This is a genomic window from Arthrobacter sp. AOP36-A1-22 (assembly GCF_052377615.1).
Classification (GTDB): domain Bacteria; phylum Actinomycetota; class Actinomycetes; order Actinomycetales; family Micrococcaceae; genus Arthrobacter_H.
In genome coordinates this window covers 1-55299 of record NZ_JBQSWX010000012.1, presented here as the reverse complement: position 1 = coordinate 55299, position 55299 = coordinate 1, and the positions used below count along the sequence as shown (strand labels likewise).

Annotated in this window: 57 protein-coding genes and 1 pseudogene (1 of these 58 only partly in view); 34 read left to right on the top strand and 24 right to left on the bottom strand. The window is 66.5% G+C overall.

Going from position 1 to position 55299, the window contains the following annotated elements; translation table 11 throughout:
• The 3 genes in view from atpD to ACT3S2_RS09070 are tightly spaced (at most 7 nt apart) and all read left to right on the top strand, a layout consistent with a single transcriptional unit that may run on beyond the window.
• A protein-coding gene (atpD, locus tag ACT3S2_RS09080; RefSeq protein ID WP_444553568.1) for a F0F1 ATP synthase subunit beta crosses the window boundary here: on the top strand, positions 1–315 show its 3' portion. 1146 nt of this gene lie to the left of the window's left edge; only the last 315 of its 1461 coding nucleotides appear in the window; the start codon falls outside the window, past its left edge; its stop codon occupies positions 313–315.
• A gap of 2 nt (positions 316–317) precedes the next feature.
• On the top strand, positions 318–602 hold the full coding sequence (locus tag ACT3S2_RS09075) for a F0F1 ATP synthase subunit epsilon (RefSeq protein ID WP_444553567.1): 285 nt from the start codon (positions 318–320) through the stop codon (positions 600–602).
• A gap of 7 nt (positions 603–609) precedes the next feature.
• Positions 610–1041, top strand: coding sequence for a DUF2550 domain-containing protein (locus ACT3S2_RS09070; RefSeq protein ID WP_444553566.1), 432 nt, complete (start codon positions 610–612; stop codon positions 1039–1041).
• Positions 1042–1143: 102 nt separating this feature from the next.
• Here the strand turns inward: ACT3S2_RS09070 and ACT3S2_RS09065 are convergent, their stop codons facing one another.
• The 3 genes from ACT3S2_RS09065 to nucS all read right to left on the bottom strand — a co-directional run bounded on the left by ACT3S2_RS09065 (position 1144) and on the right by nucS (position 3563).
• Entirely contained in the window at positions 1144–1347 is a 204-nt protein-coding gene (locus ACT3S2_RS09065; protein ID WP_086998333.1) for a cold-shock protein, read from the bottom strand.
• Positions 1348–1554: 207 nt separating this feature from the next.
• Positions 1555–2790 (bottom strand): N-acetylglucosamine-6-phosphate deacetylase, encoded by a 1236-nt coding sequence (locus ACT3S2_RS09060; protein ID WP_444553565.1) that lies wholly within the window; start codon positions 2788–2790, stop codon positions 1555–1557.
• 77 nt (positions 2791–2867) lie between these two features.
• Positions 2868–3563 (bottom strand): endonuclease NucS, encoded by a 696-nt coding sequence (nucS, locus tag ACT3S2_RS09055; protein ID WP_444553564.1) that lies wholly within the window; start codon positions 3561–3563, stop codon positions 2868–2870.
• Positions 3564–3637: 74 nt separating this feature from the next.
• Here nucS and ACT3S2_RS09050 point away from each other — a divergent pair, with 74 nt between their 5' ends.
• Positions 3638–3982 carry a hypothetical protein gene (locus ACT3S2_RS09050; protein ID WP_444553563.1) on the top strand — a complete coding sequence of 115 codons (345 nt, stop codon included), beginning with the start codon at positions 3638–3640 and terminating at the stop codon, positions 3980–3982.
• 36 nt (positions 3983–4018) lie between these two features.
• Here ACT3S2_RS09050 and ACT3S2_RS09045 read toward each other — a convergent pair whose 3' ends face one another.
• Positions 4019–5296 carry an AI-2E family transporter gene (locus ACT3S2_RS09045; protein ID WP_444553612.1) on the bottom strand — a complete coding sequence of 426 codons (1278 nt, stop codon included), beginning with the start codon at positions 5294–5296 and terminating at the stop codon, positions 4019–4021.
• Positions 5297–5493: 197 nt separating this feature from the next.
• On the opposite strand from ACT3S2_RS09045, the gene ACT3S2_RS09040 reads away from it, so the two are divergent.
• From ACT3S2_RS09040 to ACT3S2_RS09010, 7 genes are all read left to right on the top strand, one after another.
• Positions 5494–7185 (top strand): hypothetical protein, encoded by a 1692-nt coding sequence (locus ACT3S2_RS09040; RefSeq protein ID WP_444553562.1) that lies wholly within the window; start codon positions 5494–5496, stop codon positions 7183–7185.
• Positions 7186–7245: 60 nt separating this feature from the next.
• Positions 7246–8202, top strand: a complete 957-nt coding sequence (locus tag ACT3S2_RS09035; RefSeq protein ID WP_444553561.1) for a co-chaperone YbbN — start codon at positions 7246–7248, stop codon at positions 8200–8202.
• A gap of 113 nt (positions 8203–8315) precedes the next feature.
• Entirely contained in the window at positions 8316–9095 is a 780-nt protein-coding gene (locus ACT3S2_RS09030; RefSeq protein WP_444553560.1) for an ABC transporter ATP-binding protein, read from the top strand.
• The gene (locus ACT3S2_RS09025) at positions 9077–10651 is read left to right on the top strand and encodes a transporter (RefSeq protein WP_444561565.1); all 1575 of its coding nucleotides are present in this window, start codon (positions 9077–9079) and stop codon (positions 10649–10651) included. The genes ACT3S2_RS09030 and ACT3S2_RS09025 overlap by 19 nt, the downstream gene beginning before the upstream one ends.
• A gap of 28 nt (positions 10652–10679) precedes the next feature.
• The gene (locus ACT3S2_RS09020) at positions 10680–10991 is read left to right on the top strand and encodes a DUF3039 domain-containing protein (RefSeq protein WP_444553558.1); all 312 of its coding nucleotides are present in this window, start codon (positions 10680–10682) and stop codon (positions 10989–10991) included.
• A gap of 216 nt (positions 10992–11207) precedes the next feature.
• Positions 11208–12959, top strand: coding sequence for a DEAD/DEAH box helicase (locus ACT3S2_RS09015; RefSeq protein ID WP_444553611.1), 1752 nt, complete (start codon positions 11208–11210; stop codon positions 12957–12959).
• Between the two features lie 47 nt (positions 12960–13006).
• The gene (locus ACT3S2_RS09010) at positions 13007–13468 is read left to right on the top strand and encodes an NUDIX hydrolase (RefSeq protein ID WP_444553557.1); all 462 of its coding nucleotides are present in this window, start codon (positions 13007–13009) and stop codon (positions 13466–13468) included.
• A 96-nt stretch (positions 13469–13564) separates the two neighbouring features.
• On the opposite strand, the pseudogene ACT3S2_RS09005 reads toward ACT3S2_RS09010, so the two are convergent.
• Positions 13565–13960 (bottom strand): annotated as a pseudogene (locus ACT3S2_RS09005) (mycothiol transferase); the annotation flags it as partial.
• Between the two features lie 256 nt (positions 13961–14216).
• Here ACT3S2_RS09005 and ACT3S2_RS09000 point away from each other — a divergent pair.
• Both ACT3S2_RS09000 and ACT3S2_RS08995 read left to right on the top strand, forming a co-directional pair.
• A complete protein-coding gene (locus ACT3S2_RS09000; protein ID WP_444553556.1) occupies positions 14217–15887 on the top strand; it encodes an APC family permease in 1671 nt (556 codons plus the stop codon).
• A gap of 301 nt (positions 15888–16188) precedes the next feature.
• Positions 16189–17319 (top strand): FAD-dependent monooxygenase, encoded by a 1131-nt coding sequence (locus ACT3S2_RS08995; RefSeq protein ID WP_444553555.1) that lies wholly within the window; start codon positions 16189–16191, stop codon positions 17317–17319.
• Positions 17320–17352: 33 nt separating this feature from the next.
• Here the strand turns inward: ACT3S2_RS08995 and ACT3S2_RS08990 are convergent, their stop codons facing one another.
• The 3 genes from ACT3S2_RS08990 to ACT3S2_RS08980 form a co-directional block, all read right to left on the bottom strand.
• A complete protein-coding gene (locus ACT3S2_RS08990) occupies positions 17353–17526 on the bottom strand; it encodes a hypothetical protein (RefSeq protein WP_444553554.1) in 174 nt (57 codons plus the stop codon).
• 102 nt (positions 17527–17628) lie between these two features.
• Positions 17629–17820 carry a hypothetical protein gene (locus ACT3S2_RS08985; RefSeq protein WP_444553553.1) on the bottom strand — a complete coding sequence of 64 codons (192 nt, stop codon included), beginning with the start codon at positions 17818–17820 and terminating at the stop codon, positions 17629–17631.
• A gap of 169 nt (positions 17821–17989) precedes the next feature.
• Positions 17990–18598 carry a TetR/AcrR family transcriptional regulator gene (locus ACT3S2_RS08980; protein ID WP_444553552.1) on the bottom strand — a complete coding sequence of 203 codons (609 nt, stop codon included), beginning with the start codon at positions 18596–18598 and terminating at the stop codon, positions 17990–17992.
• A gap of 64 nt (positions 18599–18662) precedes the next feature.
• Here ACT3S2_RS08980 and ACT3S2_RS08975 point away from each other — a divergent pair, with 64 nt between their 5' ends.
• From ACT3S2_RS08975 to ACT3S2_RS08955, 5 genes are all read left to right on the top strand, one after another.
• Positions 18663–19583, top strand: a complete 921-nt coding sequence (locus ACT3S2_RS08975; protein WP_444553551.1) for a serine hydrolase domain-containing protein — start codon at positions 18663–18665, stop codon at positions 19581–19583.
• Positions 19584–19775: 192 nt separating this feature from the next.
• A complete protein-coding gene (locus ACT3S2_RS08970) occupies positions 19776–21503 on the top strand; it encodes a carbon starvation CstA family protein (RefSeq protein ID WP_444553550.1) in 1728 nt (575 codons plus the stop codon).
• 4 nt (positions 21504–21507) lie between these two features.
• The gene (locus ACT3S2_RS08965) at positions 21508–21801 is read left to right on the top strand and encodes a cory-CC-star protein (RefSeq protein WP_444553549.1); all 294 of its coding nucleotides are present in this window, start codon (positions 21508–21510) and stop codon (positions 21799–21801) included.
• A complete protein-coding gene (locus ACT3S2_RS08960) occupies positions 21792–22775 on the top strand; it encodes an ArsA family ATPase (RefSeq protein ID WP_444553548.1) in 984 nt (327 codons plus the stop codon). Before ACT3S2_RS08965 ends, ACT3S2_RS08960 begins: the two co-directional genes overlap by 10 nt.
• 33 nt (positions 22776–22808) lie before the next feature.
• On the top strand, positions 22809–23216 hold the full coding sequence (locus ACT3S2_RS08955) for an ASCH domain-containing protein (RefSeq protein ID WP_444553547.1): 408 nt from the start codon (positions 22809–22811) through the stop codon (positions 23214–23216).
• 37 nt (positions 23217–23253) lie between these two features.
• Here the strand turns inward: ACT3S2_RS08955 and ACT3S2_RS08950 are convergent, their stop codons facing one another.
• Together ACT3S2_RS08950 and ACT3S2_RS08945 are read right to left on the bottom strand one after the other, a co-directional pair.
• Positions 23254–23778: a GNAT family N-acetyltransferase gene (locus ACT3S2_RS08950; protein ID WP_444553546.1), complete on the bottom strand. Its 525-nt coding sequence runs from the start codon at positions 23776–23778 to the stop codon at positions 23254–23256.
• Entirely contained in the window at positions 23775–24752 is a 978-nt protein-coding gene (locus ACT3S2_RS08945) for a hypothetical protein (protein WP_444553545.1), read from the bottom strand. Before ACT3S2_RS08945 ends, ACT3S2_RS08950 begins: the two co-directional genes overlap by 4 nt.
• Before the next feature lie 132 nt (positions 24753–24884).
• Here ACT3S2_RS08945 and ACT3S2_RS08940 point away from each other — a divergent pair, with 132 nt between their 5' ends.
• Together ACT3S2_RS08940 and ACT3S2_RS08935 are read left to right on the top strand one after the other, a co-directional pair.
• Positions 24885–25616: an alpha/beta fold hydrolase gene (locus ACT3S2_RS08940; RefSeq protein WP_444553544.1), complete on the top strand. Its 732-nt coding sequence runs from the start codon at positions 24885–24887 to the stop codon at positions 25614–25616.
• 55 nt (positions 25617–25671) lie between these two features.
• Positions 25672–26166 carry a GNAT family N-acetyltransferase gene (locus tag ACT3S2_RS08935; protein WP_444553543.1) on the top strand — a complete coding sequence of 165 codons (495 nt, stop codon included), beginning with the start codon at positions 25672–25674 and terminating at the stop codon, positions 26164–26166.
• A 27-nt stretch (positions 26167–26193) separates the two neighbouring features.
• On the opposite strand, the gene ACT3S2_RS08930 is transcribed toward ACT3S2_RS08935, so the two are convergent.
• Together ACT3S2_RS08930 and ACT3S2_RS08925 are read right to left on the bottom strand one after the other, a co-directional pair.
• Complete coding sequence (locus tag ACT3S2_RS08930) at positions 26194–26832, bottom strand: isochorismatase family protein (protein WP_444553542.1); 639 nt, start codon at positions 26830–26832, stop codon at positions 26194–26196.
• A gap of 38 nt (positions 26833–26870) precedes the next feature.
• Positions 26871–28184, bottom strand: a complete 1314-nt coding sequence (locus ACT3S2_RS08925) for a nicotinate phosphoribosyltransferase (RefSeq protein ID WP_444553541.1) — start codon at positions 28182–28184, stop codon at positions 26871–26873.
• A gap of 102 nt (positions 28185–28286) precedes the next feature.
• Between ACT3S2_RS08925 and clpS the strand changes: the two genes are divergently transcribed.
• The 6 genes from clpS to rdgB all read left to right on the top strand — a co-directional run bounded on the left by clpS (position 28287) and on the right by rdgB (position 32487).
• Positions 28287–28592, top strand: coding sequence for an ATP-dependent Clp protease adapter ClpS (gene clpS, locus ACT3S2_RS08920; RefSeq protein WP_444553540.1), 306 nt, complete (start codon positions 28287–28289; stop codon positions 28590–28592).
• A gap of 4 nt (positions 28593–28596) precedes the next feature.
• Positions 28597–29181, top strand: coding sequence for a DUF2017 family protein (locus ACT3S2_RS08915; protein WP_444553539.1), 585 nt, complete (start codon positions 28597–28599; stop codon positions 29179–29181).
• A 64-nt stretch (positions 29182–29245) separates the two neighbouring features.
• Positions 29246–30208 carry a glutamate racemase gene (murI, locus tag ACT3S2_RS08910; RefSeq protein WP_444553538.1) on the top strand — a complete coding sequence of 321 codons (963 nt, stop codon included), beginning with the start codon at positions 29246–29248 and terminating at the stop codon, positions 30206–30208.
• Positions 30205–31065: an MBL fold metallo-hydrolase gene (locus tag ACT3S2_RS08905; protein ID WP_444553537.1), complete on the top strand. Its 861-nt coding sequence runs from the start codon at positions 30205–30207 to the stop codon at positions 31063–31065. The genes murI and ACT3S2_RS08905 overlap by 4 nt, the downstream gene beginning before the upstream one ends.
• Before the next feature lie 43 nt (positions 31066–31108).
• Positions 31109–31861 carry a ribonuclease PH gene (rph, locus tag ACT3S2_RS08900; protein WP_444553536.1) on the top strand — a complete coding sequence of 251 codons (753 nt, stop codon included), beginning with the start codon at positions 31109–31111 and terminating at the stop codon, positions 31859–31861.
• Positions 31861–32487, top strand: coding sequence for an RdgB/HAM1 family non-canonical purine NTP pyrophosphatase (gene rdgB, locus ACT3S2_RS08895; protein ID WP_444553535.1), 627 nt, complete (start codon positions 31861–31863; stop codon positions 32485–32487). Before rph ends, rdgB begins: the two co-directional genes overlap by 1 nt.
• 89 nt (positions 32488–32576) lie before the next feature.
• On the opposite strand, the gene ACT3S2_RS08890 is transcribed toward rdgB, so the two are convergent.
• On the bottom strand, positions 32577–33266 hold the full coding sequence (locus ACT3S2_RS08890) for a VTT domain-containing protein (RefSeq protein WP_444553610.1): 690 nt from the start codon (positions 33264–33266) through the stop codon (positions 32577–32579).
• Positions 33267–33370: 104 nt separating this feature from the next.
• Here ACT3S2_RS08890 and ACT3S2_RS08885 point away from each other — a divergent pair, with 104 nt between their 5' ends.
• Positions 33371–34372 carry an exonuclease domain-containing protein gene (locus ACT3S2_RS08885; protein WP_444553534.1) on the top strand — a complete coding sequence of 334 codons (1002 nt, stop codon included), beginning with the start codon at positions 33371–33373 and terminating at the stop codon, positions 34370–34372.
• On the opposite strand, the gene ACT3S2_RS08880 is transcribed toward ACT3S2_RS08885, so the two are convergent.
• From ACT3S2_RS08880 to ACT3S2_RS08870, 3 genes are all read right to left on the bottom strand, one after another.
• Positions 34373–35299 (bottom strand): ADP-ribosylglycohydrolase family protein, encoded by a 927-nt coding sequence (locus ACT3S2_RS08880; RefSeq protein WP_444553533.1) that lies wholly within the window; start codon positions 35297–35299, stop codon positions 34373–34375.
• A gap of 30 nt (positions 35300–35329) precedes the next feature.
• Positions 35330–37132, bottom strand: coding sequence for an AMP-dependent synthetase/ligase (locus tag ACT3S2_RS08875; protein ID WP_444561564.1), 1803 nt, complete (start codon positions 37130–37132; stop codon positions 35330–35332).
• Between the two features lie 62 nt (positions 37133–37194).
• Entirely contained in the window at positions 37195–37650 is a 456-nt protein-coding gene (locus tag ACT3S2_RS08870; protein WP_444561563.1) for a MarR family transcriptional regulator, read from the bottom strand.
• Positions 37651–37779: 129 nt separating this feature from the next.
• Here ACT3S2_RS08870 and ACT3S2_RS08865 point away from each other — a divergent pair, with 129 nt between their 5' ends.
• Positions 37780–38649 (top strand): DUF1295 domain-containing protein, encoded by an 870-nt coding sequence (locus ACT3S2_RS08865; protein ID WP_444561562.1) that lies wholly within the window; start codon positions 37780–37782, stop codon positions 38647–38649.
• Positions 38650–38784: 135 nt separating this feature from the next.
• On the opposite strand, the gene ACT3S2_RS08860 is transcribed toward ACT3S2_RS08865, so the two are convergent.
• The 5 genes from ACT3S2_RS08860 to ACT3S2_RS08840 all read right to left on the bottom strand — a co-directional run bounded on the left by ACT3S2_RS08860 (position 38785) and on the right by ACT3S2_RS08840 (position 43129).
• Complete coding sequence (locus ACT3S2_RS08860; protein ID WP_444553530.1) at positions 38785–38982, bottom strand: DUF4177 domain-containing protein; 198 nt, start codon at positions 38980–38982, stop codon at positions 38785–38787.
• A gap of 190 nt (positions 38983–39172) precedes the next feature.
• Positions 39173–40459, bottom strand: coding sequence for a pyruvate dehydrogenase complex dihydrolipoamide acetyltransferase (locus tag ACT3S2_RS08855; RefSeq protein ID WP_444561561.1), 1287 nt, complete (start codon positions 40457–40459; stop codon positions 39173–39175).
• Positions 40460–40468: 9 nt separating this feature from the next.
• Positions 40469–41461, bottom strand: a complete 993-nt coding sequence (locus ACT3S2_RS08850; RefSeq protein WP_444553528.1) for an alpha-ketoacid dehydrogenase subunit beta — start codon at positions 41459–41461, stop codon at positions 40469–40471.
• A 20-nt stretch (positions 41462–41481) separates the two neighbouring features.
• Positions 41482–42543 (bottom strand): pyruvate dehydrogenase (acetyl-transferring) E1 component subunit alpha, encoded by a 1062-nt coding sequence (pdhA, locus tag ACT3S2_RS08845; protein ID WP_444553527.1) that lies wholly within the window; start codon positions 42541–42543, stop codon positions 41482–41484.
• A 46-nt stretch (positions 42544–42589) separates the two neighbouring features.
• The gene (locus ACT3S2_RS08840; RefSeq protein WP_444553526.1) at positions 42590–43129 is read right to left on the bottom strand and encodes a CBS domain-containing protein; all 540 of its coding nucleotides are present in this window, start codon (positions 43127–43129) and stop codon (positions 42590–42592) included.
• A gap of 162 nt (positions 43130–43291) precedes the next feature.
• Here ACT3S2_RS08840 and ACT3S2_RS08835 point away from each other — a divergent pair, with 162 nt between their 5' ends.
• The 3 genes from ACT3S2_RS08835 (at position 43292) to ACT3S2_RS08825 (ending at position 48954) form a co-directional block, all read left to right on the top strand.
• Positions 43292–44458 (top strand): exonuclease SbcCD subunit D, encoded by a 1167-nt coding sequence (locus ACT3S2_RS08835; protein ID WP_444553525.1) that lies wholly within the window; start codon positions 43292–43294, stop codon positions 44456–44458.
• On the top strand, positions 44455–47598 hold the full coding sequence (locus ACT3S2_RS08830) for an AAA family ATPase (RefSeq protein WP_444553524.1): 3144 nt from the start codon (positions 44455–44457) through the stop codon (positions 47596–47598). Before ACT3S2_RS08835 ends, ACT3S2_RS08830 begins: the two co-directional genes overlap by 4 nt.
• Positions 47599–47664: 66 nt before the next feature.
• Entirely contained in the window at positions 47665–48954 is a 1290-nt protein-coding gene (locus ACT3S2_RS08825; RefSeq protein ID WP_444553523.1) for an MFS transporter, read from the top strand.
• A 20-nt stretch (positions 48955–48974) separates the two neighbouring features.
• On the opposite strand, the gene ACT3S2_RS08820 is transcribed toward ACT3S2_RS08825, so the two are convergent.
• A complete protein-coding gene (locus tag ACT3S2_RS08820) occupies positions 48975–49694 on the bottom strand; it encodes an IclR family transcriptional regulator (RefSeq protein ID WP_444553522.1) in 720 nt (239 codons plus the stop codon).
• Between the two features lie 160 nt (positions 49695–49854).
• On the opposite strand from ACT3S2_RS08820, the gene ACT3S2_RS08815 reads away from it, so the two are divergent.
• Together ACT3S2_RS08815 and ACT3S2_RS08810 are read left to right on the top strand one after the other, a co-directional pair.
• Positions 49855–50394 (top strand): flavin reductase family protein, encoded by a 540-nt coding sequence (locus ACT3S2_RS08815; RefSeq protein WP_444553521.1) that lies wholly within the window; start codon positions 49855–49857, stop codon positions 50392–50394.
• Between the two features lie 249 nt (positions 50395–50643).
• Positions 50644–51975, top strand: a complete 1332-nt coding sequence (locus ACT3S2_RS08810; RefSeq protein ID WP_444553520.1) for an MFS transporter — start codon at positions 50644–50646, stop codon at positions 51973–51975.
• 85 nt (positions 51976–52060) lie between these two features.
• Here ACT3S2_RS08810 and ACT3S2_RS08805 read toward each other — a convergent pair whose 3' ends face one another.
• Positions 52061–52732, bottom strand: a complete 672-nt coding sequence (locus ACT3S2_RS08805) for a phosphoribosyltransferase (RefSeq protein ID WP_444553519.1) — start codon at positions 52730–52732, stop codon at positions 52061–52063.
• A 77-nt stretch (positions 52733–52809) separates the two neighbouring features.
• Positions 52810–53568, bottom strand: a complete 759-nt coding sequence (locus ACT3S2_RS08800; RefSeq protein WP_444553518.1) for a hypothetical protein — start codon at positions 53566–53568, stop codon at positions 52810–52812.
• 339 nt (positions 53569–53907) lie between these two features.
• Between ACT3S2_RS08800 and ACT3S2_RS08795 the strand changes: the two genes are divergently transcribed.
• On the top strand, positions 53908–55299 hold a 1392-nt coding region (locus ACT3S2_RS08795), incomplete at its 3' end, for an MFS transporter (protein WP_444561571.1).

The window sequence follows — 55299 nt, the reverse complement described above, 5'->3', positions numbered from 1 at the left end:
AAGTCGATCCTGCAGAAGAACAAGGAACTCCAGGACATCATCGCGATCCTGGGTGTCGACGAGCTCTCCGAGGAAGACAAGATCGTCGTCTCCCGGGCCCGTCGCATCCAGCAGTTCCTGTCGCAGAACACCTACACCGCCAAGCAGTTCACCGGTGTCGACGGCTCGACCGTGTCCATCAAGGACACCATCGAGGGCTTCAAGGCCATCTGCGACGGCGACCTGGACCACATTGCCGAACAGGCGTTCTTCAACATCGGCGGTCTGGACGACGTCGAGCGCCAGTGGGCCGAGATCCAGGGCAAGAGCAAGTAGCCATGGCCGAACTCGAAGTCGAAATCGTTGCCGCGGACCACTTCGTGTGGTCCGGGGCAGCGGAACTGGTCAAGGCCCGCACCAGCGATGGCGAGATCGGCGTCATGCCCGGGCACAGCCCGGTCCTGGCGGTTCTCGCAGCCGGTGAGTTGGCCATCGTGCCCTCCAATGGCGAGCGGTTCACGGTCCAGGCCGACGGCGGTTTCTTCTCGGTCGACCATGACCGGGTTGTCATCGTGGCTGACAATGCGCAGCTCGACGATGCCGTCGCGGTAGGAAACCGATAGTCCGCCCTTGAACGACATCGGCATTCCCGTCATCATCCTGGCTGCGGCCCTGCTCCTGCTGTTGATGATGTTGGGTGCCATGGGGGTGCGTCGCCATCAGTTGCGGCGCGCCCTGGGGACTTTCGACGCCTCCATCTCCACGACCTCCGGGAAGTGGATGATGGGGGTTTGTCGTTATACGGGGACCGACCTGGAATTCCTCCGGTTGTTCTCGGTGACCCCGGTGCCCCTGCACCGCTACGCCAGGACGTCGCTGGAACTGATCGGGTGGCGGGAGTCCGAAGGTGAGGAACGCATCAGGGTCCAGCCCGGCGCCGTCGTCGTGGATCTGGTTGCCGGGGGGATCCCGATCCTGTTGGCGATGGATTACGGCTCCTATACGGGCCTGCGCAGTTGGATCGAAGCCGGCCCGGTGGCCGGGGTCGGGACGTGGCGCTGAAGCGACCACCCCTGGACATGGCCATGGCGCGCACCCCCTGGATGAGGGGATGCGCGCCATGGCTTTTTTCGTGGACTCCCGGCGGTGCGGCCGGAGGGCCCTCTAGATTCCGGTGACTCCCGTGGCCTGGGGGCCCTTGGCTCCCTGACCGATCTCGAACTCGACCCGCTGGTTTTCCTCCAGCGTGCGGAAGCCGTTGCTCTGGATTTCCGAGTAGTGGACGAACACATCGCCGTCAGCCTCGTCCGGCGTGATGAAGCCGAAGCCCTTTTCAGCGTTGAACCACTTCACGGTGCCCTGCGCCATGTATATCTCCTCATTGATGTGAAACTAACCGCACACGGCGTCTTGCCGCGTCCGGACGGTACCGAAGTGGGAAGATGCCGACGTGGCCGGCGGTACTTCACACCCGCAACCTGCTTTGCGGGCATGTACATGACCAACACAAAGACTGAGTTGATCATCACACATCAATGTGGCGTATTCAACGGCAAAAGCCCATGTGGCGGGTGATTACCCGTGATGGGGCGCCAGCTCGACCCCGTCGCGGTAGACGCGGAGGAGCCTGAAGTGCCGGTCGACGATGACGGCGTCGGCGCTGAAACCGATGCCCAGGGCACCGACCTCGTCGGTCAGGCCCACCAGTTCGGCGGGGACCGAGGAGGCCGAAAGCACTGCCTGCTCCAACGGAACCCCCGCCTCGACGGTGCTGCGGACCACGTCCAACATGGTGGCGGTGCCTCCGGCCAGCGAGTTGCCCTCGGCCAGCCGGGCCGCCCCATCGGCGACCACCACGTCCTGCGGGCCCAGGGTGTACTGCCCGTCGGGCAGACCAGTGGCGGCCATGGAGTCGGTGACCAGCACGATGGATTCGGCGCCGAGCAGGACGAACATCGCCCGGACGATCGCCGGATCCAGATGCACTCCGTCGGCGATCAGCTCCACCACGACCTTGCCGGCCGCGGCGGCCTCGAGGCAGGCGGCCACCGGACCGGGGGAGCGGTGGTGCATCGGGGGCATGCCGTTGAACAGGTGCGTCACGGTGGCGCGTTCGGTATAGCCGTCGAAGCCTGCCGAGGAGAGTTCCTCCACGGCCACATCGAGCGAGGCGGTGACGGTGGGCGCATCGGCGTTGGTGTGTCCCAGCGAGGGCAGGACCCCGTGGGAGACCAGTTGCTCCACCAGGGCATCGGAACCGGCCAGCTCGGGGGCGTAGGTCATGGTGCGCAGCTGGCCGCGGGCCGCGGCGACCAGTTCGTCCACGAAGGCCGGGTCGGGGGCCGAGAGCAGGGACGGGTCCTGGGCGCCGCAGCGCACCGTGGAGAGGAACGGGCCCTCGGAATGGATGCCGGCGATGAGCTCACGTTCGGCGAAATCGGCCAGCACGGAGGCGGCGGAGAGCAGATCGGCGCGGGTGGCGGTGACCAGCGAGGCGAGCAGCGTCGTCGTCCCGGCGGCATGGAGGAACTCGATGGAACGGGCCGCGGCCTCGGCGTCCCCGCTGGGGAAGTCCCCTCCGGCGGCTCCATGGCAGTGCACATCGACCAATCCGGGCATGATGGTCGCCCCCGCAGGCAGCTGCACGTCGGGATGGGAGGCGGACTGCGGCCACCGGGAGAATTCCTCGGGGGTGCCGACGAAGACGATGCGATCGGCTTCGAAGGCGATCACGGCGTCATCGAGGATGGCGCCTCCGGTGACGGCACGGCCGCGCAGGGACAGCCGGGTGGGTTCTTCGGTGGATGTCATGACCCCAGCATAGTTTCTGCCCGGCGGGCGACCTAGAAGAGTTTCCCGGGTGAAGCGGCGGGCCGGGGACCGGCGGGTCAGAACAGGCGGGAGGCGCTGTCGTCGACCCCGCGCATGGCGTCGTAATCCAGGGTCAGGCATTCGATGCCGCGATCGGTGGCCAGGGTGCGTGCCTGGGGTTTGATCTGCTGGGCAGCGAAGACCCCCCGGACCGGGGCCAGCAGCGGATCGCGGTTCATCAGCTCCAGATAGCGGGTGAGCTGCTCGACGCCATCGATATCGCCGCGACGTTTGAGCTCGATCGCCACGGTGGAACCCTCGGCGTCCCGGGCCAGGATGTCCACCGGCCCGATCGCCGTCATGTATTCGCGGCGCACGAGCTTGAAGCCCTCGCCCAGGGTATGGATCTGCTCGGCCAGCAGGCGCTGCAGATCTGCTTCGACCCCGTCCTTGATCAGCCCGGGATCGGTCCCGAGCTCATGGCTGGAATCGTGCAGGACCTCATGGATCCTGATGACCAGGTGGTCATCGACCTTGGAGTGCTGGACGCGCCAAGTCTCCACGACGCCCTCGGCTGCGGCATCCTCATCGGCCGGGGCGATGTGCATGGTCGCCGGCGGGCTCATCCAGTTCAGCGGCTTATAGGAACCGCCGTCCGAATGGATGAGGACGGAGCCGTCGGCCTTGACCATGAGCAGGCGGGTCGCCAACGGCAGATGGGCACGCAGACGGCCCAGGTAATCGACTGAGCAACGAGCTATCACTAAACGCACATCCAGCACTCTACCGTCCGTTCCCCCCGGTGGGCATTCCCGCTGCGCCGATGGAAAGCGATACGATCGCGAACATGCCCCGCTCCAACCGTCCGCGTCGCCCGCAGCGCCAGGCCCGCCCCAATAAGTGGGCGCAGGCCGAGCGACGCCGCAGCGAGGACGACGACGGGTTCAGGGGCCCGGGGCTGTCGATCCCCTCGGTGCAGAGCGCACCGGACGGCCAATGGCATGTCCGGCGGATCTCTGCGGCCCGGGCCGGGAAGAACTACACCTGCCCGGGATGCCATCGCACGATCGATCCGGGCGTCGAGCATATCGTCGCGTGGCGGGCGGACCATTGGAGCGGCGAGGAGGCCTCCGCCGCCTCCCGGCGGCACTGGCATCTCAAATGCTGGAACGGCCGCAGCTTCCGCTACTGATCCGGCCCGGGAACCGGACCGCCCCGGGACGGGGTCCTAGCGCCGTTCCTGCCGGGCCATGAATACCTCGCGGATCAGCAGCATCGTGGAGGCCGCCAGCGGGATGGCCATCAGGGCACCGACGATGCCCATGAGCGTCCCGCCGGCGATCACGGCGATCACGGCCACGGCCCCGGGAACCGCAACGGTGCGTTGCATCACCCGCGGCGAGATGAAATAGGCCTCGAACTGCAGGTAGCCGAAGTAGAAGATCGCATAGACCACCGCGGTCTCCCAGCCGACCGTCAGGGCGATCAGCGAGACCAGGATCCCGGCGATGACCGCCCCGACCAGCGGGATGAATGCCAGGACGACGACGACCAGGGCCAGCAGCAGGGAATAGGGGACCCCGACGATCGTCATGATGATGAAGGCATACAGGGCGTTGAGCAGGGCGACGATGGCCTGGCCCATCACGTAGTTGCCCACGCTGTTGGAGATCTGCTCGGACAGCGTCTCCACGCGCTGGCGCTTGGACCGCGGGACCAAGCGGTAGGCCCAGGATTTCAACCCGGGCAACGCCGCCAGGATGTAGATGGCCAGCACCAGGACGATGAGTGTGCCGAACAGACCCTGGGCCACGACCCCGCCGACCCCGATCACCCCGCCGAAGACCCCACCGAGGGCGTCGGTGTTCTGGAAGAACTTATCGACTTCCTGAGTGATGCGTTCGCGGACCTGGAACTGCTCGTCGATGGTGGTGAAGAAATCCGAGTTCAGGAAGCTGTCGACGATGTCCGGGGCCTTCTCCACGAAGGCGGTGGTCTGCTTGACGATGGTCGGGATGAGGATGCCCACCGCACCGCCGAAGATGACGGCCAACAACAGCATCGCCGCCAGCACGCCCACCGGGCGGGGGACCCGGTGGCGTTCCAGATACCTGACGATCGGATCCAGCCCCAGGGCGATGAACAAGGCAATGGCGATCCAGACCAGCAGGGAGCCGACATTGGTCAGGATGAAATACAGTAGCAGCGCCAGCCCGACGCCGACGCTGAACATGAACCCGGTGAAGACCGGATGGTGTCCGCCCGGGACGTTGAGGAGCGGTTCGGCCTCGGGGTCGGCGGCGGGGCGCGCGGCCGGCGGGCGGGTGATTCCGGTGGCGTGCAGGAACCGGCCCAACAACGTCGGCTTCCCCGCCGGCGGGGCCCCGGTTGCCGGCTCCGCCGGGCGCGGGGAAGCCGGGACGTCGGCACTCGCGGCTTCGAAGGCACCGCGGTCGGTGCCGGGGAGTTGTTCGCCGTCGTCCGGGGTGGCATTGCTCTCTTTCATCACGAGCCCGAGCCTACCTTTCCGGCGTCATGCGGCGGGTGTTCGGCCGTCCGGATCCACCACATCACGTGCTCCGCGACACAGCCGGGAACCGCCGGGGTAACCGATTCGTTATCATTGCAGTGTGGCCGGTCTGCAACTGTGCCCGACCACGACCGAGGCCGATCATCGACCCCCATTTTGTTAGGTGTAATTACGTGCGAATCTTCATTGCTGCGATCTCCATTTTGCTGGGCGCCCTGGCCCTGGTGGTGGGGATCGGGCAGCGGACCTTCTGGGCGCCGCCCGAGACCGTGACGGCGACCGTGCAGACCGAGCTGAAGGACGCCCCGCTGACCGTGGTCGAGCCCGGCGTCGCGGAGATCGAGGACCGGCCCGTCGATGTCACCGTCGAAGCCGATGGCGAATTCACCGCCGCTCTCGGACGCAGTTCCGACGTCGACGCCTGGGTCGGCAAGGCCGCCCACAACACGATTTCGGGGATCGATGACGAAGCAATGACGCTGACGGCCGAGCACTCGAAGGGCGAGGCCAAGGTCCCGAACCCCAAGAACTCCGATCTCTGGGTTGCCTCCGAATCAGCCGATTCACATATGGTCCACCGCTGGACCGCACCCGACGAGGGCGACTGGTCGCTGCTGCTGGCCACCGATGGGACGAAGGCCGCACCCACCGACATCACCGTTTCCTGGGAGAACGACGCCACCGCACCGTTCTCCATCCCGCTGATCATCGTGGGATCACTGCTGATCCTCTTCGGTCTGGCCTCCGTCCTGGTTGGACGCGGCGGACGAGGCAAGGGCCCGGAGGCCTCGGCACCGACCGGTGGCGGGTCAACGACCCCGGCCGCCGGCTCCGGAAGCGGCGCCTCGACGCTCCAGCGCACCGCGACGGTCGTCGCCGCGGCCGCCCTGGTCCTGGTGCCGGCCCTGCCCGCCTCCGCTGCCACCGGATCCGCCACCGCATCCCCTTCGGCATCCAGCACGGAGCAGGACCAGGACGGCGATGATGTCCATGCCGTGCTGCAGGAGGACCAGTTGGACCGGATCCTGGAATCCGTGGCGGATACCGTCTCCAGCGGCGACAAGGCCCAGGATGCCAAGAAGCTCAAGTCCCGGGTCGGTGGGGACGCCCTGTCCCTGCGCAAGACAAATTATTCGCAGCGCAACGACGGATTGAAGATCCCCGCCCCCGGGACCGTGGCTGCCGCGCCGGTCCGTTCGGCAGCAGTGACCACCACCACGAAATGGCCGCGGACCTCGATGATCGTCACGCAGGCCAAGGACGCGAAGATCCCCCGGGTGCTGGTGCTCAAGCAGGAGGACCCCCGCGCGAACTACAAACTCATCAACGAGGTCTCCATGCTCCCCGGATCGGAGTTCCCCGGGCTGGCCGTGGGGGACACCTCGGTGCGGACCCTGGATAACAAGGACGATTCGGTGAAGACCGCTCCGGCCACGGCCGCCAAGGACCTGGCGGCCTACCTCAGCGATTCCAAGTCCAAGAAGAAGGGGCAGTTCGCCGAAAGCGCCTTCATCTCGGCCACCCATGAGGGACAGGCCAAGGAGATCAAGGACAATAAGAACGCCAAGATCAAGTATGAGCACAAGGTCGATCAGAAATCCCTCGAAGTGCTCTCCACCCCCAATGGCGGGGCCCTGGTCAGCGGGCTGTTGAACAGCACCATGACGGCCACCCCGAAGGAAGAGGGCGGCACGGTGAAGCTCGATGACGCCAGCGCCAAGCTCGCCGACGCCAAGAGCACCAAGAAGGGTGTGGTCACCAAATCGGCCGAACCCGTCGTCTTTTACATCCCCGGCGCCGACAGCAAGGACAAGATCCGCCTGATTGCGGGGGAGATCGTCCTGCAGTCCGCCAAAGTGAAGTAGTCCTCGGGGACCACGCCCATCCATTGGGCACCCACCCGAGGCAGACCATAAGGTAGGGGCATGAGCAATACCGAACCAGCAGCAGCTTCCAGCCGTGGCGCCGTCGATCTGTCAGGACTCGGCGCCCAGGACCCGCAGGCCGCGTCCGCCCCGGGGCCGGCCCAGATGCCGGCCCCGCCGGCCGGGCCATCACCGGCGGCCACCGAGGGGGCGACGTGGACCGCGGCGGTGAACCAGCAGGAGTTCACCCAGCTGGTCCAGGTCTCCAACACGGCACCGGTCGTGGTCTCGTTGGGCACCGGGTCCTCCGCGGCCTCGGTGCAGTTGGATGAAAAACTCCGCAGGATCATCGACGGCCATGCCGGACGCCTCGTCCTGGCGTTGGTCGATACCGACCGCGAACCGGCGATCGCCCAGGCCTTCAGGGTCCAGCAGGTCCCCTCCGTGGTGGCCCTGCTCAATGGACAGCCCGTCCCCATGTTCCAAGGCGATGCGGCCCCCGAGCAGATCGCGTCGCTGCTGGAGGAGCTCCTCCAGCTCGGGGTCCAGCACGGGGTGACCGGGACCGTGCCGCCTTTCGGGGCCCCGGAGGCCGAGCAGCCGGTCCCGCCGCTGCACCAGGAGGCGATGGACGCCATCGACGCCGGCGATTATGCCGGGGCCGTGACCGCCTACCGCAAGGCCCTGGCCGAGAAACCCAACGACGACGAGGCCCAGACCGGGCTACAGCATGTAGAGCTGCTCCAGCGCACGGCGTTCTCCGACCTGGATTCGGCCCGCAAGGCGGCCGCCGATCATCCCGACGGCATCGACGAACAGCTCGCCGTGGCCGACCTGGATGTCCTCGGCGGCCATGTCGAGGATGCCTTCGCCCGGCTCGTATCGCTGGTGGGGCGCACTGCCGCGGAAGACCGCGAACGCGTCAGGGCCCGGCTGGTCTCGCTCTATGCCGTCGTCGGGGCCCAGGACGAACGCGTCGTGAAGTCACGGCAGAAACTGGCGCGCGTCCTGTTCTAACCGGCTTGGTCCGCCCCCGGGCCGGGGCAAGCGTGCCTCCCCCTGAAGGCTGAGAAGCGGATTCAGCCATGAGGATGATGCCTTTGGCCCGGGCCCACTGTTAGGTTCGGAGCATGAACACCGAACTCCATCAGTCGACGGCCCCTGCCATCAGCTTGCGTGGCCTGGGCAAGCGCTATGGCCAGAAGATCGCCGTGAACGGGATCAGCCTCGACGTGCCCTCCGGCTCCTTCTACGGACTCGTCGGGCCTAACGGCGCCGGGAAGACGACCGCGCTCTCCATGGCCACCGGCATGCTGCGCCCCGATGCAGGACAAGCATGGGTCCACGGGGTGGACGTCTGGAAAGATACGCGCCGCGCCAAATCACTGCTCGGTGTTCTGGCGGACGGGGTGCGGCTCTTTGACCGGCTCAGCGGGCGCCAGCTGGTGACCTATGCCGGTCTGCTCCGCGGTATGGATGCTGCCACGGTGGACGAACGAACCGATGACTTATTGCGGGTCTTGGACCTGTCCGACGCCGGCGGAAAACTTGTGGTGGACTACTCGGCGGGCATGACCAAAAAGATTGCCCTTGCCACCGCGCTGATTCATTCACCGCGAGTGCTGGTCCTTGACGAACCCTTTGAAGCCGTCGACCCGGTATCGGCGGCAAATATTCGGGACATCCTCGCCGACTATGTCGGGCACGGAGGGACCGTCGTGGTCTCCAGCCATGTGATGGACCTGGTCCAGCGCATGTGCTCCCATGTCGCGATCATCTCCGATGGCAACTTGCTCGCCGCAGGAACCGTGGACGAGGTCCGCGGCGAGGGAAGCCTCGAGGACACTTTCGTGAACATGGTCGGTGGCCGGGCCGAAGGAGGTGGGCTCTCGTGGTTGCACACCTCCTGAAACTGAAGTTGGCGCTGCTGCGCAACGGTTTCAAACGCAGCCCGTGGCAACTCGTGGGCGTCATCATCGGGGGGATCTACGGCCTCGGGCTGGCGGTGCTGCTCTTCGTGGGGATGTTCGCCCTGGGCGACCAGCCCGCCGAACTGATCACCACCGTCGTGGTGCTGGCCGTCTCGTTGATCACCCTGGGGTGGGCGGTCATCCCGGTACTGCTCTCGGGAGTCGACCTGACGCTTGATCCCTCACGGTTCTCGGTCTACCCCATCCCGCCGCGGCAACTGGTGATCGGCCTGCTGCTGAGCGGTTTCATCGGGGTCCCCGGCCTGGTGATGCTGCTGCTCTTCGCCGGTCAGGGGCTGGCCTGGCGGGCCAATGCAGGACTGGCCCTGGTCGGCATCCTCTGCGGCGTCCTGGCGGCGCTGAATGCGCTGGCCCTCTCCCGGCTGGCCGTCACCGCCGCCACGGCGCTGACGTCCAACCGGCGATTCCGCGAGCTGGGAATGATCCTGCTGTTCGTGCCGCTGATCATGCTCGGGCCCATCCTCCAGACGGCGACCGAGGGGCTCGAGGCGGGACTGGGCTGGCTGCCCGACATCTCAGCGGTGCTGGCCTGGACGCCGTTGGGTTCCTTCGCCGCCGTCCCGGGGGACGTGGCCGTTGGGGCCTGGGGGCTGGCGGCCGCCAGGCTGGTGCTCTCGCTGGTCTATCTGGTGGTGATCATCCTGGCCTGGAAATCAGTACTCTTCCGGGCCCTGGAAACCCCGCCGCAACAATCGGGCGGGAGCCGCGCCGTCTCCGGGCTCGGTGTCGCCTTCCGGCTGTTCCCGGCCACCCCGTGGGGTGCCGTGGCCTCACGGTGCCTGACCTACTGGATGAAGGACCCCCGCTATGCGATGAGCATCATCTTCGTTCCGCTGGTCCCGTTGCTGATCTGGTTCTGGTCCTCCCAGGGCGGCGACTACACCGCCATGCTTTATCTGGCACCGATCATCGCCGTGCTGTTGGCCTTCAGCATTTCGGCGGATATCTCCTATGACAACACCGCGTTCTCACTGCATGTGCTCACCGGACTGCGCGGATTCGACGATCGGCTGGGACGGGTGGCCGCCTCGGCGGTCTTCGCCGTGCCGACCGTGCTGCTCGCGGCGATCCTGCCGGCGGCGCTGCTGGGGGAAACGGAACTGCTGCCCGCCATCCTCGGGCTCTCGCTCGGGGCCCTGGGAACCGGCTGGGCGGTCTCGAGCATCGCCTCCGCCCGCTACACCTATGCGGTCCCGCTGCCCGGGGACAACCCGATGAAGACGCCCCCGGGCACCGGGGCCCGCATGGCCGTCACCCAGCTGGCGACGTTCGGGTCCACGATCGTGCTGATGCTGCCCGAAATCATTCTGCATATCGTCTTCCTGGTCACCGGGCAGGAGCTCTACGCCTGGCTCGTGCTGGTCACCGGCGTCGTTTTCGGGGCCCTGATGCTGATGGGGGGACTACGGATCGGTGGACGCTGGTTCGATTCCAGGACCCCGGAACTGATGCAGGCGACCGTACTGAACCGTTAGGCCCGCAAGGAGTTGGTAGACTGGGGGCATGACGATGCCTGCAGACCCGTTTGAAAACGACCCCAACGACCCGGGCCAGGGCGGCGGCACCGCGACCATCGAGCGCGAAGAGCTGCGTGAGCACCTCGAGCCCGGTGACAGCGAGCGTTTCGCGCACTATGTGCGGAAGGAAAAGATCATGGAGTCGGCGCTGACCGGCGAACCGGTGATCGCCCTGTGTGGCAAGGTCTGGGTCCCGGGACGGGACCCGAATAAGTTTCCGGTCTGCCCGGAGTGCAAGGAAGTCTACGAAGGCATCCGTGCCCCGAAGGACGGCGGCGGCAAGGACGACAAGAAGTAGTCCTTCGCCGCGTGAAGCCCGCGCCTGCCCTCGGCAGGTGACGGCAAGGCATGGTGACGCACCGATCAGGTGGGCTCCCGTGTCGGTGGGACGGCCCGGGAGCCGCCCGCCATAAGATGGTTTTTTCTTTTCGGCCGATCGCGGCCGATTTCACCTGCCACCGAGCACTTGAGGAGGTTGGCCGTGGGCGATGCCCTGTTCAGTCTGGGCGAGTCCATGCCACCGGCGTATCCGGAGCGGGCGGCATGGGGAACGGCCACGAAGCTGCGCCAATGGCAGGCCGAAGCGCTGGAGAAGTACTTCGCCACCACGAGCAAGGACTTCCTCGCCGTCGCCACCCCCGGGGCCGGCAAGACGACCTTCGCCCTGCGTGTGGCGGCGATGCTGGTCGAAGCCGGAACGATCAACCGGATCACGGTCGTCGCCCCGACCGAGCACCTCAAGAGCCAGTGGGCCGATGCCGCCGCCCGGATCGGGCTGGCCCTGGACCCGAACTTCAAGAATGCCGACGGCCGGCATGGCGCCGACTTCATCGGGGTGGTCGTCACCTACGCCCAGGTGGCCAGCAAGCCGCTGCTGCATAGGGCCAAGACCGAGGCGGCCCGCACCCTGGTGATCCTCGACGAAATCCACCACGGCGGCGACGCCCTGAGCTGGGGCGACGGCATCCGTGAGGCCTTTGAACCGGCGGCCCGCCGGCTGGCGTTGACCGGAACCCCCTTCCGCTCCGATACGGCGGCCATCCCCTTCGTCGAGTACATCGAGGACGCCGAGGGCATCCGCCGCTCCAAGGCCGACTACACCTACGGGTACGGCGACGCGCTGAAGGACCACGTGGTTCGACCGGTCATCTTCATGGCCTATTCCGGCCAGATGCGTTGGCGCACCTCGGCGGGGGAGGAAATGGAGGCCCAGCTGGGGGAGGGGTTCACCAAGGACGTCACCGCGCACGCCTGGCGGACGGCACTGAACCCCGAAGGCGAATGGATCCCCTCGGTCCTCGCCGCAGCCGACCGCCGGCTGACCGAAGTACGCCATACCGTCCCCGACGCCGGCGGACTGGTCATCGCCACCGACCACGCCGATGCCAAGGCCTATGCCGCGCAGCTGAAGAAGATCACCGGGGAAAAGGTCACCACGATCCTCTCCGATGACGCGAAGGCCTCCGCCAAGATCGAGGACTTCACCGAAAGCAACGACCGGTGGATGGTCGCGGTGCGCATGGTCTCCGAGGGCGTCGACGTCCCGCGGCTGGCCGTGGGGGTCTACGCCACCTCCACCTCGACCCCGCTGTTCTTCGCCCAGGCGGTGGGACGTTATGTCCGTTCGCGCAAGCGCGGGGAAGTGGCCTCGATGTTCCTGCCGTCCGTTCCGATCCTGATGGCGCTGGCCAACCAGATGGAGCTCGAACGGGACCACGCCCTGGACCGACCCGAAAAGCATGTGGATGACCCGGACTTCATTCCCGAGGACGACCTCATGGACGAGGCCAACCGCGAGGAAAAAGCCTCCGATGAACTGAATAAACAGAAGTTCGAGGCACTGGACTCCCATGCCTCCTTCGATCGTGTCCTCTACGACGGAGGCGAATTCGGGACCGGGGCCATGCTCGGCTCCGAGGACGAACAGGACTTCCTGGGGATCCCCGGGCTGCTGGACGCCGAACAGGTCGGGGCGCTGTTGCGCCAACGCCAGCAGGAACAAGTGACCCGGCGCGGTCGCAAACAAGGGGCGCCCGCCGCCCCGGTCGAGGATCCCTCGGTCACCGACCACCGTCGACTGACCGAACTGCGCAGCCAGCTCTCCAAGAACGTCTCCGCGTGGGCGGCCCGCACCGGAACACCCCACGGGGTGGTCCACAACAAGCTGCGGGAAGTGTGTGGCGGGCCGGCAGTGGCCCAAGCCAACGCGGACCAGCTCAACCGTCGGCTGGATAAGTTGCAGGGCTGGTTCGTCGGCAAACGCTGAGAGACACGCAAGGTTCCACGGGCGCTTTGGTCAGGAGAAAAACTTCGATGTCTGAAGGTCCTCGTCTGGTCCCTGCCAGCTACGTTGTTTTTCGTCGTGCCGATCAGGTCTTGCTGCAGTTGCGGCAAGGTACCGGATACATGGACGGATGCTGGGCCGCCGCTGCTGCCGGTCATGTCGAAGCGGGGGAATCCGCCGTCCAGGCGGCAGTGCGCGAAGCCCGCGAGGAACTGGGGGTCTCCCTCGACTCCGGGCAACTGGTTCCGCTGACCACGATGCACCGCGGGCCTGGACCCGGGGTGGCGGAGGAACCACGGGTGGATTTCTTCTTCGGTTGCGAGCAATGGCAGGGAAGACCCCGGCTGATGGAGCCGGACAAGGCCGCCGATCTGTGCTGGTTCTCTCTCGACGACCTTCCACATCCAGTCGTTCCCCATGAACGGTACGTCTTTGAACGCCTGGCGGCGGGTCTGCCGGCCCTGACGACGTTCGGCTTCGATACGCCCTGAGAGACGTACCGAGGATGCGCTCCATTCCCCGGTGGCCCCATCCAGGCACTCACGGAGCAGGTCGGCGTGTCCGTTATGTCGGGCGTATTCCTCGATGAGATGCAGGAAGATCCAGCGCAGTGTCACGGGCTGGCCATCCCGGCGACGAACCGAGACCTCATCCAGGGATTCGTGGGCCCGCGCGATCTCACGGCTGGTCGTGATGGCGTCGTCCAGGTGGGAGACTTCGCGGCGGACTTCCTCGTCCGCGTTCTCCGCCAGCGGATCGAAGCCGTGGTGGTCCCCGTCGGGGTCGTCCCCGGTGCAGTGGAGATCCGCGGATTCGTGGCCGGAGAAGACCTCGGCGAACCAATACCGCTCGACCTCCGTGAGATGGCGCAGCAGACCACGCAGGCTCAAGGGCGAGGGCGCAACGGCTTGCCGTCCCAGCTGCTTCGCGCTGAGCCCGGCGCATTCGGTCTTCGAGGTCGCTCGATGGAAATCCAGCCACACTTCCACGGCACTTCGCTCGGTGTCAGCGAAGGGCGGATCGGTGCGTTCGGGAACGTCGAGAGGGGGAACCTGGTCCGTGCCTCGACGTTACACTCACCGCCGGAAACACGCGGACCGTGTCATCACAAGAAAAGCGAACGTTCCCCACGGTTGTTGTTGACACCCGAAATCAGTAGGCAGATACTACGAAAGTGACCCGCCTCACCGAGCCATTTGACCGCATGATGTAGATCGTGCTCGACAGAAGAAGCCGAAGATGTCTTCACCAACGTCACCTCCCACCAAGGTCAAGGTCGAACTGGACCGGGGCCTGAAACCAGATATCGGCAAGATCGGTCTGCTCTTCACCGGGGTTGGTTCCATCATCGGTTCCGGATGGTTGTTCGGTGCCTTCGAGGCGGCATCTTTGGTCGGCCCGGCGGCGATCATCTCGTGGATCCTCGGGGCCATCATGATCATCATCGTCGCCCTGAACTATGCAGAGCTCGGCGTCATGTTCCCGGTCGCCGGCGGTGTCATCCGATTCCCGCATTACTCCTTCGGTTCCTTCGCCAGCTACACCAGCGGGTGGATCACCTGGCTGGCGGTTGCGGCCACGGTTCCGATCGAGGTCCTGGCGGCGGTTCAATACGCCTCCAGCTATCTGCCATGGCTCATGCACGATGTGGAGGGGACCCTCGTGCTCACCGGCGGCGGCATCGCTGTCAGCGTCGTATTGGTGGCCTTGTTCTGTGTCATCAACATGTTCGGCGTCAAACTCTTCGCCCGGTTCAACAACATCCTCGTCTGGTGGAAGCTCGCCGTGATCCTGCTGGTCATTGTCGTGCTCGGCATCCTGGCCTTCCACCCGGGACATTTCCACGAAGCCCGGTTCGGTGGCTTCATGCCCGAAGGGGTGGGGCCGATCTTCGCGGCACTTCCTGCCGCCGGCATCGTGTTTTCCTACCTGGGATTCCGGCAAGGGGTCGAATTCGCCGGCGAAACGACGAATCCGCAAAAGAACGTCCCCTTTGCACTGATCGGTTCGATCGTGATCACCGGCATCATCTACGTGCTGCTGCAGATCGCCTTCATCGGGGCCGTGCCGGACAGCCTGCTCGACAACGGCTGGTCGGGCCTGTCATTCACCAACGACGCGGGCCCCTGGGCGCAAATCGCAATCGTCCTGGGAGCGATGTGGCTCGGCGTCATCCTCTACGTCGATGCGGTGGTCTCTCCTGCCGACACGGGCCTGATCTACACGGCACTGTCGCCGCGTCTTTCCTACTCCCAGGCCCGGGCAGGCAATGCCCCGTCGGGCTTGCAAAAGCTCAATAAGCGGGGGGTTCCCTGGGTCGGGCTCATCGTGATGTTCGTCGTCGCTTGCTTCATGTTCCTCCCGTTCCCTTCCTGGGCGAAGCTGGTCGGTTTCATCACGACCGGAACGGTGCTGTCCTTCGGCAGCGGTCCGGTCACCGTGGCGGCCCTGCCCCGTCAACTCCCTGACCAGGAGCGTCCCTACCGCCTTCCAGGAGGGGACGTGCTCCCGTTCCTCGGATTCCTCTGCGCGAACCTGATCGTGTACTGGACGGGCTGGGATACGAACTGGAAGCTCTTCGTGGCGGTGCTGATCGGCTACATCGTCCTGGTCCTGCACTACGTATTCAGCGATCGCAGCAAGATCCCGCCACTGCAGATGAAATCCGGAGGGTGGATGCTGTTGTGGATGGCCGGACTGGCGTTGCTGAGCTGGATCGGGCACTACGGGGACGGTTCGCTGGATCTGCTGACCTTCGGGTGGGGGGAACTCGGAGCCCTGGTGCTGACGGCGATCGTGTTCTGGGTAGCCGTGACGCGGCGCTTGTCACCCCAGGAAGTCGTGGACAACGTCTACCGCACGCACCTCGAGGACCCCGAGGACGGCAACGAAAAGACGACGAGCGGCTGAATCCCGCGCTATGCCTCGCACACGAGTAGATCTGCGCGGACCTGCTTGACAGTCCACCCGGGCGGGGTTGCCGCATTCGACCGCCTTGGCCTCCGGAGTAGGCCAAACAGCGGGTTCCGTCCAGCCGGTAGTGGCGGGATGCGCCCGTTGCGAACCCCCTCGATGGCGATGGTAGGGCGGCATAGACTAGTCGAATCCAAGGTGTTGTGCCCATCACCGGCCCCCGATGTGGAAGGGACCTTCCGGACGTCACGGCGGTGTTGAGGGCCCAGTGACATTCCTGGGGAAGGGAGGAGGGACCGTGAGTCAAGCACAGACCATTCCCGGACCGATCCCTGCACGTGGGACGGCCCTGGTCGTGGGGGCCTCATTGGCCGGATTGGCGCTGGCCATCTCACTGGCCCGATCGGGGCTGGCGGTGGACGTCCTCGAACGGGCCGAAGAGGAACGTCAGGGTGGCACCGGGCTCCGTCTCTGGGGCGGGATGGGGGAAACCAGCCGGCGGCGCGACGGATCGGGGACAGCGATGCCCTCCATTGCCTCGATCGCCTCGGCAGGTGCCCCTGGACCCGAGGGCTGGGCGACCGTCCGGCGCAGGTTGGCAGATGCTGCTGCCTTGGAACCGGGGGTATCAATCCACTATGAGAGCGAAGTCGTCGATATCGGCCAAGACGCCGAAACCGCGTGGGCTTCGGATGCCAACGGCAAGGTCCATGTGGCGGATATTCTCCTGGGGGCTGACGGGCACCGCAGCCTGGTACGCCGCAGCGTCGACCCGGCACACCCCGATGCCAGCTATGCCGGCTACATGATCTGGACCGGAAAGGCCCCCTACGACGCGGCTCCCGGGTGGGCCGAAGGCCGCAACCACATGGACATGATTACCCTGCCCCACGGGGACGGGGTCATGATCGTCGGGGAGACGAAGACCAACGGCGAACCCCGGAGATATTTCTGGCAGTGGTACGACCCCACCAGCAACGACTACTTGCGTGAGACCGGAGCCCTGGTGGACGACGTCTCCCAGTACTCACTGGTCAATGAGCGGATCGCGGCCTCGAAGTACCAGGACATCCACGAGCGGTCCGCGCATTGGCCGGAGCCATGGGGCCGGATCGTTCGCCATAGCGTGAAGCAACGCAGGATCATCGCCACACCGATCGCCGAATATGTTCCCCGACGACTGATGCATGGACGGATCGCGATCATCGGGGACGCGGCGCATGTGCCTTCACCCATGACCGGGGCAGGCTTCGATACCGGGTTGGCGGATGCCGAGACCCTGGGCGCACTCACCCAACGCGGTGTGGTGGGTCCACGGGGCAGGAAGGTCCTGAACGCCTATGAAAAACAGCGACTCGGGACCGCCCAACGGATGGTCAGGTCCGGCCAGGGATTTGGCCGGAGTCTGCTGGAACGGACGACCGGCTGACCCGGACCAAGCCTTCGAATGGATCCCAGGAATTCAGTCGGAAGTGAACCACCCCTTGACCCTGCGGTAGAAACGCTGCCGCTGCCGCTTCCTGCGGCGCTGGGTCGATGCGTGGTCGGGATCCTGGTCCCGCAGGTACTTCAGGAACATACGAGCGGTCTGATCGTTCTTCGCCCCGGAAACCGGCTGGCCGATTGATCCGAACATTGCGACTCACCTCCAGACGGCACGAGGAGCTCGGGTGCCGTTAACCCGAGAGTACACGCCCCGAATCGTCCCGGCCACGGTGGCATGCGGGGCTGGGACCGGTTAGTTCCAGTAGGAGACCAGGAGGACCGACGCGGAGAGAACCAACATACCCAGACAGTTGAGCCAGAACTCATGCCTCAGGAAGCGAGCGCGAAGGTGTGCGATGGCGGCCGCCAGGAAGTAGGCGATGACCGCCAGATTGGCAGCCCAGGCAATACCCGGGACGGTGATCCCCACCAGCAGGCCGGCCACGGCGAGGAACTTGATGAGAATCAGCGCCCACCACCAGTTCTAGGGAAAGCCCACCCCATCCAGGCAGTCCCGAATGAACTTCGGTGGGTGGATGGAAAGGACGGCATCTGCGAGCAGTATCAGCGCGAGCAAGAAGGTGGGCCACCAGGGGTCAGGAAGCAGGATCACGTCAACGGTCCTCGGGATCCAGCAGGGAAGCCACCACGGAGGTGAGCTCCTCACGGACCGTGTGCTGATCCAGGGCGCCACCGGCCCAGGAGAGGAGTACCCCCAGATAGGCGAAGTAGATGGCCGTCGCCGTCTGGGTCGCGGTGCCCGGGGGCATGCCATGTCCTTCCAGGACATGGGAGAACTCCGTTTTGAGGGTGGCCGCCAGGGCTTGGAAGATCCCGGAACCGGGGCCCCCGCGGAGCAGGACCGCCCCGTAGTCCCGAGCCAGCGGCATGTTGGCGGCAAAGAGGTCGATGAAGGGCCCGACCAGGGTGGTGATGGCATCCGCCGTCCGGGCACCGGATTCCCCCGAGCCCGGAGGTTCCGGGGGCAGGGGGCGGTGGTCGTGGACACCGGAGATCCACTCCTCGAAGACGGAGACGAGCAGTGCCTCCTTGCCGCCCTCGGCCATCACGGTGCCGATGCTCACCCCGGCCTGCGTGGCCACCTGGCGCACGGTGGTTGCCTTGAAGCCGTGTTTGAGAAAGAGGGCTTCCGCCGCGGTCATGACCTTCCGCCGGGTTGCCCGACGTTGGGTCTCACGTGATTGAACGTGTTCACTGAACATGTTCAACAACGTATCAGAAACCCGGGGTGACGGCGTCCCACGGCGGAACTGCAAGACTGGGCCGATGACCCCCGCTTCAGTTGTCCTGGATCGTTTCGTCTCCTCCGTCGAGGAGGAACGACTCGGCGCCTACGGGGTGCACGTCCTCATGGGGGAGGACGAAGCGCAGCATCGATGGCGAAGCGATGACCGGGAAAACATCTATTCGGTCTCCAAGGGGGTGTGTGCCCTCGCCATCGGCATGGCCGTCGACGAAGGACTGCTGAGCCCGGCCACGACGGTTCCGGGGCTGTTTCCGGAAATCGAGCTCGGGCCCGGGGTCGACCAGGTATCGGTGGGGCACTTGCTGGCCATGACCAGCGGAATCGACTTCCAGTGTTTCGGGATCGTGGAGGTGCCCGGGCCCGATCCGGTGCAGGAGATGCTGGCCAGCCCCAGTAGCGGGCCGGGGACCGTGTTCCAGTATTCCAATGCCAGTACCTATGTGGCGATGCGCATGCTCGGCAGCATCGTTGGTGATGTGCGCGACTGGCTGATCCCGCGGCTCTTCGAACCCCTGGGGATTCACAATCCGCAATGGCAGCGGTGTCCACGAGGGTGGATCAGCGGCGGCAGCGGCTTGGAGTTGCGGACCGAGGAGTTGGCGCGCATCGGGCGCGTGCTGCGCGATAGGGGCCAATGGGGCGGAGAGCGGTTGGTGGATGCGGCGTGGATCGACAGGATGCACGCCAACTGGTTCCCGACCGGAGCCGAGGCCCCTTTCGACGGTTATGGACTGGCGGCCTGGCGGGGACCGGGTCATGCGTGGCGCTTGGATGGAAAGTACGGGCAGTACATCCTGGTCGATGACATCAGCGACGCCGTGGTGACGATCACCGCCCATGAGGAATCGCGTGACCACCGTTTGATGGAACTCGCCCACGAGGCCATCACGGGCCGGTCGCATGGGCTCGTGGGCAAAGGGGTGGAAGGCTCCGCTGACTAGAGGCGTTCATTACGTGATCGACCCCGAAACATGAAGACCCGTTCGGGGGCCCCTGATATTGTCGACAAGTATATGACCGACATCACTTCGGCCGCCGTCGCAAACCTGCCTCGGTTCACTCGCACTATCGGACACCGCAGGGCTGTTCAGCACTAGCCGGCCGCGATAGCTCACCAAGGAGGGGAGAACTTCATGGGTTCCCTGATACTCATGATCATTGGTTTGGCCGTCATGGCGGCCGGCTATCTGGTCTATTCCAAGTTCCTCGCGCAGAGGGTCTATAAACTCGACAGCAGCTTCGTGACCCCGGCCCATGAACTCAAGGACGGCGTGGACTACATGCCCACGAATAAGTTCATCCTGTGGGGCCACCACTTCACGTCGGTCGCCGGGGCCGCGCCCATCGTCGGGCCCGCGATCGCGGTGATCTGGGGCTGGCTTCCGGCCTTGCTCTGGGTCACCCTCGGCACCGTCTTCTTCGCCGGGATGCACGACCTCGGTACGCTGTGGGCCTCGACGCGCAATAAGGGACGCTCCATCGGAGCGCTCTCGGCCCGCTACATCGGCAAACGCGGGGCCAACCTCTTCCTCGTTGTCATCTTCCTGGTCCTGCTCATGGTGATCGCGGCCTTCGCCGTCGTCATCAAGAACCTGCTGATCAGCACGCCGGGAGCCGTCATCCCCGTCTGGGGCGCCATCGTCGTGGCCCTCCTGGTGGGCGTGGCCGTCTACCGGCTGCGCTGGTCGCTGCTGCCCGTGACCGTGGTCGGCGTCGTCGTCCTGTACGCACTGATCGTGGTGGGCGACAAGATGCCAGTGGTGCTGCCCGAGTCGACGCTGGGCATGTCCCCGGCCACCTTCTGGATCCTGGCCCTCTTCATCTACGGGGCGGTTGCTTCACTGCTGCCGGTATGGGTCCTGCTGCAGCCGCGTGACTACATCAACGGCGTCCAGCTCTTCGTCGGTTTGATCCTGCTGTTCGGCTCGGTCCTGCTGGCCACGTTGTTCTCCGCCTCACCCCCGGATGTCGTCGCCCCGGCCATCAACATGAACGTTCCCGACGGAACACCGAGCATGATTCCGCTGCTGTTCGTGACCATCGCCTGTGGCGCCATCTCGGGCTTCCACGGCATGGTCGCCTCCGGTACGACCTCGAAGCAGCTCGACAAGGAGACGGACGCCCGGTTCGTGGGGTACTTCGGTGCCGTCGGCGAAGGCCTGCTCTCCCTGGGGACGATCCTCGCGGTCATCGGCGGCTTCAAGTCCGTGGCCGAATGGAATGAGATCTACAGCGAGTTCGGTTCCGCCGGGGTCAACGCCTTCGTCGAAGGCGGCGCGAACCTGATGCAGAACGGCATCGGCCTTCCGGCGTCGCTCAGTGCCACGGTGCTGGCGACCATGGCGGTGCTGTTCGCGGCCACCACCATGGATACCGGGATGCGGCTGCTGCGCTTCGTGGTCCAGGAAGCCGGAGAGGCGTTCAAGGTCAAGATCGGCAAGATCCCCGCGACCCTGATCGTCGTGGTCCTCGGACTGGGACTGACGTTCTCCCAGGGCCTGGGCGGCGAAGGCGGTCTGCGCATCTGGCCGCTGTTCGGCACCACGAACCAGCTGATGGCCTCACTGAGCCTGTCCATCATCGCGGTCATCCTGATCCGCAAGGGACGCAACCCCATCACGGCGCTGATTCCGCTGGTGATCATCTTCGTCATGGCCTTCTGGGCCGCGATCGAACAACTGGGCAGCTTCACCGACCCCGCCAACCCCGATTGGATGCTCTTCGCCCTGGACGTCATCATCATCGTGGCCAGTGTCTGGGTCGCCGTCGAAGCGATCCTTGCCATGCGCAACGCCACGAAGATGGTTCCCGAGCACGAGGGGGCCGATGCCGAACTGACGGCGACCAGGGAAGACCTCTAGCCCGATGGAACCAGCATCGACCGACCGGCGCCGGGACAAGTTCTCCCGGCGCTGGTCCGCTTTCCGGGAGGGACTGTACGAGTTCTATGTGGGACCGTACCGCCAGATGTTCAAACGGGAACAACAGGAAGAAGACGATCTGTTCATGATCGCCGTCCTGGGTGAAGCCCTGGGGGTCCCCGACCCCGCCGCCTACTACACCGCCGAACTGATGCCGGCCGTCTGGGAGGACTTCCATGCCTGGCATCGTCGCGTCGGCATTCCCCGATCGCCATTGGACCATATTGGATGTTGCTGAAACTCGCTAGCGAACGCAAAGTACTCTTCGTCGGAGGCAAGGGAGGCGTCGGCAAGACCTCCGTGTCATCGGCCTTGGCGCTGGCCCGGGCCCGCAGCGGCGGGCGGGTCCTGCTCGTCTCCACCGATCCTGCGCATAACCTCGGTCATATCTGGGACCTGAAGCTCTCGGATACCGCGACCCGGGTGTGTACCGCTGCCACGGGGTATGTCGATGCCGTGGAAATCGACCCGCAGGCCACCATCGAGCGCCACTTCAAGTCGGTGGGCGCCACGATGATGAAGCTCCTTCCCGAGCAACTGCACCGCTCCGCGCAGCAGCATCTCGACCTGGCGAAGACCGCGCCGGGCAGCCACGAATCAGCAGTCCTGGAACGGATCGCCGAGCTCATCGATCTGGGAGCCGCCGACTATGACCTGGTCCTGTTCGACACGGCTCCCTCGGGGCATACCCTGCACTTGCTGACCCTGCCGGAAAAGCTGACGGGATGGACGGAATCCTTGCTCGCCAGTCGGTCCAGATCCGAGCGGTTCGCCGCCGCCGCCCGCGGGCTCGTCGGCGGTGAAGACCCCCAGGCGGCAACGGATTCGGAGCTGCGCCGGACCTTGATCGCCCGCCGCGACCGGTTCTCCCGCATGCGGGAAGCGATCACCGACGAGACCGCCACCGGTTTCGTGATCGTGAGTCTGGCCGAGAAGATGCCCGTGGCCGAGTCCCTGGACATCGTGCGGCAATTGCGCGATTTGGGGATCGACGTCGCCTCCCTGGTGGTCAACCGCAGATCACCCGCGGATGCGGGGTCGTTCCTGGCCGAACGCAGAGAACTCGAAGACGCTTCACTGCAGGTGCTCCGCCGGAACCTCCCCGCGGTACCGATGACCGAACTGCCGTTGCTGGCCCGGGACCTGACGGGGGAGGAGGCCCTGGAGGAACTCGCGGCGCTGCTGGCGGGTGCCGGAGGGGCCGTCGACTAGTGGGGAACCGTGAGGTTCTGGTTAGCTGTGCCAATGAACGACGACCTTCCGAGCATTGAATTTGCCTTCCCGGGGCCGCTACGCGACAGCTTGATTGCTGCCATCGAATCCGGCGCCAAAACCTCGACCAGCTCATTGATGCGCGAATACGAGGTCGGTGATGGGACGCTGCCGGTTGTCGGCGACGCGGGCTGCGTCGTCGGCTCCGACGGCGAAAGGCTCTTCGCCGTGGAGACCACCGGCGTCGACTTCGTGCGGCTGGCAGATGTGCCCCTCGACCATGCCTTGGCCGAAGGTGAAGGCCATACCTCGGTGGCCGAATGGCGGGCCGACCACCTGGAGTTCTGGACGTCCGCCGAGATCCGGGCCGAACTCGGAGCGGACTTCGAACCCGATGACGACACCATGGTCGTCCTGGAACGGTTCGCCGTCGTTCGCTGACCGCCTCGGGATGACCCGTTCGGGTGGACGATCCCGTTCAGTCGCGGTGGAGGGATAAACGCAAGGTGGGTTGCTCCCGGCGCACCCACCCCAGGGATTCATAGAGGGCCAGACCGTCCTCGCTGGCCGCCAGATCCACCCTGGCCGCCGAGGTTTCATGGCGGAACCACTCCAGGAGCGCCTGGACGCAGGCACGGGCATGTCCACGGCGGCGATGGCCCTCGAGGGTGACGACATTGGAGAGGTGCCCGGTCACCGTTGCGCAGCTTGCCGGCGACGGTGGTGTGGTGTGGACATAGCCAAGCGCCGCCGCCACTGCTGTCCCGAAGGAATAGACGATGTACGCACAGGCATCGACACCCAAGTGGTCGGTGAACCATTGCGACGCCTCGGCCAGCCAGGGAGCTTCCGGAGAGGACGCTTGGCCCATGGTCTCGAACATGACGGCCCGGAGCCTGACGAGCGCGCCGATATCCTCGGTGGTGACCCGCCGAATCACCGGCTCCACCGGAGCGGACGCCGGGGCAGCGCAAAGGGAGCCAGCTCTCGGTTCGCCGATCATGCCGGCATCCCCTCGTAGCCGGCGGGGCTCAGCCACAGATGCCCTCCGACGACCTCACGGCCAATGGAGAGCGAATTGTCCAGGGAAGGCTTGTTGTCGGGGTGGATGTGACCCCAGAGCACGTCGCCGACCGAGGCGATCGGCAACCGGCCGCAGAGCTGGAGCAGTACGGCCCGGCCCAACCGGCGTCCACGGTGCTCCGCGTTGAGGCACAGCTCCTGGACGCTGTATCCCGACATGCCGTAAGCGTTCTCGCGGGCAGCGGCAACGACACCGATCGGCTCAGAATCCGAACACACCTCGAACAGCAGATTTTCTGTGGCTGCGCTGGACAGAAGATCGACGTCGGCCGGGGACGCCCAGGACTTGATGCCGGGGCGCGAATGTTCCAGCTCGTCGTATATCGCGGCCACACGGTCTGCCGCTGCTTGAGGATCGACGGCTCGAAGCTCGACGCTCTCCGTGCTGCTCGGCATGGCGCGCCATTTAAGGGTTTCCAACAGTCCGGCGACAATGAGCAAGTCAGTGGCCGCGTGCCCGGCATAGGTACCGCACCGTGCCAGCTCGGAGAGGGTCTGTTCCGGATCGGGGCAGTGGATGCGAAGGCAGAGGGGTGAGAAGGCGGTGAAATGCGGCAGGACGTCGGCCAGGGCCGCCAACTGGGAGGGCTCCGGGGCGAGGGAGGTGGCGATGATGTCGACAAACGGCCTGCTGATATCACGGACCCTGAAACGGATGCCGGCGATTGCCCACTCTCCGCCGGGAAGGGGGATGCGGCGATTGGCCCATTGGAGCGGATCGTCAATGGGCAACTGGACGAGATCGCGGATCTGCGCTCCCCATGCTGCATCACCCACCAGGGCCATACTGGGTTCAAGCCATTCGCTGAGGTTGCGGTGTAGGGAAGGAGACCATTCCACGATGCGAGGTGACGTCCACGCCGTGGCGGCTTCAATGATTTCGGCGGAGAGCATTCAGGCAGTCTAGTGCGACGGTGGCCTGCGACTGGGTCCCACTGGTCGATCCGGTGGTCGAGGCCTTCGCGCAGCAGCCCACCGGTATTGGCAGGGAAGGTCGAGTCACCTACGGTCAGTGGCATGGGATTCATGACGCTTGATGGAGCCAGGATCGCGTTCCGTGTAGCGGGCTCCGGACCTGCGCTACTGGCGCCGGAGTGCAACTTCACCTGGTCCCGGGAAATGGAGGGGTTGATGGCGCGCCGGTTCACGCTCATCGTCGCTTCCCCGCGGGACTTCGCAACCAGCACACGCACGGGTGCTCCCTATCTGCCCAACCGTTGGGCCACCGACCTGCGGCAGGTGGCACACCAATTGGGCCATGAACGGTTCCTGGTCTTCGGCTACTCCTTCACTGGTGCCTTCGGACCGTGGCTGGCACTTCAGCTGGCCGAATACGGGTCGGTGGCAGCTGTTGCTTCGGGTGGGTTCCCCCTGCTCGGTGACTACGGGATCACCTCGCGCGACGTCGACGCCGAGCTGGCGGGATTGGAAAAGGACCCGGCGATCCGGGAGCGGTACAACGAACGGTTCGATCTGTGGGCCGGGGCGGAATTCTATCGTGATCTGGCCGAACTGGCGCCCGATGCACTAGTCGATCTCATGCCTTGTCCACTCTTCGGCTTCTGGGGCGCGCAGGATCAGGATGCCGTGGGAATGATCATGCCCCCTCATGAACTAGGCGAAGGCCTGGCTCGTCGGGGAGTGCGCTGGAAACAGTACGACGGGTACGACCACGAAAGGCTCAACAGCCAGTTGCAGGTCGCGTGGCCGGACGCCGAGAAATGGCTCCTGGAGCAGGCGGCCGAACAGGGGCTCTGAACTCCACTGACGGCAATGCCCCCAGGACCCGTAGTCGACATGGCATCATGAACCGATGGCCTACACGATCAGACGCCCTGCTGCCGCCGATGCCCCCGCCCTGGCCGGGTTGCATGTGGCCACGTGGCAACAGACCTATGAGCACCTGCTGCCCGAGGGCTTCTTCACCGAGGAGCACCGCCGCAAGCGCCAGGGGATGTGGGAGCACATCCTCGGCCAGGAACGGGAGGACTTCGAGGTCCGCCTGGCCGAGCAGGACGGCGAACCCCTCGGCTTCGCGTTCTCCGGCCCGAGCGTGCCCACGGCGAAGTCCGTGCCACCGCGCGAACGTCAGCTGTTCTGCCTATATGTGCTCCAAAGCGGCCACGGAACCGGCGTCGGACAGGATCTGTTCAACGGGGTGCTCGGCGAAGAGGCAGCCATGCTCTGGGTCGAACCGGGCAACCCTCGGGCCATCTCCTTCTACCGACGCAACGGCTTCGAGTTCGATGGGACCGAACAGACCGACCCGGGAACACCACGCATCGTTGAAGCGCGGATGCTCAGGTAGGCCCACTCGCGGAAAGGGTGGCGGCGCCTAGGCATCCTGGTCGATGGCGACCCCGGCCCGGGCCAGCTCACCGAGGACGGTGGGCACCGTCACCCGGTGCACGGCGGCCGTCAGCCGGGCCAAGACCGTGGTGTCGAATCCGGCCCGCGCCGCGTCCAGGGCGGTCTCCCGGACACAGAAGTCGGTCGCGATGCCCACGATGTCGACCTTGTGGATATGCCGGGAGCTCAGCCATTCGCCCAGCGACTCGCCGGGGGTGCTCTCCAAGGATTCGCGGTCCGCCTCCTCGGAGGTGGCCGCCGGATCCTCCGGGTCCACCAGGGTGGATTCGAAACCGGAGTAGGCGGCCTCGTAGCGGCCCTTGCGGAAGGTGGCGGTCAAGGCGCCGGCCTTCAGGACCGGGGCCAGCCCGGGGTGTAGTTCGGCCCCCGGGGTGCCGGCGACGCAGTGCACCGGCCAGGAATCGACGTAGTCCGGTTCGGAGGAGAAATGGGTCCCCGGGTCGATATGCCAATCCTGGGTGGCCAGGACGGCGGCGTACTTCCAACCGTGGTCGTTCAGGTAGGAGGTGATGGCCGCAGCAGTGGCACCACCTCCGCTCACCCCGAGCGAGCCGCCCTCGCAGAAGTCGTTCTGCACGTCGACGATGATCAGGGCCGTTTCCATGTCTTGCTCTCCTCCTTGGGCACCCGGTGGTCGGGTACCTATAGATGATCCACGAATTCGGTGGGGATCACGGGTTCACCGCGCTGCAGCCGCTTGGAAAGACCCGGCATTTCCTTCACGCTGTCGCGATGTCGTTGGGTGGCACGCTGCAGTCCCGCGGAACCGGTGTATTCCCGGGCGACGACGCCGTCGGTCACCAACGGGACCAGCAGGTCGCGGTCGTTCCCATCGGAGGCCGGGGGCTCGCCGATGCCGACGATCTCGGCGGTGGCGCGGCCGCGCTCGTTGAGCCGGCGCACCGCGTATTTGCGGCCGCCGACGCTGACCTTGTTCTTGGCGGCCTTGGCCACATCGACGAAATGGCCGTCGTCGTCCTGGCGGGACACCAATTTATAGACCATGGAGGCCGTCGGCGCCCCCGAGCCGGTGACCAGTGCGGTGCCGACCCCGTAGGCGTCCACCGGGGCCGAGGCCAAGGCGGCGATGGCGTATTCGTCCAGATCGGAGGTGACCATGATGCGGGTGTTGTGGTTGCCCAGGTCATCGAGCAGCCGGCGCACCCAGCGGGCCTGTTCCACCAGGTCGCCCGAATCCAGCCGGACGGCGCCGAGTGCTGGCCCGGCCACCTCCACGGCGGTGCGGACCCCCTGTTCGACGTCGTAGGTGTCCACCAGCAGGGAGGTATCGGCCCCCAGGGAGGCGACCTGGGCTTCGAAGGCGGCCCGTTCGGAATCGTGCAGCAGGGTGAAGGAATGCGCCGCGGTGCCCACGGTGGGAACCCCGTAGTGCAGGCCCGCCTCCAGGTTCGAGGTGCTGTGGAACCCGGCGATGACCGCGGCGCGGGCCGCGGCGACGGCCGCATGCTCCTGGGTCCGGCGGGACCCCATTTCGATGCAGGGCCGGTCCCCGGCAGCGGCCATCATGCGTGAGGCGGCCGAGGCGATCGCCGAATCATGGTTGAGCACCGAGAGGATGTAGGTCTCCAGGACGCAGGCCTCGGCGAAGGTCGACTCGACGGTCAGCAGCGGCGAGTTGGGGAAGTAGAGGTCGCCTTCGGCATAGCCGTAGATGTCCCCGCTGAACCGGAACCCGCTGAGGTATTGCAGCGTCGTGTCATCCACGACGCCGCGATCGGAGAGGAAATCGAGTTGCTCGGTGCCGAACCGGAAGTGTTCCAGGCCCTCGAGGATGCGTCCCGTTCCGGCGACGACCCCGTAGCGGCGGCCCTCGGGGAGCCGCCGGGCGAAGGCCTCGAACACGGAGCGGCGGTGTGCGGCCCCCGAGTGCAGGGACGCCTGGAGCATCGTGAGCTCATAGTGGTCGGTGAAGAGCGAGGTCGGCTGCTGCCACATCGGTCGGAGGACTCCTCGGATCGTACGGTTCAGGACCGCGCTGCCGCGCTCCCACCCACACTCTATCGGCTGCCGGGGCCCTGACGTCGTAGAATGGAGGGTATGCCTGTCTTGACCGCACCCACCGATGTCCTGCCACGCAGCGAGACGACCGAGCAGCAGGAACTGGATACCCCGTACGTCCTGCTGGTTTGGAACGACCCCGTGAACCTGATGAGTTACGTCAGCTACGTGTTCCGCAGCCACTTCGGCTACTCCGAGACCAAAGCCGACCAACTGATGCTCGAAGTCCACCAACAAGGGCGTTCGGTGGTCTCCACCGGTGCCCTGGAACAGGTCGAAGCCGATGTCGCAGCAATGCACGGCTACGGGCTGTGGGCGACCTTCCAGCGCGCGGACCAGGGCTGACCCGATGGCCCGTGCCTTCAAATCCACGCCCCGCGGCTTCACGGCCCGGCTGGATTCGACCGAACGCGAGTTGCTGAGGGGATTGTTCGAGGACGTCGCCACGCTGCTGGCCCCCGAGGACGACGGCGCGGCCCCGGGGGAGGAACCGGATCCGCTCTGGGCGATGGTGGGCATGGATCCGCGCACCCACGCCGCGGAATTTGCCGCCCCCACCGATCCCGCCGAGTTGAGGTTGCTGCCCGATGCGGTGCAGGGGGACCAGGACGCCTCGCTGGAATACCGTCGATTGACCGAAACGACGCTGCGTGAGCGCAAGATCGGCGCGCTGAAGGCCGCCGCATTGGCGATGGAATCGTCCGCCCTGGCCTTCGATGCCGCGGCGGCGAACCAGTTCGCCCAGGCCCTGAACGATGTCCGTCTGGTCCTGGCCGAACGTCTGGATCTGCGTACCGAGGACGACGCCGAACGGATCTCCTCGGTCATCGACGCCGCCACGGTCGATGACGTGGACGAATATCTGGCCCTGGTCTACAACTTCGTCACCTGGTTGCAGGAAACCCTGATGCAGGCACTGCTCGGTTCGTTGTGACGTGGGAGACATCCGTGTTTTATTACTGCCCCCTCGCCGACACAGGCAGTATGGTCGGTAGATCATGAACAGCCACGCCTCCGCGCAGCCCCCCGGCGATGCCTTGCAGGATCGCCGGGCCGCCCGTGACCGCTCCGCACCGCTGGGGATCTTCGACTCTGGTGTCGGCGGCCTGACCGTGTCCCGGGCCATCATCGACCAGCTGCCCCATGAATCCACGCTCTACGTCGGCGATACCGCCAACAGCCCCTACGGGCCGTTGCCGATCGCCCAGGTGCGGGCCAACGCGCTGGGAGTGATGGACGAACTGGTCGACGCCGGGGTGAAACTGCTGGTCATTGCCTGCAACTCCGCCTCGGCAGCAGTGCTTCGTGACGCCCGCGAACGCTATACGGCCCGCTACGGGATCCCCGTGGTGGAGGTCATCCAGCCGGCGGTCCGCCGTGCGGTCGCCGCGACCCGCAATGGCCGCATCGGTGTCATCGGCACCGAGGCAACCATCGGCTCCCGCGCCTACGAGGACGCCTTCGCCGCGGCCCCGCAACTGGAGATCACCGCAGCCGCCTGCCCGCGGTTCGTCGAATTCGTCGAAAGCGGCGTCACCGCCGGCTCCGAACTGCTGCGCACCGCCGAACGGTACCTGGCCCCGCTGAAGGACGCCGGGGTGGACACCCTGGTGCTGGGCTGCACGCACTACCCACTGCTGACCGGGGTCATCTCCTACGTCATGGGCGACGGCGTCACCCTGGTCTCCAGTGCCGAGGAAACCGCGAAGGACGTCTACGCGGCGCTGATGCGCCACGGGCTCTCCAGCGAAGCCGGCGAACACGGCGCCCACGATTTCATGTCCACCGGCGACTCCGGCTACTTCGAGGTGTTGGCCCGCAGGTTCCTGGGCCCCGAGGTCCAGTCCGTACGGCATATGGCCCACGGTGGAACCATCCACCCCACCGGGGAGATCCCGCAGGTGCTCGTCCCCGACGCCGGCGTCGTCCCCGAAGGAGCCGCCGTGGGGGAGCAGCCATGAAGATGACCATCATCGGGTGCAGCGGCTCCTTCCCCGGCCCCGGCTCACCCGCCTCCTGCTATCTGGTCACCGCGTTCGACGGCGAACGCATCTGGCGGATCCTGCTGGATCTGGGCAGCGGCGCGCTGGGGGTGCTCCAACGGTATATGGATCTGGAGGACATCGACGCGATCTTTTTGTCCCATCTGCACCCCGACCACTGCATGGACCTGTGCGGGCTCCATGTGGCGGTGCACTGGAACCCGAACGGCTGGAACCGGGAACGGATCACCGTCTGGGGCCCCGAAGCCACCGCCGACCGGATGGCCACCGCCTACGGGCTGGAACTGGACCCGGGCATGCACGAGGACTTCGACTTCCACCACTGGGTGCCCCGGCAGAAGGTCGAGCTTGGACCCTTCACCATCTCGGCGGTTCCTGTCCGCCACCCGGTCGAGGAAGCCTATGCCATCCGTGTCGAGGCGACCGAACCACTCCAGGACGGGACGACCCGGACCTCGGTGCTGGCCTATTCGGGGGATACCGACTCCTGCGACGGCCTCGTCGAGGCGGCCCATGATGCGGATATGTTCCTCTGCGAGGCGGCCTTCGAGGAAGGCCGGGACGACGGCATCGACGGGGTCCACCTGACCGGCAAACGGGCCGGGGAAATGGCCACCGCCGCCGGGGCCAAACGCCTCCTGCTCACCCATATCCCGGTGTGGACGGATGTGAACACCGTGGTCGACGAGGCGAAGACCACGTACGACGGCGGTCTGGCGATCGCCGTGTCCGGGGTCACCTATGGGGTGTGGTCGGGGGACCGGCTGGGCGAACCGAAGGACAGGCCCGCCCCGCGGGACCCCTTCCGCCCCTGAACCCCTGATACGGGCCCCGGTGTCCGGCATTAGACTGGGACCCATGACTACAGGCTCCAATGCATCCACCATCCAGCGCGCCGACGGGCGCGGAACCGCCGATCTGCGGAAGGTCACCATCACCCGCGGTTGGTCCCTCCAAGCCGAAGGTTCGGCCCTGATCGAGTTCGGCAACACCAAGGTGCTGTGCACCGCCTCCTTCACCTCCGGGGTCCCGCGCTGGCTCAAGGGCGAGGGCACCGGGTGGGTCACCGGCGAATACGCGATGCTTCCCCGGGCCACGAACACCCGCAACGGCCGTGAATCGGTCAAGGGCAAGATCGGGGGGCGCACCCATGAGATTTCCCGGTTGATCGGCCGTTCGCTGCGTTCGGTCATCGACACCAAGGCCCTGGGTGAGAACACCATCGTGTTGGACTGCGACGTGCTCCAGGCCGACGGCGGAACCCGCACCGCGGCCATCACCGGCGCCTACGTTGCCCTGGCCGATGCCATCACCTGGGCCCGCGGCCAGAAGCTCATCGCCGCCAAGGCCAATGTGCTCACCGACAGCGTGTCGGCGATCTCGGTGGGCATCATCGATGGCACCCCGATGCTGGATCTTCCCTATGAGGAGGACGTGCGGGCCGAAACCGACATGAACGTCGTGGTCACCGGATCCGGTGACTTCGTCGAGGTCCAGGGCACCGCCGAAGGCGCACCCTTCAAGCGGGACGAACTCGATGCGCTGCTGGATCTGGCCCTGTCGGGGACCGCAGAGCTGGCGGTCATCCAGCGCGAAACCCTCGAGCAGTGATGGCGCCGTCCCCCCGGCTGGTCCTGGCCACCCACAACCAGGGCAAGTTGCGTGAGCTCCGCGAGCTGCTGCGCGGGCAGGTCCCCGGACTCGACGTGGACACCCAGGTCGTCGACGCCGGTGCCGTGGACGCCCCGGACGTCCGCGAAACCGGGGTGACCTTCGAAGCCAATGCCCTGCTCAAGGCCCACGCCGTGGCCGAAGCCACCGGGTTGCCGGCCATCGCCGATGATTCGGGCCTCTCGGTGGACGTCCTGGGCGGGGCGCCGGGGATCTTCTCCGCCCGCTGGTCGGGCCGCCATGGCGACGACGCCGCGAACCTGGCGCTGTTGCTGGCCCAACTGGCCGATGTTCCCGCCGAACACCGCGGCGGTGCCTTCGTCTGCGCCGCCGCCCTGGCCCTGCCCGACGGCACCGAACAGGTGGAACTGGGGCGCCTGGAAGGCACCGTGCTGGAAGCACCCCGCGGGCAGGGGGGATTCGGCTACGACCCGATCCTGCAACCCGTCGGTGAGGACCGTAGCTGCGCCGAGCTGGACAGTGCCGAGAAGAACGCGATCAGCCACCGCGGCCAGGCCTTCAGGGCCCTGCTGCCCCACCTCGTCGAGGTGCTGCGGGCCGGCTGATCCGTCGCCGAGTCTTCCGGGTGTAGGCGCCCGGCCAGACCAAGGAATCCCCCTGATCCGTCGCGGATCAGGGGGATTCGTGCATCCGGCTAGCTCCGGGCGGGTTTGCGGGCCTTGATCAGTTCCACGGCGATGGGCACGACCGAGAGCAGCACGATGGCCACGAAGATGATGTCGATGTTGTTCCCGACCCAGGTGTACTGCCCGAGCCAGTGGCCCAGCAGGGTCACTCCGACCCCCCAGAGCAGCGCCCCGACGAGGTTGAAGGCGATGAACGTGCGATAGTGCATCTTCGCGACCCCGGCGATGACCGGGACGAAGGTCCGCACGATCGGCACGAAGCGGGCCAGAATGACCGCCCGGCCGCCGAATCGCTCGAAGAATTCGTGGGCCTTGTCCACGTATTCCTTCCTGAAGAACCGCGAATCGGGTTTATTGAACACCGACGGCCCGGCCTTGTGGCCAATGAGATAGCCGGTCTGGTCCCCGGCGAAGGCGGCGATGAACACGCATCCGGCAAAGAACCACAGGTTCACGTCGATGGCCCCCGTGGCGACCAGCAGGCCCGCAGTGAACAACATGGAATCGCCGGGGAGGAAGAAGCCGACCAGCAGGCCGGTTTCGGCGAAGACGATGCCGCAGACCAGCAGGATGATCCAGGGCGCCAACCGTGGATCGCGCAGGAAGACATCGGGGTTCAGGAAGTCCGGCAGCAAGCCGGCCATCTGGGGCTGGAGGGTCACTGCGGCGTCCAGGGCCGGGCTCAGGGCGTCAATCATCACAGGGTCCAGCTTACCGGCGGGCTGGCCACCGGCTGGGACGAAAGAGGCCTTCGGGACAAAGTGTGGGCAGACTCCCAGCAATGCCCCGCTAAGGTGGTGGGGTGGCTTTGGACTTTACGGCGATCGATTTCGAGACGGCCAATGGATTTCGCGGGTCGGCCTGCTCCGTTGGCGTCACCCGCGTCCGTGACGGGGGGATCGTCGATGAGGCCTACTGGCTGATGCGCCCGCCCGAGGGGTTCGACCACTTCGATCCGCGCAACGTGCAGATCCACGGGATCACCGCCGATATGGTGGCCACCGCGCCCCGCTTCGGCGAGGTCTTCGGGGAACTGGCCTCCTTCATCGGTGCCGATACCGTCGTGGCCCATAACGCGGCCTTCGACCTCGGGGTCATCCGTTCCGCCCTGGAGGTCTCCGAACTGGCGGGCCCGGCCTACGATTTCGCCTGCACCGTGAAGCTGGCGCGCAAGACCTACTCGCTGCAGTCCTATTCGCTGCCCTTCGTCGCCGAAGCCGCGGGATCGCCGATGGAGAACCACCACGATGCCCTGGCCGACGCCAGGGCCTGCGCCTCCATCATGATCGACATCGGCCACCGGCATGCCGTGGACTCGGTCTCCCGGGCCGCCGGCGCCGCCCGCGTGGCGATGGGCCATGCCGCGGCCTACGCGCCGGGGGACGGCCTGTCCAAGGCGACGGTCTCGGCCAGGGAACGACTGGCCGCTGGAATGCTGGTCCCCGCCCAACCGACCTGGGCCGGAGGCTGGCCCAGCGAAGGGGAGAACCCGCCGCCGAACCCCGGGGCCGACCCCGCGCACCCGCTCTACGGGGAGACGGTGGTCTTTTCCGGGAACCTGTCCATCACCCGGCAGGAAGCCAAGAACCGGGCGGCGGAGAACGGGGCCACCTGTGCCAGCCGGGTCACCCGCGCCACCACGGTGCTGGTCGTCGGCGACGGCTTCGTCCCCGGGGATCTGCACACGACCCGCCTGACGACCAAGGTCAAACATGTCCTGCGGTTGCGCGAGGCCGGACGCGGGATCTCCCTGCTGTCGGAAGGTGAGTTCCTGCAACTGGTCGACGGGTTCCGGCTCGCCTGATCAGCCCGCCGGTTCCGGGGCAGCGCCGAGGACGGCTTCGACCCACCGGTGGTGCATCTGGTGGATGACCGAATCCACGGCGGACTGCGGCCGGCCGTCCGCCGGCCGATATCCGCGGGCCGAGGCCACCAACGCCGCCGCGTAGCCTGCCGTATCAGGATCCGGTGCCGACCCCAGACGCCGGACGACGCCGGGGACCCCACCGGTTTCGGACAATCCGGAGGCCATCTCCTCGAGGGCGGCCGCCAGGGCGGCACCCAGGGCGGTGGAGGAGGTCCCCTCGTCCTGCGCCAACTGCTCCAGCAGCTCCTGCCAACGCTGCGTCGCCTCCACGCCCAGGTCCAGGCCGGCCCGGACCGCCAGCGCCGCCGATGCGGCAGCCCGGTGGGCCGCGGGGGCACCATGGGTCAGGGCCGCGGCATCGGAGGCGAGCCGTGCCGTCGTGCCCTCATCGACCCGCGGCAGCAGGGCCATGACCGCTGCCCGCGGCAGGACCCCCGGACCATCCGCCGTGGGGTGGGCCGGCCGACCGGTACTGGCCATCTCCGGGTCGGACAGGGCCGTGCGGTTCTGTGGATCCCCCGGGGCCAGGTTCGGGGCCGGGAGCACACCGGTGTCGGCGAAGGCGGCGTCGATCCACCGCGGCAGTGGTTCCGGGGCCCCTTCGGGGAAGGAACCGGTGACGGCGTGCCTCCAGCGCAGCCCGGCCAGCCACAGGCAGGCCGCCTCATCGGAGGCGACCCCGTCATTGGCCCATTCGACGGCTTCGAGGAGGCCATCGAGCAGGAACAACTGCAGGGTCTCCGTCTCACCCGGGGCGTCCAGGGCCCTGGCTGCGGTGGCGCCGGCGGCCGTGGCCTGCAGGATGGCGAGCACCCGGTCGGAGAATTCGGGGCGTGGTTCGAGGTTTTGCGGCGTCTGGTTCACCCGGACAGTCTAGGAGATGGCCCGGCGAATCTAGCCTTGCTCCGGTGACTGCGCATAGATCTTTTCGACGAACGGACGCGAACGTTGGGTGAAGATCCCGCGCTTGAGCTTCATGGTGGGAGTCATGATTCCGCTGGCTTCGCTGAGATCGGTCAGCAGCGGGAGGAACTTTCGGACCTGCTCGGGACGGGACACTTTCGAATTCGCCTTGCTGACCGTCTGATTGAGTACTTCGAGAAGTCCGTGCTCCTCGATGGTGACCGCCCCACCTGTCTCGGGGATTCGAAGGCCCGCCAGTCGGGTGACCCCGTGTCGATGGGCCCAATCGATGACGGCTTCGAAGTCAAGGAGCAGCAGGCCGCCGAGAAAAGGGCGGCCTTCTCCCACCATCACGGCATGGGCGATGAGGGGATCATTTTCGACGTAGCCTTCCCAGATGGTGGGGGAAACGGTTTTGCCGCCTGCTGTGACGACGACATCCTTGATGCGCCCCTTGAGGGTCAGCTGCCCGCGCTCATCGAGCTCGCCGAGGTCACCGGTGCGGAAGAAGCCGTCGATGAAGGCCTCGGTGTTGTCCGCGGGTCTGTTGTATCCGGAAAAAACACCGGCCCCGCGAGCCAGGACCTCGCCCTGATCCGAAATGCGGACTGTGGTTCCCGGCATGGGCACTCCCACGGAACCTGCCGTGATTGCTCCAGGAAGGTTTCCGGTCAGCGGAGCCGTGGTTTCAGTGAGTCCGTATCCTTCAATGACGGGTAATCCTAGACCGCGGAAGAACAGCGATAGTTCAGCGTCCAGCGCCGCGGCACCGGAGAGGAGATAGCCCAGGCGCCCACCGACCAGTTTTCTGATCCGGGCATAGAACAATCCATCAAAGAGGGCGTGCTTGATCCGGAGCCCGAGCCCGGCTCGTGCTGCCGGATGTGTATCGCGACGCTCTGCCAGCCGGCCCCATTGCACCGCGGTGTCCTGTGCCACCTTCCAGAGGGGGCCGAGATGTTTTGCCTCGGCGGCTGCTGCAGCGGATGTCCGTATTTTTTGCAGAACACGCGGGACCACCACCAAGAAGGTGGGTTTCAGTGCGCCTAGAGCCGGTACCACCTCACGAGTGTCGCCCAGGTGGGCAATGCGCATGCCGTTGGCCAGACAGATCAGTTGGAGCCCGCGGGCCAGTACGTGGGCCATCGGGAGGAAAATCACCGTGTTGCCGGATTCCTGGACCACCTCACCGTAGGATCCGGCCACATTCAGTACCTGGTTGACGAAGTTCCCATGGGTGATGAGCGCACCCTTGGGTGCAGCGGTGGTCCCCGAGGTGTAGACGATGGTTGCCACCGCATCCAGTGTGGCCACCAGCCGTCGTTGCTCCAGGGCCTCATCGGTGATGTGTTCGCCGCTGTGCACCAGAACGTCCAGGGACGATTCAGTGTTCGGATCCATCGTCCAGATGCGCCCATCGGCCATGCCGGCTTGCTCGAATCCCTGTTTGAGTATCCGGGCGTGTTCCGTCGTGCCGGCCACACCGAAGCGCACGTCGGCGTCGGTGATAATGGCCGATATCTGGTTGACCGCCGCGGTCTCGTAGAGGGGAACGATGACGGCGCCGGCGAACCAGGCGGCCATGTCCGCCAGGGCCCATTCATAGCGGGTGGGCGAGATGATGGCGATGGATTGACCGGGCTGCAGGCCCGAAGCCATGAAGCCTTTGGCCAGGGCTCGGACCTGCCCGACGAACTCTCTGGTGCTCACTTGGTCCCAGGGATCCGTGATCGCTGCGCCGGCGGAACGAACTTCGAAGGCTATGTGGTGGGGCGAAGTCCTGAGCCGTTGCATCAGGAGCTCTGTTGCGTTTCGATAAATGGTTGGACCCACCAGGGGCGGCGTGGTGAACTCTTTCACGGGGTGTCCTCATTAGACAGTGTGTGCAGGTGGTTGCGCATCAGGACTTGGGTAGCGTCAAGAAAGTTGCTGACGATGGTGCTGTGCTCAACGGGTAGGCCCTGGAGCTGTTCGTAGAGGGCAGTGGCCAGCGGATGGGTCGGGTCCAGGATTCCCTGGAAGGCCGTGTTGGTTGCCGTCAACATGACATGGCGCCTGTCTGCCGCGCCCCGGTTGCGGGTGAGGTAGCCTCCCAGCTCCAGACGGTTGGTGATGGCCGTAGTGGTGGCCGCGGTGGAGCCCAGCTCCAGCGCGAGATTCCCCGAAGTCATCGGCCCTGACTGGGTCAGCACCGAAAGGGCACGGAAATCCGTGAGATTCAGGCCCAATCCCAGAGCCGTTTCCCGCTCGCTTTCGCGGGCCAGAATCAACATTTGCTGCAAGGTCGTGGCGACGGAAAGGTGGGACAACATGGCGGCTTCCGTTCCTTAAGAGCAGGCTTCGAGTATAGTCAAGATTCTTTGATCATCAAAAGATTGAATGAAATTTTATCGGTAGCATCGCCTCCGCGAAAGCTCCGCATGGCAGAGAGGAACTTTTCCGTGAAAAAGTCTGAGCGCACGGCGCTGATCACGTTGCCCATCGTGCTGATCATCGGAGCCTTGCTTGCTGCTGCCGGCAGCAGTGGCGGTATCACCCTGGGAGTGATCCCCGTCTTTGCCCTGGCCGTGGGCATGGCCATCGTGATCCAGTGGATGGCTTTTATCCCTGCGTTTTTGGCGCAGACCGAAAAGTACTATGACCTCACCGGCATGCTGAGCTATGTGGCGATTACCGTCATGATTCTTGTGGCCCTTCCAGATATCGACGCGCGTTCCCTGATCCTGGCCACGATAGTTCTCATCTGGACGTTGCGGCTCGGACTCTTCTTGTTCCGTCGTATCAGCCGAGCGGGCAAGGATGACCGTTTTGACCAGATCAAGCCCTCCTTCGTCAGGTTCCTGAGCACGTGGACGCTCCAGGGGTTGTGGGTCACCTTCACCGCGGCCGCGGCGTGGGTGGCCATGACGTCGGATCACCGAGTTCCCCTGGACGGTTTTGCGCTCGTTGGCGTCCTGCTGTGGATGCTCGGGTTCGGTCTGGAAGTGGTGGCCGACCAGCAGAAATCGCGGTTCAACGCCGACCCGTCGAAAAAAGGAGGATTCATTTCCTCCGGCCTGTGGTCGACCTCGCGCCACCCCAACTACTTCGGTGAGATCCTGCTGTGGATCGGCGTCGCCATCGTCGCCTTCCCGGCACTTGAAGGATGGCAGCTGGTGGCACTGATTTCACCGGTCCTGGTCATTCTGCTCCTGACCCAGGTCAGCGGGGTGCCCCTGTTGGAAAAGAAGTCCGATGCCAAGTGGGACGGCCAAGCAGACTATGAGGCCTATAAGGCAAGGACCCCGGTCCTGGTTCCTCGGATCTGGTAGCCGGTTCCAAGGCGCCGAAGGCCGTGATCCGTGGAATCACCTGGACCCGGCAGGAAAATCCGCGCCATGGTGCGGGGGTGCGGTGTCCGGGTCACCCGACCGGTCCAGAGGATCGTCGGGTGACCTCCCGCCGGCCTAGGACTTGGTGGTGTAGTTGCTTTGGCGTTCCAGGATGGTGGTCACAGTGGTCTCATGCCAGACGGTCGAGTCGGTGAAACAGGTGACGACCTTCCACCCGGACAGGGCATGCTCGTTGAGACTGGCTTCAAGATCCGAGGGTTTGAAATCCGGGTAGTCCTTGATCCTGTCGGTGATGACTTTATATTCATGCATGGCCGGTCCTCCTCGCGGCGAGTGGCGAAGCCCGTTGACGCCCCGATGTCGTGGAGAACACGTCGAACGTGTTGGTCAACAACGAGAACCATGTTCCCGAGGGCGACGGTCCTTAATTCATTAACCAACTTCCCGGCGCCAAAGTCCAGAGGTCCGACCACTCCGGCGGGACGCCCGGTCGGAGGACGGATCAGATGATGATCCTCAAAGGCTCTTCCAGCGTGCGTTTGAGATCGCGCAGGAACGCCGCCGAAACGGCGCCGTCCAGGACCCGGTGGTCGGAGGTGAGGGTGATCTTCATGATCCGGCGGCTGGAGAGCTTCCCGTCCTGCACGTAGGGCTCCTCGGTGGTGGCGCCCACTGCCAGGATCGCGGCCTCGGGTGGATTGATGACCGCGGTGAAGTTGTCGATGCCGAACATGCCCAGGTTGCTGATCGAGAAGGTCCCGCCACTGAATTCGGCCGGGGCCAGCTTGCCGTCCCGGGCCTTCGTGGCCAAGGCCCGGGTTTCCGTGGAGATCACATCGAGGCCCTTGGTGGCGGCGTTGCGGACGACCGGGACGATCAGCCCGTCATCCAGAGCCACCGCCACCCCGATATGTGCCCGCGGATGCTGGAGGATCTTGTCCCCGGCCCAGGAGGCATTGACCTGGGGGTGGTCCTCCAAGGTCAGGGCGCACGCCTTGACCAGCAGGTCGGTCACGCTGATCCTGGTCCCGGTGTCGGCGAAGCGTTCATTGATCTCGGCGCGCAGGGCGAAGAGCCGGTCCACGGCCACCACATTGGTCAGGTAGAAGTGCGGGGCGCCAGCGCTTTCGGTGAGTCGTTCGGCCATCACCTTGCGCATCATCGTCAGGGGAACCTCCACCGATTCCGTCTCATCCGTGGAGGTATTGCTCGCCGCGGTCTTCCCTGCGGGCTGCTGCGGGGCGGTGTCGGCCTGGGCGGCCACCGCGGCTTCGACATCGGCCCTGACGATCCGACCGCCTGGGCCGGTCCCGGTGATCGACGACGGATCGATGCCATGCTGTTCGGCGATCCTGCGGGCGAGCGGGGAGGCGAGCAGGCGTCCGCCGGTGGCCCCGGTCGGGGGGCGAGGCTCCATGGTCCCGGGCGTCGAAGTCCCCTCGGCGGGCCGTGGCGCGGGGGCGCTTTCGGACGCCTGGGCGGGGGAGTCCTCAGGGGCGGCAGGGGACGGGGCGTCCTGTCCGGTCGGGGCGTCGGCACCGGGCTCGGTCCCGGACCCCGAGCCGATGAACGCCACGGGTTCCCCGATGGCGACCATGGTGCCTTCCTCGACCAGGATCTTCTCCAGGACCCCGTCGTCGAAGGCCTCGAGATCCATGGTGGCCTTATCGGTGTCGATTTCGGCGAGGACATCGCCTTCGCTCACCGCGTCCCCGACCTTCTTGACCCAGCGGCTGAGGACACCTTCTTGCATCGTGTCGGACAGGCGGGGCATGTTCACCTCGGGCATCGCGGTCTCCTATCGTGTGAAACTGGTGGCGGCGAGCAGTTCGCGGACGACCCGGATCAGGTCCTTCGCGGTGGGCAGTGCCGCGCTTTCCAACGGCTTGGCATAGGGCAGCGGGATCTCGGCCGCCGCCACCCGGCGGACCGGGGCATCCAGGTAGTCGAAGGCCCCCTCCATGAGGGTGGCCGAGATCTCGGCTCCGATGCCGTAGCTGAGGCAGTCGTCCTCGAGCACCACGGCCCGGCTGGTCTTGCGGACCGAGGCGCAGATGGTTTCCCGGTCCAGCGGCCGAAGGCTACGCAGATCCACCACTTCCAGCGAGATGCCTTCTTCTTCAAGCTGCCGGGCCACTTCCAAGGCCACGGTGGTGGCCCGCGAATAGGTGATGACGCTGAGGTGCTTGCCCTCCTTGGCAATGGAGGCCTTGCCGATCTCGGCGACCTGGTCGCCGTCGGGGACTTCTCCGCGGGTGTTGTAGAGCGCGAGGTTCTCCAGGAAGATCACCGGGTCGTCGTCGCGGATCGCCGCGATCAGCAGGGCCTTGGCGTCCGCAGGGGAGGAGGGGGCCACGACCTTGAGCCCGGGGATGTGGGCGTACCAGACCTCCAGGTTCTGGGAGTGGGTGGCCGCCAGCTGCTGGCCGCCCCCGCCGGGCATGCGGATGACCATCGGCACCGAGCTCTGGCCGCCGAACATGCCATGGATCTTCGCGGCATGGTTCACGATCTGGTCGATGGCTATCAGCGAGAAGTTCAAGGTCATGATCTCCACGACCGGACGCATCCCGAGCATCGCCGACCCCACGGCGGCGCCGACGAAACCCTCTTCGGCGATCGGGGTGTCCAGCACCCGGCGGGGCCCGAATTCGTCCAGCAGCCCGGCGGTGATCTTATAGGAGCCTTCGAACAGGCCGATCTCCTCGCCGATGAGCAGGACGTTCTCGTCACGGCTCAACTCGGACCGCAGGGCGTCGTTCAGGGCCTGCCGGTACGTGGTGTCGGTCATCTGGGCTCCTTCTTCGCCGGTCATGGCATACCGGTCACTGGGTGGCCGGGCAGGGTGTCGGGGGAATTGGGGACGGGGGTGGCGTAGGCGTAGTCGAAGAGCTGATCGGGGGTCGGATCCGGGCTGGCCTCGGCGAAGGCCACGGCGGCGTTGACCGCTTCACGGGATTCGGTGTCGATCTGTTGGGCCAGGGATTCCTCCAGCACCCCCGAATCCAGCAGCTGCTGGCGGAAGGCCGGGACCGGATCCGCGGCCTGGGCGTGCTCGACGTCCTCCCGGGAACGGTATTGGGCGGGATCGACCACCGAGTGTCCGCGCAGGCGTGAACTCATCAACTCCAGCAGGAAGGGCTGGCGTTCCCGGCGGGCCCGGTCCAGGGCCCGGGTGGCGGCGTCGTGGACGGCCACCACGTCGTTGCCATCGACCCGTTCACCGGGGATGCGGTAGGAGCAGCCGCGTTTATATAGTTCGGGTTCGCCGGCGGCGGCCTCGACCGTGGTGGCCATGCCCAACCCGTTGTTGATGATGACGTACACGATCGGCAGGTTCCAGACGGCCGCCAGGTTCAACGATTCATGGAAGGCACCGATGTTGGTGGTGCCGTCGCCCATCTGGCACATGACGGCTTCGGCCTCGGGCCCGGGGTCCCCCCGGTAGGTCAGTGCCAGTGCGGCCCCGGTGGCGGGAGGAAGTTGTCCGCCCACGATGCCGTAGCCGCCGAGCATGCGGGTTTCGGTGTCGAACATGTGCATGGAACCGCCGCGGCCCTTGGAGACCCCGGTGCTCTTGCCGAATAGTTCGGCCATGACCGCCCCGGTGCTCATTCCACGGGCCAGGGCATAGCCGTGGTCGCGGTAGTTGGTGAAGAGGTAGTCCCGGGGTTGCAGCGCGGTCATCAGTCCCACGACGCTGGCTTCCTCACCGAGGTTGAGGTGGCAGTACCCGCCGATCTTCGCCCGCTTGTACATCTGGTCGGCCGTCAACTCGAATCTGCGGATCAGTGCCATCTGCCGGTAGTACCCGATCAGTGTCTGCGCGTCCTCCTGCCCGGCAGTACGCTGTTCCTTCCGATCAACCATCATGTTCCTCCGTTGCTGGACTGCCTCCGTACCGTTGCCCCCGGGGCGGTCAGGGGCCGGGGAGCTGTTCCTGAAGCCTGAAGATGCCGGTGCCCCCGCAGGTGGGGCAGTTCTCGGGCGGTTCCATCCCCCGGGCCGGTTCGCCGCAGGTTCCACACGCCCATTCGGTGGTCAGCAGTGCCACGACGTCGCGGCGGCTGACGATTCCGGCCAGGACGCCGGTGTCCATGACGGGAAGGCGACGCATCCGCTGATCCACCAGCAGGGCCCGGATATCGGAGATCGGGGTGTCCACGGACACGCTGATGACCCCCGGGCTCATCACTTCGGAGGCGGTGGTCCCGGTCTTGGCGAGCACATCGTATTCGCTGACCAGCCCCAGCACATGCCCGGACTCCTCCACGACGGGCAGGGCGCTGATGCGGTGCCTGCCCAGCAGTGCGGCGATCTGATCGACGGGGGTGCCGGGGGAGACCGTGACCACGGGGGTGCTCATGATGTCTGCGGCCGTGGTCGGGATTCGTGCCCCGGCCGGGTCAAGATGCTCGGAAGCATCCCGGGAAACGCCTGTGCCGGTAGGTTCGCTCATACCCTCAGTGTGCCCCCACCGGCCGAGACTGGCCAGCAATGGTGACGGACAGACCACCGACGACGCAGAAACCCGCCACGAGTCCTGCTGCCCGGCGGCCCTGGATCCACGGTCGACGGCCCCCTGGTCCCACCTGTCGGTGGCGCTCGATAGTGTGGGGCCATGCGGATTCTGCACACCTCCGACTGGCATCTGGGCCGGTCCTTCCATGGCGCCGGGCTCCTGGAGGCCCAACGCGGTTTCGTCGAGGCCCTGCTCGAGACGGTGAAGACCGAACGGGTCGACGTCGTCCTGATCGCCGGGGACATCTACGACCGGGCCCTGCCCGCGGTCGATGCGGTCACCGTGTTCGACGACGCCGTCTTCCGGCTGCGCGAGGCCGGGGCCACCGTCGTGGCCACCAGCGGCAACCACGATTCGGCCCTGCGGCTGGGGTTCGGCTCCCGTCTGCTCGGGCACGCTGGGCTGCACCTGCGCACCCGTCCGGCGGAACTGGATACCCCGGCCCTGGTCGAAGCCGAGGATTTCACCTTGGCCATCTACGGGCTGCCCTATCTTGAACCACGGATGGTCGCGGCGCAGTTCGGGGTCGAGAAGCCAGGACACCAACCGGTGGTCCGGGCGGCCATGGATCGGGTCCGCGCCGATCTGGCCACCCGACGGGCCGGGACCAAGAAACCCATCCGCTCCATCGTCATGGCCCACGTCTTCGCCGCCAACGGCCAAGCCAGCGACTCCGAACGGGAACTGAGCATCGGGGGACTGGACATCGTGCCCACCGAGGAATTCTACGGTCTGGACTACGCAGCCCTGGGGCACCTGCACGGCCGGCAGCGCCTGGCCGAGACCATCCGATATTCGGGGTCGCCGATCGCCTACTCCTTCTCCGAAGCGACCCACCGCAAGGGGGCCTGGCTACTGGACGTAGACGCCGAGGGCATCTCCTCCGTCGAGGCCGTGGACTGGCCCGCCGCCACCGAACTGCGCGTCCTGCGCGGTCCCCTCGAGGAGCTCCTCGCCGACCCCGGGCTGGCAGGAGCCGAAGCCGCCTGGTGCCAAGTGACGCTGACCGACCGCGACCGGCCCTCCCAGGCGATGGAACGGCTGCGCGGCCGCTTCCCGGGCACCCTGGTCCTGAACTTCGAGCCCGAAGGCCGTCCGGCAGAGGTCGACCGCAGCTACCGGGACCGGTTGGCGGCAGCCGAGAGCCCATTGGAGGTCTGCACGGGATTCATCGACCACGTCCGCCAACGCCCCCCGTCGGAGCCCGAGGCCGCCTTGTTGGGCCGGATCCTCGAGCAGGCCACCAGCGGGCAGGTGGAACGATGAGGGTCCACCACCTGCAGATCGCCGCCTTCGGTCCATTCGCCGCCCGGCAGGACATCGACTTCGACGAACTCTCCGCCGCCGGGCTGTTCCTGCTCAACGGGGAAACCGGTGCCGGCAAGACCAGCATCCTCGACGCCATCTGTTATGCCCTCTACGCAGGGCTTCCCGGGGCGAGGGAGGGGACGAAATCGTTGCGTAGCGACCATGCGGGACCGGCGGATGAGCCGGAGGTCGTCCTGGAGTTCAGCACCGGGGGACGCCGATTCGAGGTCCGAAGATCACCGGCCTGGCAACGTCCTTCCAAACGCGGGGCCGGCCGGACGACGACGGCCCAGGCACAGAGTCGGTTGCGTGAACTCGTGGAGGGTCAGTGGCAGGAGATCTCCACCCGCAACGATGAGGTCGCCGCCGAATTGCGGGGGGTCATCGGCCTGGGCAAGGACGAATTCACCCGGGTCGCCATGCTGCCCCAAGGGGCGTTCGCCGCCTTCCTCCGGGCCAAGGACAAGGAACGCGAGGAACTACTCAAGACACTGTTCGACACCCGGCTCTACGGCAGTGTCGAGACACTGCTGGCCGAGGAACTCACCACGGCCAGAACGGCGGCCGAGGAAGCCGAACGCGCCCGGGGGGAAGCCGTCGGCCAACTGATCGAAGACGCCACCGCCTCCCTGACCACAGAGGAGGGGGAATCCCCGTTCGACCGGGACCCCGACGATCCCGAGGCGGCAGACGGGGACCGGCCGGCGCCACAGGAACTGCCCAGTGCCGAACTACTGGCACTGCTGGAGGCGCGGCTGGACGAACACACGGCACGGCTGGACGCCGAACGAACGGCGGCGGATGCCGCCGCGACGCAGGCCAGGAACACCGCAACCGAGCTCGCCGAAGCCGGGGAACGCCACCGGGCGCTGGCCGAACTGGAGCGGTTGCGTGCCGCGCATGCCGAACGCAGCGGGCAGGTGGCCGCCCTGGCCGCCACGGTGGCATTGGATGAGCGGGCTGCGGCATTGCAGCCCACCCAGACGGCACGACGCCGGGCGGAACAGGCCGTCCAGGACGCGGAGCAGACCTTGGAATCGGCCCAGACAGCCGCCGGCGAGGGACTGGCCGGCAGCTACCTCGCCGCGGCGACGGGCCAGGACACCGGAGCGGGACCGGAATCCGAGGGCCGGGCCGCGGAGCCCGGGGCCACGGAACTCTCCCGTCAGGCCGCCGAAGCGGCTGCGCAGGTCACCGGCGATGCCGCGGTGCTGGAAGCGGCCCTGCCCGAGGAGAGGGAGCTGGACGAGAAGGAAGCCGAATTGGCGGCCGCCCGCGCCGACCACCAACGACGGACGGCGACCCAGGCCGAAGCACTGGGCGAACTGGAGAAGCTCGGTGCCTCGTTGCCGGGGCTGCGGGAACGGGCCGGCGCCCTGTCCGGGACCGCCGATGCCCTGCCGGCGTTGACGGCTACCCGCGATCGGGCCGCCGAGCAGGTCGCCGCGGTCACGGCCCGCCACGCCGCCGACACCGAAGCAACCCGGGCCCACACCGTGTGGGCCCGGGCCAAGGACGGACAACTATCCGCCCGGGAACGACTGCTCGACCTCGGGCGGACCCGACTGGCCCAGGCGGCCGCGGCATTGGCCCGGGAACTGGTGGCCGGACAGGCCTGCCTGGTCTGCGGCTCGGCCGAGCACCCCAACCCCGCCACGGTGGAGGACGGCGAACTCGTCGAGGAGGAGGACGAGGACGATGCCCGACGGCTGGCCGCCGAAGCCGATGCCGCCGAAGCCACCGCCGCCTCCGGGCTCCACGCAGCCCGCGAGGCCGCCTCCCGGGCGGCGGGACAGGCCGGGGAATCCACGACGGAGCAGGCGGAACAAGCCCTGGCCGACGCCGAGAAGGCATTGGCCGAGGCGACCGAATCCGCCGCACAGGCCCAACGCTCCCGGACGGCCCTGGAGGAGGCGACCGGGGAATTCGAGCGCCTGCGCGCGAGCACCACGGCCGAGGCCACGGCGCTGAGCGTCCTGGAAGGAACCGTCGACCAACTGGGCCAACGGATCACCACCGTGGACTCCCGGCTGAAGCGGTTGCGCGGCGACGAGGAATCCCTGCAGGCCCGCCACCGGTTGCTGTTGGAAGCACGCCGGGTGCTGGAGGACCTGGCCCGGGCGGCGCGTGGGCTCGAGACGGCCCGGCGCGGCCTGGCAACAGCCACCGAGAGCTGGCAGACCGAACGCCGGGAGGCCGGATTCGACGATGACACCAGCTGGGCCGCGGCACTGCTCGAACCGCACGCCAGGACCAGCGCCCAGGCAGGGATCGCCGACCACACCGCCGAGGGGGTGCGGATCGAGACCTTGGCCGGAACCGTCGCGGTCGCCCGGGCCAGGACCGAGGTCGAGGCGGGCTTCGAGGTCCCGGGCCAGCAGGAACTGGAGGCCGCCGCGGCTGCCGCCGCCGCCACCGCGACGTCGCGCGATACCGTGCTCCAACGAGATGCCGTCCTGCGCGCCTATGCCGGACGGTTCGAACGACGCAGTGAACGGCTCCGCGGGCTGGAAACCAGCCAAGGGGCCGTGCTGGAGCGCTACGAGCGGGTGAAATCCTTGGCCGATATCGCCCGGGGGATGGGGGAGAACCGGTTCAAGATGACCCTGTCCACCTACGTCCTGGCCGCCCGGCTGGAGGCCGTGGCAGCCGCCGCCACCGAACGGCTGCTGGTCATGAGCGCCGAACGCTATTCACTGGTCCACGACGACAGCCCCAAGGGCAACGCCAAATCCGGGCTGGGGCTCCATGTGCTCGACGCCTGGACCGGCCAGCGTCGGGACACCCAGACGCTCTCCGGAGGCGAGTCCTTCATGGCCTCCTTGGCGTTGGCCCTGGGGCTGGCCGATGTCATCCAACAACAGTCGGGAGGCATCGACATCGAGACCCTCTTCGTCGACGAAGGCTTCGGTTCCCTCGACGAAGGGGCGTTGGAAACGGTCATGGATGCCCTCGACGGGCTGCGCCGCGGGGGCCGCGTCGTCGGCCTGGTCAGCCATGTCGCCGAGATGAAGCAACGCATCCCGGCCCAGTTGAGGGTCCGCAAGGAGCGCACCGGATCCACGGCCGAAGTGGTCATGGCCGACACGGTAGAATAGGAAACGCACAGGGTAGGGCGCTCCGGGTGGCTGGGACGGGCGCACCTTGAAGGACCCGTGAAACACATGAACACCGATCCCTCGGCGCCCGCCACGGGCACACCCCCCGAGAACGCAATCACCGGTTCCGGCGGCAGCTTCCGCAGCTTGCTGGAACTGGCAGGCCCGGGATTCTTCCCGCTTGCCTTCTTCGCCCGGCTGCCGTTGGCCATGCTCACCATCGGCACCCTGACACTGATCAGCACCGCGACCGGCTCCTATGCCAGCGGCGGGGTCGCCGCCGGAGCGGTGGGGGTGGGCTCGGCCATCGGCGCGCCGATGATCGGCTACGCCGCCGACCGGTGGGGCCAGCGTCGGGTCCTGGTGCCGGCGGCCCTGCTGCACGCGGTCGTGGTCTCCGCGCTGATCCTTACCGGCCTGGGGGTCATCGAATCCGGGTCACCGCTGCTGGTCATCATCATCTCCTTCGTCGCCGGGGCGAGTTGCCCCCAGGTCGGCCCGCTGGCCCGGGTGCGCTGGATGGCCCTAACCCAGGGGCGCTCCCGTGGCCGGCGCGAACTCGAAACCGCACTGAGCTATGAAAGCACCGTGGACGAACTGACCTTCGTCATGGGGCCGGCGTTGGTCGGTGTGCTGGCGTCGCTCGTGGCCCCCTGGCTCCCGCTGGCCCTGGCCGCCCTGCTGACCGCGGCCCTGGTTCCGGCCTTTGCGGTCCACCCCACGGCCAACGCCATTGAACTCCAGCAGCCCGGCGCCGAGCCGGTCCCCGGATCCGGGTGGATCACCGCCCGGGTGGTGCGCGTCGGACTCTGCGTACTGGGCATGACCGGGATGGGCACCCTCTTCGGTTCCGTCTCGGCCGGCGCCGTGTCCTATGCGGGACTCTTCGGCAATGCCAGTGCCGGAGGCCTGCTGTATGCCGCCCTGGGGCTGACCTCGGCCGTCGCCGCCCTCTCCGTCTCGCTCTGGCCCCGTGGCTGGGCGCAGCCGGTGCGCTGGGCGGTATGCGCCGCGCTGCTGATCCCGTTGGCCCTGCTGCTGCAGGTGCCCCAGACGATCGGGACGATGGTGGTGTTCCTGTTGCTGATCGGCCTGCCGATCGGGCCGATCCTGGTCACGATCTTCACCGTCGGGGGAGACGTGGCACCGATCGGAAGGATGGGCACCGTCATGACGATGCTCGCCAGCGGGATCGTCGTGGGCACCGCCATCGGCAATGGTTTCGCCGGGGTCCTGGCCGATGTGGTGGGGCCCCAGGGGGCGTTCCTGGTGGCCGCTGCCGCCGCGATCGTCCTCTTCCTCTCCGGGGTGGGAACCTACGCCCTGGGGCGGGTGCCGCGCACCGAAGGCGCCTGACCGGCCCAGGCCCGGGGGAGCTATGCGCCCAGGGCGACCTCGACGGAGGCCGCGGCCGCGGCCACGCGTCGGCCCAGGGCATCGGCGTGGACGTCGTGGGCTGCCGTGGCATAGACGACCGCCACCGCCGCCGGGGTCTGGCCGGGGACCTGGAGGGCGGCGGCGATCGAGGAGACCCCGGGGATGACTTCATCCAGGCTCGTGGCATAGCCGTCCGTCCTTGCCTGCTCCGCGGCGGCGCGCCAGGGATGTTTCGGGGCGACCTCCTCCCAGCCGGTGCGTGAATAGGCGGACTGGATCGCGATGCCCGGGGCCCCGTGGGTCAACGGGTGCCGGGAGCCGGGGCGCTGCATGACGGTGGCGGTGCTGTGCCGGGGTTCGACGGAGACCAGGGTGATGCAGTCCTCGTGGTCCCAGACGGCCAAAAACGCCGTCATTCCCAGCTCGTTGGCCAACGCGGTCAGCTCCGGCAGGGCGGCGCTTTGCAGATCGCGTTGGACCCCCCGGGCCAAGGAGGCCAGACCCGGGGCGCCTTCGAGGCGTCCGGTGTTGTCCCGACGGACCAGGGCATGGTCCTCCAGGGTGCGCAGGATCCGGTAGGCGATGGAGCGGTGGACGCCCAGCTCGTCGGCGAGCTCGGCGATCGTGGGAGGCTCTGGGCGGTCGGTGATGATCTCCAGGGCGCGGAGCCCCCGGGACAGGGTCTGCGCAGGGGAGCCGGCCGGGGGGTTCTGGGACACGGGGACCGCCTTTGCCTTGAGGACCGGGGTGTGGGCTCTTGTGCCCTGCAGGACCCCGGGATACGTTTGGAATAGTTCCCTCATGGAACCAGAAGTTCGAATATAGAACACCGGTGGTCGTGAAGGCAAGACGCCGATCGTCGGTGACGGAGGATCGAGCATGGACGCCTCCCCGAAGGACGAAGTGGCCGAAGGCGGCCTTCCGCACCGGATCGGGACCACCGACCCGCGACATTTCCGGGGCAGCCTGGGGCGCTTCGCCACCGGGGTGACCATCGTGACCTTCGATGGATCCACCAAACGCCATGGCATCACCGTGAACTCCTTCACCTCGGTCTCGATGGACCCGCCCCTGGTGCTGGTCAGCATCGCCCGCAGCACCCGGGCGCACGACGAGCTGGCAGGCCGGCCCTTCACCGTGAACATCCTCGGCGCCGAGCAGCAGGCCCTGGCCCTGCATTTCGCCGGCAAGCCCGGGCCGGACCCCGTGTGGGTCGAAGGCGAGACCGCCCCGCGGCTCGCGGGTGTGCTGGCGCATTTCTCCTGCAACCCCTGGGCCGCCTACGACGGCGGCGACCACACCCTGTACCTGGGCCAGGTCGAGGACTTCAACTACCGCGCCGGGGACGCCCTGGCTTTCGCCAATAGCGCCTTCACCACCATTCCCGGCAGCCAGCTCGGAGTCGAAGAACTCCTGTGATCCGCCGGGGCGCAACATCCTGAACGAGCCTCCGGAAGCCCTTGACAGGAACGGGCGAACTGATACCGCCGGAAATGCGTTCCCTACCGGGTCGAGCGGGCCGGAAGGCGTTGCCGTCATCCGAGAGAAATACGTGAAATGTTGACGGGAAATTGACGAACTTTTCGGCTACGATGAGTTGGATCACATTTACCGTCCGTTCGGTCGGTTATGCACCTAGCGCGGAGAGCGCAGAACACTGGAGTTCGCATGTCCCTGTCAGCCGCAGCACCGACTGCAGCCACCCGGCGCGAGGAACGCAAGGTCCTGGCCGGAACCCTCGTCGGAACCACCATCGAATGGTATGACTTCTTCATCTACGCCCAGGCCGCAGGACTGGTCCTGGGCCCCTTGTTCTTCGCCCCGCTGGGGGAAACCGGAGCACAGCTGGCCTCCTGGGCCTCCATCGGTATCTCGTTCCTCTTCCGCCCGCTCGGCGCCATCGTCGCCGGACACCTGGGCGATAAGCTCGGACGCAAGAAGATGCTGGTCTTCACCCTGGTCATGATGGGCATGGCCACCTCGCTCATCGGCGTGCTGCCCACCCACGCACAGATCGGCGGATGGGCCGCCATCCTGCTGATCCTCCTGCGCGTGCTGCAGGGCTTCTCCGCAGGTGGGGAATGGGGCGGCGCCGCCCTGATGTCCGTCGAGCACGCCCCGGACCACCGCCGTGGATTCTTCGGCGCCTACCCGCAGATCGGCGTCCCCTGCGGCATGATCCTGGCCACCGGCACCATCTGGCTGCTCACCACCCTGATCGGCGAAAAGGAATTCCTGACCTGGGGCTGGCGCGTGCCGTTCCTGTTCTCGATCGTGCTGATCCTCGTGGGCTACATCATCCGCCGGTCGGTGGAGGAATCCCCGGTCTTCGCCGCCCTGCAGGAACGCAAGAAGGAGTCCTCGGCCCCGCTGAAGACGCTGTTCAAGCACAACACCCGTGAAGTCGTCCTGACCGCGCTGATCTTCATCGCCAACAACGCCGCCGGCTACCTGCTGATCGCCTTCTTCGCCACCTATGCTTCGAAGAATCTGGAAATGGACCGCGGCCCGGTGCTGCTGGCCACCGCGTTGGCCTCCTTCGGTTGGCTGATCTTCACGATGTACGGGGGCATCCTCTCGGACAAGATCGGGCGCGTGCGGACGTTCCAGATCGGCTACATCCTGGTGGCGCTCTGGGCGGTACCGATGTGGTTCCTCATCGATACGGCCAACATCTACTGGTACTTCGTGGCGCTGTTCGTCCTGACCATCGGGCTGGGCCTGTCCTACGGCCCGCAGTCGGCACTGTATGCCGAGATGTTCCCGGCCCGGGTGCGCTACTCCGGGGTCTCCATCGGCTACGCACTCGGGGCCATCCTCGGGGGCGCCTTCGCCCCGCTGATCGCGGCGCTGCTGCTGGAGAAGACCGGGCACTCGTGGAGCATCGGGATCTACGTGGTGGTCATCTCGATCATCTCCCTGATCGCGGTCTCGCTGGTGAAGGAAACCCGCGGGGTAGACCTCATGGTTGAACACCACGTGGACTACGTCGAGAAGTAGAAACACACGGCACGACGACGGCCGCCCCACCGCCCGGATCCAGTCCGGGGGGTGGGGCGGCCGTCAGTGGTTGCGAGGTGCTGAACTAGCCGCCCAGCAGGCGCAGCACGTCCTCGTCGCTGACCTGGGCGAAGTTGGCGTAGAACTCACCGACCGCACCGAATTCCTCCGGTTGCAACGGGCACACCAGTTCATCGGCCATCGCCGCCAGTTCCGCACACACCCGCGGTGGCCCCACGGGGGAGGCGACGATCACGCGGTCGGGGTGGCCTTGGCGGATGACCTTGATGGCCGCGAGCATCGACGCCCCGGTGGCCAGGCCGTCATCGCAGAGGATCACGTTCTGCTCTCCGACGTCGATGCCGCGCCGGCGCAGATAGGAAAGCTGGCGGCGTCGTAGTTCCCTGGATTCGCGCTCACGGACCTCATCCAGGGCGGCCTTGCGACGTCGTTCCGGTGGAAGCGTCGCCAGGACCTCGTCCATCAGCACTTCGGCTTGATCCGGTCCGTGGGCGGCCAGGGCCCCGAAGGCGAGTTCCTCCTGGTCGGGAACGCCGAGCTTGCGTACGACCAGCGCGTCGAAGGGGGCGTCGAGGGCCCGGGCGACGGCGGCGGCGATCGGTACGCCTCCCCGGGCCAGGCCCAGTACGACGACTGAATCGGGTTGGTCCCGGTAGGCGGTGAGATGGCTTGCCAGATGCCGGCCTGCGTAGTCCCGGTCCGAAAAGGGACGGGAATCTGATCGAAATGGTCCCATGCCCCATTATCGCCCGGAAGTTACGGGGTGACCAGTCTCGGGCGTGGCGTTGAAAGCGCCGCCGGCCCCGAGTACAACTAGTTCGTCATCTCCGGGGTCGGTTCCAGGGTCAGGGTCGACCCGTCCGGGCGCGGGATGTCGATGGGCCCCAGATCGTCCGCGGTCTCGGTACCCATGGCGAGGGTGATTGAGTGATCGAAATTATCCATGATCTCCACCGGCGGCCGCAGATCCTCGTGGTTTCCGGGAATGGCCAGAATGACCTTCTTGACCTGCTTCATTTCCATGTCCGGCGGGAGCAGGTGGGCCACGAGACCATCGGAATCCTTCTCCTGGTCCACGCGCACCGCCAGCCCCTGGTCCTGGACCTCCTGGACCGGACGGCATTGGATGCCGGGGGTTCCATAGTCCACCGGGGTGCCATCCCCGTCGCCCGGGGTCGCCCAGGCAATGAAGCACAGGTCGTCGTCCTCGTCGGTGGCGATGAATTGCGCGGCGTAGGAAGACCACCCCAACAACCGGACACTATCCGGCGTGATGTCTCCCAGGTCGGCTTCGACCGGCAGCTCATCGTTCTCGTCCGGGGTCCGTTCCAGGGCCGGATACAGCTCTGCGGCCTCGGGCGGGGGAGCTGGTTCTGCAGTTTCGGAGGAGGTTGCGGACGAGGAGTCCGACTGGGCCGCGCCCGAGCTCGAGGGTGAGGGGTCGGGTTCGAGGATGCAGGCCGAGGTGCCGAAGAGCACGGCACCGATCGATAATGTACCTACCAGGAATTTCATGTGTTTCACGGTCACCATCTCCTGGGTGTCGTCGCGGACCCGACGTGAGTACAGCAAGACCGCATCACGTCCTCGTCGCCGTTGCCATCGATTGAATCAACACGGTGAGTCTAGGGAATTACTCTTCCCGCTGCAATTATTAGACATCACGGGACCATGGTGACAATCCCGGGATACGATGCCGGCGCGGGTCGACGTCGCCGCATGTCGGCAGAGGGTTGGCTGCCATCCGCCTCCGGGCCGGCCCCACAGGCAGGTCGGTCACCGCAAGGGGCGACGTCTGCGGCCGGTCAATGCTTGAATGGTTCAGTGACCCCTTCCCTCGCCACCCCCGACGCGACCCCCTATGTCCCGGATCCACGCCGGTGGCGCATCCTGATCGTCCTATTGGTCACGATGTTCATGTCGTTGGTGGGCGTGAGCATCGTCAATGTGGCGCTGCCCTCCATCCAATCCGGTCTGGACGCCTCGCAATCGGATCTGCAATGGGTGCTGTCCGGCTACGCCTTGACCTTCGGCATCGTCCTGGTCGCCGCCGGACGCGCCGGGGACATCCTGGGGCGGGGACCGTTGTTCCTGGCCGGGGTCACCGTCTTCACGTTCTCGGCGGTCGCTGCCGGGCTGGCCCCGGACCCGACGAGCCTGAACATCGCCCGCTTCGTCCAAGGCGTCGGCTCCGGTCTGTTGAACCCCCAGGTCGTGGGGATGATCCAGCAATACTTCCGGGGCCGTGAACGCGGACGCGCCTTCGGGGCGCTGGGCAGCGTCGTCGGGGTCTCGGTGGCCTTCGGACCGCTGATGGGCGGGCTGATCATCGAGACCTTCGGTGCCGAAACCGGCTGGCGCTGGACCTTCCTGGTCAACGTCCCGGTGGGGATCGTCGCCGTCGTCCTGGCGCTGCTGTGGTTCCCCCGGCCCCTGTTCATCCGTCGTGCCGTGGCCGCGGAAGCCACGAGGGAACCCACCAGCCCGCAGCCGATGCAGAAATTCGATCTGGACCCGGTGGGGGCCCTGTTGTTGGGGTTCAGCGTGCTGGCCCTGCTGTTGCCCTTCGTCGAATCGGAGGGTTCGGCCTGGGCTTGGCTGCTGTTGCCGGTCGGAATGCTTCTGCTGGGACTGTGGATCATATGGGAACGCTCCTATAAGCAACGCGGCGGCAGCCCGATGGTCGATCTGGAACTCTTCAGGACCCGCAGCTTCACCCTGGGGACCATCATCGCCGGACTGTATTTTTTGGGCGTCACGAGCGTCTGGGTGCTGATCGCGCTCTATGTCCAGGACGGATTGGGGCTCAGCGCCCTGCAGACCGGCCTGCTGGGGCTCCCCGCCGCCCTGTTGGCGGCGGTGAGTTCGAACTGGGCCGGAAAACGGGTCATGGACTTCGGCCGGAAGATCGTCATCGGCGGAATCATCAGTGCGTTCGTGGGGCTGCTGCTCACGGTACTGGTCGTCCAACTCGAAGCCGCCGGCATCCTGAGCATCTGGTGGCTGTTGGGCTCCATGTGTTTCGTGGGGCTGGGCCAGGGTTCGATCATTTCCCCCAACCAGGCGCTGACCCTGGCGGAGGTTCCGCAGGAATATGCCGGCAGTGCCGGGGGAGTGCTGCAGACCGGCCAGCGCATCGGAACGGCCGTGGGCTTGGCCCTGGTCACCGCCGTGTTCTTCGCGATCCTGGCGCTGACTGATTGGACCACCGCCTTCACCGTGGCCTTCTCGGTGATCGGCCTCGTCGTGCTGGTGACCCTGGCCGTGGCCGTGGCGGACGAAAAGCGGCGGGGGCCGGGGCGT

What these genes read in the sequence shown, in the direction of transcription:
- ACT3S2_RS09075 (WP_444553567.1), top strand. Translation starts at nt 318, where the DNA reads ATGGCCGAACTCGAAGTCGAAATCGTTGCCGCGGACCACTTCGTGTGG.
- ACT3S2_RS09065 (WP_086998333.1), bottom strand. Translation starts at nt 1,347, where the DNA reads ATGGCGCAGGGCACCGTGAAGTGGTTCAACGCTGAAAAGGGCTTCGGC.
- ACT3S2_RS09060 (WP_444553565.1), bottom strand. Translation starts at nt 2,790, where the DNA reads ATGACATCCACCGAAGAACCCACCCGGCTGTCCCTGCGCGGCCGTGCC.
- ACT3S2_RS09050 (WP_444553563.1), top strand. Translation starts at nt 3,638, where the DNA reads ATGCCCCGCTCCAACCGTCCGCGTCGCCCGCAGCGCCAGGCCCGCCCC.
- ACT3S2_RS09045 (WP_444553612.1), bottom strand. Translation starts at nt 5,296, where the DNA reads ATGAAAGAGAGCAATGCCACCCCGGACGACGGCGAACAACTCCCCGGC.
- ACT3S2_RS09035 (WP_444553561.1), top strand. Translation starts at nt 7,246, where the DNA reads ATGAGCAATACCGAACCAGCAGCAGCTTCCAGCCGTGGCGCCGTCGAT.
- ACT3S2_RS09030 (WP_444553560.1), top strand. Translation starts at nt 8,316, where the DNA reads ATGAACACCGAACTCCATCAGTCGACGGCCCCTGCCATCAGCTTGCGT.
- ACT3S2_RS09020 (WP_444553558.1), top strand. Translation starts at nt 10,680, where the DNA reads ATGACGATGCCTGCAGACCCGTTTGAAAACGACCCCAACGACCCGGGC.
- ACT3S2_RS09015 (WP_444553611.1), top strand. Translation starts at nt 11,208, where the DNA reads ATGCCACCGGCGTATCCGGAGCGGGCGGCATGGGGAACGGCCACGAAG.
- ACT3S2_RS09010 (WP_444553557.1), top strand. Translation starts at nt 13,007, where the DNA reads ATGTCTGAAGGTCCTCGTCTGGTCCCTGCCAGCTACGTTGTTTTTCGT.
- ACT3S2_RS09000 (WP_444553556.1), top strand. Translation starts at nt 14,217, where the DNA reads ATGTCTTCACCAACGTCACCTCCCACCAAGGTCAAGGTCGAACTGGAC.
- ACT3S2_RS08990 (WP_444553554.1), bottom strand. Translation starts at nt 17,526, where the DNA reads ATGTTCGGATCAATCGGCCAGCCGGTTTCCGGGGCGAAGAACGATCAG.
- ACT3S2_RS08980 (WP_444553552.1), bottom strand. Translation starts at nt 18,598, where the DNA reads ATGTTCAGTGAACACGTTCAATCACGTGAGACCCAACGTCGGGCAACC.
- ACT3S2_RS08975 (WP_444553551.1), top strand. Translation starts at nt 18,663, where the DNA reads ATGACCCCCGCTTCAGTTGTCCTGGATCGTTTCGTCTCCTCCGTCGAG.
- ACT3S2_RS08970 (WP_444553550.1), top strand. Translation starts at nt 19,776, where the DNA reads ATGGGTTCCCTGATACTCATGATCATTGGTTTGGCCGTCATGGCGGCC.
- ACT3S2_RS08965 (WP_444553549.1), top strand. Translation starts at nt 21,508, where the DNA reads ATGGAACCAGCATCGACCGACCGGCGCCGGGACAAGTTCTCCCGGCGC.
- ACT3S2_RS08960 (WP_444553548.1), top strand. Translation starts at nt 21,792, where the DNA reads ATGTTGCTGAAACTCGCTAGCGAACGCAAAGTACTCTTCGTCGGAGGC.
- ACT3S2_RS08955 (WP_444553547.1), top strand. Translation starts at nt 22,809, where the DNA reads ATGAACGACGACCTTCCGAGCATTGAATTTGCCTTCCCGGGGCCGCTA.
- ACT3S2_RS08950 (WP_444553546.1), bottom strand. Translation starts at nt 23,778, where the DNA reads ATGATCGGCGAACCGAGAGCTGGCTCCCTTTGCGCTGCCCCGGCGTCC.
- ACT3S2_RS08945 (WP_444553545.1), bottom strand. Translation starts at nt 24,752, where the DNA reads ATGCTCTCCGCCGAAATCATTGAAGCCGCCACGGCGTGGACGTCACCT.
- ACT3S2_RS08940 (WP_444553544.1), top strand. Translation starts at nt 24,885, where the DNA reads ATGACGCTTGATGGAGCCAGGATCGCGTTCCGTGTAGCGGGCTCCGGA.
- ACT3S2_RS08935 (WP_444553543.1), top strand. Translation starts at nt 25,672, where the DNA reads ATGGCCTACACGATCAGACGCCCTGCTGCCGCCGATGCCCCCGCCCTG.
- ACT3S2_RS08930 (WP_444553542.1), bottom strand. Translation starts at nt 26,832, where the DNA reads ATGGAAACGGCCCTGATCATCGTCGACGTGCAGAACGACTTCTGCGAG.
- ACT3S2_RS08925 (WP_444553541.1), bottom strand. Translation starts at nt 28,184, where the DNA reads ATGTGGCAGCAGCCGACCTCGCTCTTCACCGACCACTATGAGCTCACG.
- clpS (WP_444553540.1), top strand. Translation starts at nt 28,287, where the DNA reads ATGCCTGTCTTGACCGCACCCACCGATGTCCTGCCACGCAGCGAGACG.
- ACT3S2_RS08915 (WP_444553539.1), top strand. Translation starts at nt 28,597, where the DNA reads ATGGCCCGTGCCTTCAAATCCACGCCCCGCGGCTTCACGGCCCGGCTG.
- murI (WP_444553538.1), top strand. Translation starts at nt 29,246, where the DNA reads ATGAACAGCCACGCCTCCGCGCAGCCCCCCGGCGATGCCTTGCAGGAT.
- ACT3S2_RS08905 (WP_444553537.1), top strand. Translation starts at nt 30,205, where the DNA reads ATGAAGATGACCATCATCGGGTGCAGCGGCTCCTTCCCCGGCCCCGGC.
- rph (WP_444553536.1), top strand. Translation starts at nt 31,109, where the DNA reads ATGACTACAGGCTCCAATGCATCCACCATCCAGCGCGCCGACGGGCGC.
- rdgB (WP_444553535.1), top strand. Translation starts at nt 31,861, where the DNA reads ATGGCGCCGTCCCCCCGGCTGGTCCTGGCCACCCACAACCAGGGCAAG.
- ACT3S2_RS08890 (WP_444553610.1), bottom strand. Translation starts at nt 33,266, where the DNA reads ATGATTGACGCCCTGAGCCCGGCCCTGGACGCCGCAGTGACCCTCCAG.
- ACT3S2_RS08875 (WP_444561564.1), bottom strand. Translation starts at nt 37,132, where the DNA reads ATGCAACGGCTCAGGACTTCGCCCCACCACATAGCCTTCGAAGTTCGT.
- ACT3S2_RS08870 (WP_444561563.1), bottom strand. Translation starts at nt 37,650, where the DNA reads ATGTTGTCCCACCTTTCCGTCGCCACGACCTTGCAGCAAATGTTGATT.
- ACT3S2_RS08860 (WP_444553530.1), bottom strand. Translation starts at nt 38,982, where the DNA reads ATGCATGAATATAAAGTCATCACCGACAGGATCAAGGACTACCCGGAT.
- ACT3S2_RS08855 (WP_444561561.1), bottom strand. Translation starts at nt 40,459, where the DNA reads ATGCCCGAGGTGAACATGCCCCGCCTGTCCGACACGATGCAAGAAGGT.
- ACT3S2_RS08850 (WP_444553528.1), bottom strand. Translation starts at nt 41,461, where the DNA reads ATGACCGACACCACGTACCGGCAGGCCCTGAACGACGCCCTGCGGTCC.
- pdhA (WP_444553527.1), bottom strand. Translation starts at nt 42,543, where the DNA reads ATGATGGTTGATCGGAAGGAACAGCGTACTGCCGGGCAGGAGGACGCG.
- ACT3S2_RS08840 (WP_444553526.1), bottom strand. Translation starts at nt 43,129, where the DNA reads ATGAGCGAACCTACCGGCACAGGCGTTTCCCGGGATGCTTCCGAGCAT.
- ACT3S2_RS08835 (WP_444553525.1), top strand. Translation starts at nt 43,292, where the DNA reads ATGCGGATTCTGCACACCTCCGACTGGCATCTGGGCCGGTCCTTCCAT.
- ACT3S2_RS08830 (WP_444553524.1), top strand. Translation starts at nt 44,455, where the DNA reads ATGAGGGTCCACCACCTGCAGATCGCCGCCTTCGGTCCATTCGCCGCC.
- ACT3S2_RS08825 (WP_444553523.1), top strand. Translation starts at nt 47,665, where the DNA reads ATGAACACCGATCCCTCGGCGCCCGCCACGGGCACACCCCCCGAGAAC.
- ACT3S2_RS08815 (WP_444553521.1), top strand. Translation starts at nt 49,855, where the DNA reads ATGGACGCCTCCCCGAAGGACGAAGTGGCCGAAGGCGGCCTTCCGCAC.
- ACT3S2_RS08810 (WP_444553520.1), top strand. Translation starts at nt 50,644, where the DNA reads ATGTCCCTGTCAGCCGCAGCACCGACTGCAGCCACCCGGCGCGAGGAA.
- ACT3S2_RS08805 (WP_444553519.1), bottom strand. Translation starts at nt 52,732, where the DNA reads ATGGGACCATTTCGATCAGATTCCCGTCCCTTTTCGGACCGGGACTAC.